The sequence below is a fragment of the Mycobacterium sp. SMC-17 genome, assembly GCF_045310915.1.
Taxonomy (GTDB): Bacteria; Actinomycetota; Actinomycetes; order Mycobacteriales; family Mycobacteriaceae; genus Mycobacterium.
In genome coordinates this window covers 1-56130 of record NZ_JBJIAK010000035.1, presented here as the reverse complement: position 1 = coordinate 56130, position 56130 = coordinate 1, and the positions used below count along the sequence as shown (strand labels likewise).

Sequence of the window (56130 nt, the reverse complement as noted above, 5' to 3'; positions counted from 1 at the left end):
GCGACCAGGCGCTGCTTCTCGGCCTCCGGGATGCCCAGGCGGTCGTAGGTGTTCTTGATGTCCTCGGGCAGGTCCTCCCAGGACGCGGCCTGCTTCTCGGTGGACCGCACGAAGTACTTGATGTTGTCGAAGTCGATGCCCTCGAGGTCACTGCCCCAGCGCGGCATCGGCTTCTTGTCGAAGATGTGCAGCGCCTTGAGCCGGAAGTCGAGCATCCACTCCGGCTCGTTCTTCTTCGACGAGATGTCGCGGACGACAGCCTCGTTCAACCCACGGGTCGCGGCGGCGCCTGCGGCATCACTGTCTGCCCAGCCGTAGCCGTACGTGCCCAGGGAGGCAATGGTCTCCTCCTGGGTCAGCTGTTCCGGGGTGGTCGTCATTGCGACACTCCTTCTTCTTGGGTCGCGGGGTGGATCGAGTGGACTGCGTTCTCGGGGATGACGGGAACGTGCGTCGTACATGCACAGTCGCCGTTGACGATGGTGGCCAGGCGCTGGACGTGCGTGCCGAGGACCTCGGCGAACGCTTCACGCTCGGCGTCGCACAGTTCGGGGAACTCCTCGGCGACGTGCGAGACCGGGCAGTGGTGCTGGCAGATCTGCACCCCGCCGATCGGCCCCGTCACCGGGGTTGTCGTGGTGGCGTAACCGGCCTTGGTCAGCGCCGCGGCCACCTGGTCCGCGGTGTCGGTGACATCGTCGGTGGCGGTCACGCCGGACAGGATCGAGTCGATACGACGACGCGCGAAGGTGCGGATGGCGTCGTCACCGCCGATTTCGCGCAGCTGGCGCATGGCGGCCGCGGCGAGGTCGTCGTAGGTGTGGCCGAGCTTGGCGCGCCCGGCGGCGGTCAGCCGGTAGCGCTTGGCGGGACGACCACGCCCGTTGTGCTGCCATGCGGCCGCGGCACTGGACTCGGCGTCGCCGGCCTCGATGAGAGCGTCGAGATGACGCCGCACACCAGCGGCGGAGATGCCGAGCTGCTCGCCGATCTGGGTCGCGGTGACCGCGCCTTCCAGCAGCAACTGCACGATGGCCGAACGGGTGTGACCATCGGAAACAGCCGTCGCCGACGCCACCGCGGTCGCGGTGCCGACAGCTTCGGGAGCTCCGGACGGTAATTTCACAACACCATTGTGACGGAATTCAGAACCCGAATCTAGGAAGGTAACCCTTATCACCGAGTTGGCGGGGGCCGAACAGGCCTACGGCTAATCTGCTCTGATGCCCGACCGCCTTCAGCACCTGAGCACGGCCGTCGCGCATTGGCACGCCGACGAACCGTCCGTCGGCTCGCCCCTGAACGCGTCCGAGGTCGCATCCCTGCGCCGGACCCGGCGATTCGGCGCCACCGGAACCGTACTCATGGCCATCGGCGCGCTCGGCGCCGGCGCCCGGCCCGTCGTGCAGGACCCGACGTTCGGCGTGCGCCTGCTGAACCTGCCGTCGCGCATCCAGACCGTCTCACTGACCATGACCACCACCGGCGCCGTCATGATGGCGCTGGCGTGGCTGATGCTGGGCCGCTACACGCTGGGCAAACGCCGGATGTCGCGTAGCCAGCTGGACCAGACACTGCTGCTGTGGGCGCTGCCGCTGCTGATCGCGCCGCCGATGTACAGCAAGGACGTCTACTCCTATCTGGCGCAGAGCCAGATAGCGAGCATCGGGCTGGACCCCTACCGTGTCGGCCCGGCGACCGGTCTCGGGCTCGGCCACGTGTTCACCCTGACGGTGCCGAGCCTCTGGCGCGAGACACCGGCGCCCTACGGACCGCTGTTCCTGTGGATCGGGCGCGGCATCTCCGAGCTCACCGGCGACAACATCGTCGCCGGCGTGCTCTCCCACCGGCTGGTCGTGCTGCTCGGTGTCGCGGCCACGGTGTGGGCAACGCCACGTCTGGCCCGTCGCTGCGGTGTCGCCGAGGTCAGCGCGCTGTGGCTGGGACCGTGTAATCCCCTGCTCTTCATGCACCTCATCGCGGGTATCCACAACGAAGCCCCGATGCTCGGCCTGATGCTCGCCGGCACCGAATTCGCCATGCGCGGCATCGATTCCGGCCGTCCCCTCATCCCCCGACCACTGCACTGGCCACGGCACCGGGAGGACTGGTCCGCGTGGTGGCCGCTGGCGATGCTGCTGACCGGCACGGTGCTCATCGCCATGTCATCGCAGATCAAGCTGCCCTCCCTGCTCGCGCTGGGTTTCGTGGCGATGGCCCTCGCGCGCCGGCTGGGCGGGACGGTCAAGGCTTTCTTCCAGGCCTGTGTGCCGCTGGGCACCGTCGCGCTGGCGGTCATGGCGCTCATCGGCTGGGCCAGCGGCCTGGGCTTCGGCTGGCTGTTCACCCTCGGCACCGCGAACGTGGTGCGGTCCTGGATGTCGCCGCCGACACTCGTCGCGCTCGGCACGGGACAGGTCGGCATCCTGCTGGGCCTGGGCGACCACACCACCGCGGTCCTCGGACTGACCCGTGGGATCGGCGTCTTCGTCATCGGCGTGCTGGTCAGCTGGCTGCTGCTGTCGGTGCTGCGGGGACGGCTCCACCCGCTCGGCGGCCTCGGCGTCGCCATGGGCGCGACGGTGCTGCTGTTCCCCGTCGTGCAGCCCTGGTACCTGCTCTGGGCGATCATCCCGCTGGCCTGCTGGGCGACCCGGCCGGGCTTCCGTGGCACCACCATCGTGGTGACGTTCGTCGTCGGCGTCTTCGGCCCGACGGCCAACGGTGACCGGTTCGCGCTCTTCCAGATCCTCGACGCCACGCTGGCCAGCACCGTCATCGTGCTGCTGCTGATCGCCCTGACGCGCAACAGGCTGCCCTGGCGCGGATTGCCGGAATCAGACAACGGTGACGCCCCTGGTAGCGGCGCTGCCAGGTCCGACGCTTACGCTGAATCCCCGTGAGTTCCGGTGAGACGCCCGTATTGCTGCGCGGCGTCAGCAAGCGCTACGGCGATATCCAGGCCGTGAACAACCTGGATCTGGAGGTGCAGCGCGCCGAGGTGCTGGCCCTGCTCGGACCCAACGGGGCCGGCAAGACCACCACTGTCGAGATGTGTGAAGGCTTCAACAAGCCCGACTCCGGCAGCATCTCGATCCTGGGCCTGGACCCGACGGCCGACAACGCCAAGCTGCGCGCCCGCATCGGCGTGATGCTGCAGGGCGGCGGCGGCTACCCCGCCGCCAAGGCCGGCGAGATGCTGAACCTCGTCGCGGCGTATTCGGCGAATCCGCTCGACCCGCAGTGGCTGATGGACACCCTCGGTCTGACCGAGGCCGCGCGCACCACCTACCGCCGGCTGTCCGGCGGGCAGCAGCAGCGCCTCGCGCTGGCCTGCGCCATCGTCGGACGGCCCGAGCTGGTGTTCCTCGACGAGCCGACCGCCGGCATGGACGCCCACGCCCGAATCGTGGTGTGGGAGTTGATCGAAGGCCTGCGCCGCGACGGTGTCACCGTCGTACTGACCACGCATCAGCTCACCGAGGCCGAGGAACTGGCCGACCGCATCGTGATCATCGACCACGGCGCGGCCGTCGCCGCGGGCACTCCCGCCGACCTGACGCGCGGCGGCGCCGAGAACCAGTTGCGCTTCTCCGCCCCGCCGAAACTGGACCTGACGCTGCTGATCTCGGCGCTGCCGGAGGGCTACCGCGCCACCGAAGCCGGCGCCGGCGAGTACCTGGTGGAAGGGCACATCGACCCACAGGTGCTGGCGACCGTCACCGCATGGGCCGCCCGCCTGAACGTGCTGGCCACCGACATGCGCGTCGAGCAGCGCAGCCTCGAGGACGTGTTCCTCGACCTGACCGGACGGGAGCTGCGGTCGTGAGTACCGAGACCAATCGGTTCGCACCGGGGACGTTCACCCCGGACCCGCGGCCCGCGGGTATCCCCGCCATGCTGGCGGCACAGTACGGCCTGGAGCTCAAACTGCTGCTGCGTAACGGCGAGCAGCTGCTGCTGACCATGTTCATCCCGATCACGCTGCTGGTCGGGCTCACGCTGCTGCCGCTGGGCTCCCTCGGTGATCACCGGCCGGGGACGTTCACCCCGCCGATCATGGCGCTGGCGGTCATCTCGACGGCGTTCACCGGACAGGCCATCGCCGTCGCGTTCGATCGGCGCTACGGCGCGCTCAAGCGCCTCGGCGCCACCGCGCTGCCGGTGTGGGGCATCATCGCCGGCAAGTCGCTGGCGGTCATCACGACGGTGTTCCTACAGTCGATCCTGTTGGGCGGCATCGGTATTGCGCTGGGCTGGCGGCCGAGCCCGCTGAGCCTGCTGCTCGGCGCGCTCGTCATCGCGCTCGGCACGGCCTCGTTCGCGGCGCTGGGTCTGCTGCTCGGCGGGACGCTGAAGGCCGAGATCGTGCTGGCCCTCGCGAACCTGCTGTGGTTCATCCTGGCCGGCCTCGGCGCCTTGACCATCGAGCACCGCGTCGTCCCCGAGGCGCTGCGCTGGGTGGCCCGGCTGACGCCGTCGGGTGCGCTGACCGAGTCCCTCACCCAGGCGATGACGCTGTCGGTGGACTGGTTCGGCATCGCGGTGCTGGCCGTGTGGGGAGTGCTCGCCGCGCTAGCCGCGATGCGCTGGTTCCGGTTCAGCTGACGGGCAGCAACTGCGGCAGCAGGAATTCCAGCTGACCGACCTCTTCGATGTTGTGTTTGACCCACGCCCGCACCATGTCGTCGGGAAACCGGCGGCCCAGCAGGCGGTTGACGGGCGTCATGAACGCCGATCGCGCGCCGACATCGAGCACGCTGACGTAGTGCGCTCCTTCGGCCCCTGCCGACCAGGTGTGCTCGAGGCTGAACACGATCACGCCGGCCACCCGTTGCACGAGCCGGATGCCGGTCTCGTCGAGCTTCTCGACGCGGTCCACCACGTCGACGCGATATTCGGGCCGCCCGCCGAACGCCTCGACGATGCGGAATCGCGCGCCTTCGGCCGCGCCGCCGGTCGGCGCCGGGCGCGCCAGTTCCCACCGGATGTGGTCGACAGGGTGCCACGCCAGGTACCGGTCGATGACCTGATCCCCGTAGCGCATGGTGCCGCCGAGGTGCGTGAACCAGTCGAGGAGCATCGGCGGCGTCACTCCAGGTAGCGGCCGGTGCTCGATGGTGACCCGACGACGGCCGTGGGGTGCGTCGAAGTACCGGACGGTTGCGGTGTCGACGGACCGCAGCGGATACAGGATCGGTCGGCTCATAGCTCCTCCAAGATACGGTTCCGTTTCTTGATCAAGACGCTAGGCTCGTCAGTTAAGATACGCAAGCGTTTCTTCAAGGAGGCCCGATGCGACGACGCGGCGACGAGCTCGACGCGGCGATCCGCGCCGCGGTCATGACACTGCTCACCGAGCAGGGACCCGCCGGAGTGACGATGGAGGCCGTCGCCGCCGCGGCGCGCACCAGCAAGCCCGTGCTGTACCGGCGCTGGCCCGACGGCGCCGCACTGCTGCGAGACACCTTGCTGCGCAACGCGAAAGCAGCGATCCCACACACCGACACCGGCAGCTACCGCGGCGACATGCTGGCGGTGCTGCGCGGCTGGGCCGCGATGTTCACCGGACCACAGGCCGCCACCATGCGCGCGGTGGTCGCGGCCATGACCGGGGATGACGAACTCGCCGCGGCATTCCGGGACGACGTGATCGGGTGGCGCAAGGCGGAGATGGCCGACCTGCTGGCCCGTGGCGTCGCCCGCGGCGACGTCCGCCCCGACGTCCCCGTCGAGATCGCCCGCGAGCTCGGCCAGAGCGTGCTCTGGCACCGGCTGCTCATCACCGGCGATCCCATCACCGACGAGCTGGTCGTCGACCTCGTCGACCAGGTGCTGGTGCCGTTCGTCGCCCCTACTACGCCACGTAGTTAGCGCTGGCCTACGATCAGACCGTGCTCGACAAGCTGCCCATCCCCTCGCTTCGGGTCCAGCGGCTCATCGCGTTCCTCGTCATCCTGACCCAGGGCGGCATCGCCGTCACCGGGGCCATCGTCCGCGTCACCGCATCCGGACTGGGCTGCCCGACGTGGCCGCAGTGCTTCCCCGGCAGCTTCGTGCCGGTGCCGCACGCCGAAGTGCCCGTCGTGCATCAGGCCGTCGAATTCACCAACCGCATGTTCACGTTCGGCGTCGTGCTGACGGCCGCCCTGGCGGTGCTCGCCGTCATCCGTGCCGGCCGCCGCCGCGAGGTGCAGGTCTATGCCTGGCTGATGCCGGCGTCGACTGTGGTGCAGGCGGTCATCGGCGGCATCACGGTCCGCACCGGGCTGCTGTGGTGGACGGTCGCCGTCCACCTGCTGGTGTCGATGGTGATGGTCTGGCTGGCCGTGCTGCTCTACGTCAAGATCGGCGAACCCGACTCGGGCACCGAGGAACTCGTCGTGCCGCAGCCGCTGCGCTGGTTCACCGCACTGACCGCCGTCACCCTGTCCGCGGTGCTCGTCACCGGGACCTTGGTGACCGGCGCCGGACCACATGCCGGCGACAAGAGCGCCTTGCAACCGGTCAAGCGCCTGCAGGTCGAGATCACCGATCTGGCGCACCTGCACTCGTCGCTGCTGGTGGCCTACCTCAGCTTCGTCATCGGCCTGGGCTTCGCACTGCTCGCGGTGCGCGCCCCCAAGCCCGTACTGCTGCGGCTGGCGGTGCTGGCCGGGCTGGTGCTCGCGCAGGGCGCCGTCGGCGCGGTCCAGTTCTACACCGGCGTCCCCGCCGTTCTGGTCGCCATCCACGTCGCGGGCGCCGGCGCCTGCACCGCGGCCACGGCGGCGCTGTGGGCGTCGATGCGAGTGCGGACATCCGCGTAGCGAGTCCCTGGCTTCAGTCGGGTCTGCGGCATCCCGTCACAGATTGCAACCAGGGACGCCGCGATGCCGAAATCGATCCCAGACTTGAGTCAAAGTAGCGATATGCCGCCGCAGATTGACGTCAGGGATCTCAGCCCAACCGATCTTTGTCAGCGGATTTTCAGCGCCGCAGCGGCTCTCTTGCCCAGCACCGTCGTCACCGTGTGTCGGTCGATGTCATCCAGGGTCAGCACCGCTTGGGGCCGGGTGATCCGCTTCATGTCCTCGGCTGACGGCTGCGGTACCAACGGCGCGATTTCGCGCGCCTCATCGACGTCGATGACCTTGTGCACCCACTCACTCTGATCGGTGCGTTCACGGCCGACGATCACGAACCAGTTGGCCAGGAAAACCTGAAGCCGCGGGATCAACGTCCACACCTTGCGCCGGTCCAGCGTCGAGCGCGCATCTGGCCGGGTGAACGCGAGCCAAGCGAGTGAACCGCTGTCTGCCTCCGTCAGCTTCCAGAACACTCGCCCGTGGTGAGGAACGGCATTGGCGACGGCCGCAACGCCCTCCCCGATTTCTCGGGCCAGTCTCCGGTAGTCGCCGATTCCGTCATAAAACTCGTCAGACACGGTTACCCCCGGCCCGACAGCGGACCGAGCCCGAGCCGCTCCAGGGCCCACTCGACGCCGACGGCGAATTGCCGTTGCGCCACAGCGCGTTCGGACTCGGCCAGCTGCCGCCAGCCCAGGCCCGGTTCGACGAGTTCCAGCTCGAGCAACCGCGGGTCCCGGTGATCGCCGATGACGTCCACCCGCGCGTACAGGAACTCCTCCGGCTCGATCCCGAGATGCGCGGCCGCAGCGGCCAGCGTCGCGTAGCCGACGTCCCACAGTTCGAAATCCGGGTCGGCCGGCTGTAGCTGTTCCTCGGCGTACGTGCCGGATTCGTGCATCTCCACACTGCCACCGGGCGGCGGCAACATCGGCCCCTTGATGAACGCGTGCGACTGCTTGCCGGCCAGGAACACCAGGGCGGTCTCCCCTGCCTCGATACGCTCGTCATACGGCTGGATCAGCGCCGTACGGCCATCGGCCTGGAGCGCGGCAGCATGCGCGGCGGCCGCGGCGGCATCGGTGAATCGTTGCGCCCCAACCGAACCCGCACCCACTGCGGGTTTGACCACGATTTGACCGCTGGGCACCGTCACCGACTCCCCCGGCGCGAAGAAACCGCTGGGCACCGTCGGCACGCCGGCCGCCGCCAAGTCCGCCAGGTAACGCTTGTCGCTGTTCCACGCCACCACCCCGGGCGCGTTCAGCAGATTGCGCACCTTCGTGGTCCAGGCCAGGAATTCGTCGTGCCGCTCGGTGTAGTCCCACGTGGCCCGCAGGATCACGAGATCGGCCTGCAGTGTGGCCGGGTCGTCCCAGGCCAGCCACTGCGCATGCAAACCGCGGTCCCGCAACGCCTTGACCAACCCGTCGTCGTCTCCGTCGCCTTCGACGAGAGCCCGGCAACCTGCCAAAACGATGCGTGGATGACGGATATCGGGCCGCGCGAGTTTCACGTTGGAATGATAGGTGGCATGCACGCCATCGAAGTCGCCGAACTCGGCGGTCCAGAAGTCCTGTCCTTCGTCGAACGCCCCGAGCCCACGCCGGGCCCGGGCGAGGTCCTGATCAAGGCCGAGGCCATCGGCGTCAACTTCATCGACACGTATTTCCGCTCCGGCCTCTATCCGCGCGAAGTGCCGTACATCCCCGGCACCGAGGTCTGCGGCACCATCACCGCGGTTGGTGACGATGTGGCGGCGCTGGCCGTCGGCGACCGCGTGGTCACCGCCGCGGCCGACGCCACCTACTCCGAATACTGCGTCGCACCAGCCGATTACGTGGCCTACGTCCCGGAGGGCGTCGACCCCGAGGTGGCGGCTGCGGCACTGCTCAAGGGCATGACGGCGCATTACCTGATCAAGTCGACCTATCCCGTCCAGCAGGGCGACACCGTGCTGCTGCACGCCGGCGCCGGCGGCGTCGGGCTCATCCTGACGCAGTGGGCCACCAGCATGGCCGTCCGGGTCATCACCACCGTCTCCAACCAGGACAAGGCCGAGTTGTCCCGCCGGGCCGGCGCCATCGAGGTGCTCGACTATCCCGACGACCCCGCCGAGTTCGGCGCCAAGATCCGCGAACTGACGGGCGGCAACGGCGTCGCCGCCGTGTACGACGGGGTGGGCGCGTCCACGTTCGAGGCCAGCCTGGCCAGCCTCGCGGTGCGCGGCACCTTGGCCTTGTTCGGCGCCTCGAGCGGACCCGTGCCGCCGTTCGACCTGCAGCGGCTCAACAGCGCGGGCTCGTTGTTCGTCACCCGGCCGACGCTGGCCCACTACACCCGCACGGCCGACGAATTCTCCTGGCGGGCAGGCGAACTGCTGCAGGCCGTCGCCGACGGCACCATCAACGTGACGGTCAGCCAGCGCTACCCGCTCGCCGACGCCGCCCGCGCACACGCCGACCTGCAGGCCCGCCTGACCGTCGGCTCGGTGGTGCTGGTGCCTTAGACCGGCTCGGCCGCCGGGAACGTCCAGGCGCCGTCGAGAATCTCGGCCCGCGGGCGGTAGAGCCGCACGGTGTAGTTCCAGCCCGGCGTGATCGGCAGCAGGTTGTCCGCACCCGTGCCGCCGAACTGGATGGTTGTCGAACCGTCGGCGGCCTTGACCGCGGTGATGTTGTTCAGCGAGTAGGCGTTCTGCTCGTTGGCGGTGAAGTAGCCGTCCTTGTTGTAGACCGTCACCGACCAGAAACCGTCCACCGGAACGTCTTCGACGGTGAGCCGGTGCACCGTGGTGCCGTCGTTCTGGGACGGCACCACGGTCAGGTAGAACGCGTCGCGCTCGGGATTGCCGCCCCAGGCGTTGGCCGAGCCGATCAGGTGCCGCACCGGGTCGGTGTCGGCTGCGGTGCCGAACATGCCCTTGGTGTCCGGCAGCGTGGTGGCCAGCGTGACGAGGGCGTCGCGCACGGTCTTCTGGCTGACGGGGTCCCAGTCGGGTACCTCGAAGCTGCCCGGGGCGTCCTGCGTGACGGTGACGGCGTCCTGCAGCGCGTGCACGGCGGCCAGGTCGGCGGCATCGTTGGGATCGACCAGCGTGCGGACGGCCACCGCCACGTACCGGGTGCCGACGGCCTCGCGTGTCAGGTCGACCGTCGCCGGGGCGTAGGCGACCTGGGTCGTGTAGTGGTCCTCGTTGATGACCTGGAGCGACATGAACCGGCCCGCGCTGTCGGGCAGGGTGACGGTGACCGGTCCGGCGTCGAGGTCGAACACCGCGGCCGAGTAGAGGGTGTCGCGGTTCTGCCGGATGACGACCTGGTGATCGATCGAGCTCAGTTCGCGATGATGAAGAAAGCCACCGACGCCGCCGTCGTTCACGATGCCGGAGAAGTACAGGTCCGATTCGGCGCGGGCGAAATTGTCGGGGCTCACCGGTTGGGGCATGCCCCCAAGCTAGCGGGTCAGTGGAACAGCATCGGCAGCGCGAGTGCCGAGTCGACCGCCAGCGCGCAGAACACGACGGCGAGGTAGTTGTTCGACTGCAGGAACAGGCGCAGTGGCTTCACCGGCTCACCGCGCTTCACGCCCGAGTACAGCTGGTGCGCCATCACCAGGAACCAGACGCCGGCGACGAGCGCGACGGCCGCGTACAGCCAGCCGGTGGCGAACGCGAGCGCGAGCGTCGTGAGGACCGTGGCCCAGGTGTAGATCAGGATCTGCTTGGTGACCGCGCGCTCGGTGGCGACGACGGGCAGCATCGGCACGCCGGCCGCCTCGTAGTCCTCCTTGTAACGCATGGCCAGCGCCCAGGTGTGCGGCGGCGTCCAGAAGAAGATGATCAGGAACATCACCAGCGCCGGCCACTGGATGGTGCCGGTGACCGCCGACCAGCCGATCATCACCGGCATGCAGCCGGCCGCGCCGCCCCACACCACGTTCTGCGAGGTGCGGCGCTTCAGCAGCAGCGTGTAGACGAAGACGTAGAAGGCGATGGTCGCCAGCGCCAGCAGGCCCGACAGCAGATTCGAGCTACGCCACAGCCACAGGAACGACGTGACCGTGAGCACCAGGCCGAAGATCAGCGCGTTGCGGGTGGGCACCGTCGCGCGGGCCAACGGCCGGCGGGCGGTGCGCTTCATCACCTTGTCGATGTCGGCGTCGGCAACACAGTTCAGCGTGTTGGCGCCGGCCGCCGCGAGCAGCCCGCCGACCAGGGTGTTGAGGATCAACAGCGGCTTGATCGGACCCTGACTGGCCACCACGTCGAAGCGGTGCGCCAGCAGCATCGCCGGGATCGTCGTAACCAGCAGCAGCTCGATGACACGCGGCTTGGTGAGCGCGATGTAGGCCAGCAACGTGTCCCGAACGCGGTTCGGCGACTTGGTCCCCGAAGCAGCGTCGTGCTCGTCAGACGCCGCAGCTCCGGGACCGAAACCGTGTGCCCCGTGGACGGAACGGCGCTCGCGAATGCTCACGCAGATATCTCCTCGGAAGTCACGGCCGCGCAGCCTCTACTACAGACGATGGTAGACCGCGCACCTGAGTGCTCCACACCGCAGGGTGCATTCAGGTGAACGGAAACCCAATGACGGACAGGCCAAAGGTGAAGCGGTCTGCACCACACCAGCGGCGCGCACTAGGGTAGTCATGCAGCTCGCTTGCGATTTGCCGAGCCCGAGACGTCCCTCAGTAGGAGTGCGCCCGTGACCACAGTCGAAGAGATTTCCGAACTCACCCGCCCGCACCACCCGGACGACTGGACCGAGCTGGACTCGGCCGCCGTCGACACCGTGCGCGTGCTGGCCGCGGATGCGGTTCAGAAGGTCGGAAACGGCCACCCCGGAACCGCCATGAGCCTGGCCCCGCTGGCCTACACCCTGTTCCAGCGCCAGATGCGCCACGACCCGTCCGACACCCACTGGATCGGCCGTGACCGCTTCGTCCTGTCGTGTGGACATTCCAGCCTGACGCTGTACCTGCAGCTGTACCTGGGCGGCTTCGGCCTCGAGCTGGCCGACATCGAGGCGCTGCGCACCTGGGGCTCGCTGACCCCCGGCCACCCCGAGTACGGCCACACCAAGGGTGTCGAGATCACCACCGGTCCCCTGGGCCAGGGCCTGGCGTCGTCGGTCGGTATGGCGATGGCCGCCCGCTACGAGCGCGGTCTGTTCGACCCCGACGCCGCTCCCGGTGAGAGCCCGTTCGACCACTTCATCTACGTGATCGCCTCGGACGGCGACATCGAAGAGGGCGTGACGAGCGAGGCGTCGTCGCTCGCCGGCACCCAGCAGCTGGGCAACCTGATCGTGCTGTGGGACAACAACAAGATCTCCATCGAGCACGACACCAACATCGCGCTGTCCGAGGACACCTGCGCCCGCTACCGCGCCTACGGCTGGCACGTGCAGGAGGTCGAGGGCGGCGAGAACGTCGTCGCGATCGAAGAGGCGCTGGCCGCCGCGCGCGCGGTGACGGACCGCCCGTCGTTCATCTCGGTGCGCACCATCATCGGCTACCCGGCGCCCACCAAGATGAACACCGGCGGGGTGCACGGTTCGGCGCTGGGCGCCGACGAGGTCGCCGCCACCAAGAAGGTGCTGGGCTTCGACCCGGACAAGAGCTTCGAGGTGAAGCCCGAGGTCATCGCGCACACGCGTGAACTGGTCGCCCGCGGCAAGAAGGCGCACGACGAGTGGCAGGTCGCGTTCGACGCCTGGGCCGCCAAGGAGCCCGAGCGCAAGAAGCTGCTGGACCGCCTGGAGGCCGGCGAACTGCCCGAGGGCTGGGACGCCGACCTGACGTACTGGGAGCCGGGCAGCAAGGCCGTCGCGACGCGTGCCGCGTTCGGCAAGGTCCTCAACGACGTGGCCGGCAAGCTGCCCGAATTGTGGGGTGGCTCAGCCGATCTCGCGGGCAGCAACAACACCACCATCAACGGGGTGAAGTCCTTCGGCCCGCCGTCGATCTCGACCGAGGACTACACCGCCGACTGGTACGGCCGCGTGCTGCACTTCGGCATCCGCGAGCACGCCATGGGCTCGATCCTCAACGGCATCGTGCTGCACGGCCCGACGCGTCCGTTCGCGGGCACCTTCCTGCAGTTCGCCGACTACATGCGCCCGGCGGTGCGGCTGGCCGCGCTGATGAACATCGACCCGATCTACATCTGGACCCACGACTCCATCGGTCTGGGTGAGGACGGCCCGACGCACCAGCCGATCGAGCACCTGGCCGCGCTGCGCGCGATCCCGAACCTGTCGGTGGTCCGTCCCGCCGATCCGAACGAGACCGCCTACACCTGGCGCACCATCCTGCAGCGCACCCACGGCAACAACCCGACCGGTTTCATCCTGACCCGCCAGGGGGTACCCGTCCTCGAGGGCACGTCGTCGGAAGGTGCGGCGAAGGGTGGCTACGTGCTCGGCGGCGGTAACCCGGCCGACGACGCCGACGTCATCATCATCGCGACGGGCTCCGAGGTGCAGCTGGCCGTTGAGGCACAGAAGCTGTTGGCGGACAAGGACATCGTCGCCTACGTGGTGTCGATGCCGTGCCTGGAATGGTTCGAGGCGCAGCCGAAGGAGTACCGCGACGCGGTGCTTCCGCCCGACGTCTCGGCACGTGTTGCGGTCGAGGCCGGCATCGCGCAGCCTTGGCACAAGCTGGTCGGTGACACCGGCGAGATCATCTCGATCGAGCACTACGGCGCATCGGCCGACGACAAGACCCTGTTCCGGGAGTTCGGCTTCACCGCTGAGGCCGTCGTCGCCGCCGCAGAACGCTCGTTGGACAACTGACAACCGATTCAGAAAAGAGCACCCTCATGACTCAGAACCCGAACCTCGCGGCGCTGAGCGCCGCCGGTGTCTCCGTGTGGCTCGACGACCTGTCGCGTGAGCGGCTGCAGACCGGAAACCTGCAGCAGCTGATCGACACCCGCAGCGTTGTGGGCGTCACCACCAACCCGTCGATCTTCCAGGCCGCGCTGTCGAAGGGCACGGCCTACGACGAGCAGGTGCACGAGCTGGCGTCTCGTGGCGCCGACGTGGACGCCACCATCCGCACCGTCACCACCGACGACGTCCGCAACGCGTGCGACGTGCTGGCCAAGGTGTACGAGGCCACCGGCGGCGTCGACGGCCGGGTGTCGATCGAGGTCGACCCGCGCCTGGCGCACGACACCGACAAGACGATCCTGCAGGCCATCGAGCTGTGGAAGATCGTCGACCGGCCCAACCTGCTGATCAAGATCCCGGCGACGCTGGCGGGCCTGCCGGCGATCACCGCAGTGATCGCCGAGGGCATCTCGGTCAACGTCACCCTGATCTTCTCGGTGGAGCGGCACCGGGCCGTGATGGACGCCTACCTGACCGGGCTCGAGAAGGCCCGCGAAGCCGGCCATGACCTGTCCAAGATCCATTCCGTCGCTTCGTTCTTCGTGTCCCGTGTGGACACCGAGATCGACGCGCGGCTGGAGAAGATCGGCGGCTCGGCGCTGGGTCTGCGCGGCAAGGCCGGCGTCGCCAACGCCCGGCTGGCCTACGCGGCCTACGAGCAGGTCTTCGGCGGCCCGCAGTTCGCGAATCTCAAGGCCGAGGGCGCTCGCGTGCAGCGTCCGCTGTGGGCGTCGACCGGCGTGAAGAACCCGGACTACCCGGACACGCTGTACGTCACCGAGCTGGTGGCCGCCGACACGGTCAACACCATGCCGGAGAAGACGCTGGAGGCCGTCGCCGACCACGGTCAGATCACCGGAGACACCATCACCGGCACGGCTGCGGCCGCACAGGCCGTGTTCGACGAGCTCTCGGCCGTCGGTATCGACCTGGCTGACGTGTTCAACGTCCTCGAGGTCGAGGGCGTGGAGAAGTTCGAGAAGTCCTGGGGCGAGCTGCTCGAGGCCACTCAGGGTCAGCTCGACGCGCTGAAATGAGCGACAGCAGCGGGCGGCCGACGGACTGGGTGAACCCGCTGCGGGACAAGCGTGACAAGCGCATGCCCCGCATCGCCGGCCCGTGCGCGGTCGTGATCTTCGGTGTCACAGGCGATCTCGCCCGGAAGAAGCTCATGCCGGCGATCTACGACCTCGCGAACCGCGGGCTGCTGCCGCCGTCGTTCGCCTTGGTGGGGTTCGCCCGGCGTGACTGGGCCGACGAGGATTTCGGCAAGGTCGTGTACGACGCCGTCAAACAACATGCTCGGACACCGTTCCGGCAGGAGGTCTGGGACCGACTGGCCGAGGGATTCCGGTTCGTGCAGGGCACGTTCGACGACGACGCAGCGTTCCAACGGCTGCGTGACACGTTGCACAAGCTCGACGAGGAACGCGGCACCGGCGGCAATCACGCGTTCTACCTGTCGATTCCGCCGAACGCGTTCCCGCAGGTGTGCGAGCAGCTGTCGACGTCCGGCCTGGCCAACAAGTCGGACGGGTCCTGGAGCCGGGTGGTCATCGAGAAACCGTTCGGTCACGACCTGGCCAGCGCCGAAGCGCTCAACGGGGTCGTCAACAGTGTGTTCCCGGAGTCATCGGTGTTCCGCATCGACCACTACCTGGGCAAGGAGACCGTCCAGAACATCCTGGCCCTGCGGTTCGCCAACGAGTTGTTCGAGCCGGTGTGGAACGCCCATTACGTCGACAGTGTGCAGATCACCATGGCCGAAGACATTGGTCTCGGTGGCCGCGGCGGTTACTACGACGGAGTGGGCGCCGCCCGCGACGTCATCCAGAACCACCTGCTGCAGCTGCTCGCGCTGACGGCGCTGGAGGAGCCGGTCAACTTCTCGCCGCATGAACTGCAAGCCGAGAAGATCAAGGTGCTGTCGGCAACGCACCTGGCCGAGCCGCTGGACGAGACCACGGCACGCGGTCAGTACGCCGCCGGCTGGCAGGGCGGACAGAAGGTGGTCGGGTTGCTCGACGAGGAAGGCTTCTCGAAGACGTCCACCACCGAGACGTACGCCGCCATCACCGTCGAAGTCGACACGCGGCGCTGGGCCGGCGTGCCGTTCTACCTGCGCACCGGAAAACGGTTGGGGCGCAGGGTCACCGAGATCGCGCTGGTGTTCAAGCGGGCCCCGCACCTGCCGTTCGATGCGACGATGACCGACGAGCTCGGGCAGAACGCACTGGTGATCCGGGTGCAGCCCGACGAAGGCATCACCCTGCGGTTCGGTTCGAAGGTGCCGGGTCATCTCATGGAGGTCCGCGACGTCAGCATGGACTTCTCGTACGGTTCGGCGTTCGCCGAGGACTCCCCCGAAGCCTACGAACGACTGATCCTCGACGTCCTGCTCGGCGAACCGTCGCTGTTCCCGGTCAACGCCGAAGTCGAATTGTCCTGGAAGATATTGGATCCCGTGCTCGAACATTGGGCGGCGCAGGACCGCGCCGGCGGCCGGCCCGAGGCCTACGAAGCAGGCACCTGGGGGCCGGAATCGGCGTTCGAAATGTTGCGGCGCACCGGCCGCGAATGGAGGCGGCCGTGATTCTCGAACTGCCCGACACCGATACCGGTGCGATCAACAAGAAGATCGTCGCCCTGCGCGAAGAGGGCGGCGCCATCACCCTCGGGCGGGTGCTGACCCTGGTGGTGGCACCCGACACCGAAGCCATGCTGGAAGAGGCGATCGACGCGGCCAACACCGCCAGCCGCGAACACCCGTGCCGCGTGATCGTGGTGATTCCGGGTGACCGCCTGGCCACCGACGCCCGCCTCGACGCCCAACTCCGGGTGGGCCGCGATGCCGGCGCCAATGAGGTTGTGGTGCTTCGCCTTTCGGGGCCGCTGGCCGGCCACGCCAGCAGCGTGGTGACGCCTTTCCTGCTTCCGGACACCCCGGTGGTCACCTGGTGGCCCGATGTGGCACCGGCGGTGCCGGCGGCCGACCCACTGGGCAAGCTGGCGATCCGCCGGATCACCGATGCCACCAATGGCGAAGACCCGCTGGCGTGCATCAAGAGCCGGCTGGCCGGCTACACGTCCGGGGACACCGATCTGGCCTGGAGCCGGGTTACCTACTGGCGGGCGCTGCTCGCCGCCGCGCTCGATCAGGCACCGTACGAACCGATCACCGAAGCATTGGTGTCCGGGCTGAAAGAGGAACCGGCACTGGACATCTTGGCCGGCTGGCTGGCGGCCTGCATCGACGGGCCGGTCAAGCGCGCGGTCGGCGAGCTCAAAGTCGTGCTGACCCGGCCGACCGAGACCATCACCCTGAGCCGCCCGCAGACCGGTGTCACCGCGTCGCTCACCCGCACCGGCCGGCCGGAGGCCCGCATTCCGCTGGCCCGCCGGGAAGCTCGCGACTGCCTCGCCGAAGAGATGCGCCGGCTGGATGCCGACGAGATCTATCATCGCGCCCTGGTGGGCCTGGACAAGGTTGTTTATGTCTGAGCAGATCATCGAAAAGTACGCCGACGCAGACGCTTTGGTGACCGCGGCGGGAGACCGCCTGGTGTCGGCCATCAACGGTGCCATCGCGGCCCGCGGTGTGGCGTACATCGTGCTGACCGGCGGCGGCACCGGCATCAAGTTGCTCAAGCACGTCGGCGGACATCCGATCGACTGGGCCAAGGTGCACCTGTTCTGGGGTGACGACCGTTTCGTCCCGGCCGACGATGCCGACCGGAACATCAAGCAGGCGCGCGAGGCGCTGTTGGATTCCGTCGCGATTCCGGCCGGGAACGTGCACGCGATGGCCGCCAGCGACGGCGAGTTCGGCGACGACATCGGCGCCGCGGCCGCCGCCTACGAACGCGAGCTGGCCCTGGTCGCCGGGAATGGTTCGCCGACACCGGAATTCGACGTCCACCTGCTGGGCATGGGCGGCGAGGGGCACGTCAACTCGCTGTTCCCGCACACCGACGCGGTGCGCGAGACGGCACGGTACGTCGTCGCCGTCACCGACTCCCCCAAGCCCCCGCCGCGGCGGATCACCCTGACGCTGCCCGCGGTCCGGCGGGCCCGTCAGGTGTGGCTCGTCGTGGCCGGCACCGAGAAGGCCGACGCGGTCGCGGCCGCGGTCGGTGGCGCTGCGGCAGAAGACATTCCAGCGGCCGGCGCCGTCGGCACCGAGGCGACGGTGTGGTTGCTCGACGAGGCCGCGGCAGCGAAACTGTAGCCATGGTCGACAAAGGCGATGGCCGCGCGCGTCCGGTCGGCGGCCGCATCCGGACGCTCACGCAGGCGGCGCTCAACGCCGACGTCACGGTGTCCCAGGTCGACGCACTGCTGGTCGACATGGAAGGCACCCTGGCGACCCTCAGCACGCTGACCGGCGACCTCGACACCACGATGTCGCGGTTCAACGAGACCATCACTCAGATCGACGAACTCGCGCCGCGCATCTTCGGCGTCGTCGACCGCATGGAGGCGATCGTGACGCGTGTCGAGGCCATCGTCGGGGTCGCCGAGACGGTGCTGTCGCCCATCACGGTCACGGAGAACGTCGTGCGCGGCGTCCTGAAGTCGGTTCGCGACTGGGCCTCGTAGGACTACGGCGACGCGAGTCGGTCAGACAGCTGCCGGCGATTGGACGCCGCCCATTGCGCTTCGACGGGCTCGATCCGGCTACGCAAACTGTCGTGCAGCAGGGTGCCGCGTTCGCTGAGGAAGACCCGAACCTTACGGCGGTCGAATTGGTCGACCTCCCGGTATGCGAGTGCCTGGACGACCAGCCGGTCGACCACCCGGGTCAGGGTGGGTCCAGGGGTCGGCGTCAGCGCCTGCAGTTCTGCCATCGTGAGTCCGGCGGCGGCGGCCAGGGCGTCGAGTGCCAGCCAGTGGTCGACGCCGAGCCCGGTGTCGTGAAGTTCGGCATCCAGGCAGGCGGTCAGATTGCGGGCTGCGCGAAGCAGCGTGGCGGTGATCGACGTCGTCATGTCGTGCTGGGACACCGTGCTCGCCATGACCAACTCCTACGTGTTGCCCGCTGGGCCGGGTAGCGCAATACTTTCAATTGAAAATGATGATAGCCGGTCCGCGGACGGTGCGGCAAAGGACGTAATGGTCATGAACTCGCAGGCCACCAGCACTGTCGGCGAGGCATGGCGGGTGGCCATGGTGGTGCCCCTGCAGGGTCCGGGCGGCGTTTTCGGGCCGGCATGTGAAGCCGTCAGCGAGCTGGCGGCCCACGACCTCAACGTCGACGGCGGAGTCCTCGGCCGCGAAGTGCAGATCGAGGTGGTCGACGGCGGGGCCGACCCGCACCTGGTCGCCCGGCGCATCGATCAACTCATCACAACGGGCACGATCCACGCAGTCAGCGGATGGCACATCTCCTCCGTACGCAATGCGCTCGCTCCGGTGATCGCAGGCCGGGTGCCCTACGTGTACCCCGCCCTCTACGAAGGCGGCGAGCGTCGCCGCGACATCTATTGCTGCGGCGAGACTCCGGACCGCCAGATCGCGCCGGCGTTGCGCTGGTTGCGGGAGAACGCCGGGGTGCGGCGCTGGTTCATCGTCGGCGACGACTATGTGTGGCCGCGATCGTCGGTAGCCGCGGTCCGGGAGTATGCCCGCGATCTCGGTCTCGACCTCGTCGGGCACCGGTTCGTGGACCTGGGCCGCGCTGACATGTCGGAGGCCGTCAGGGCGGCCATGGCGTCGGAATGCGATGCGGTGTTGATGCTGCTGGTGGGGCAGGACGCGGTCGAATTCAACCGCGCCTGCGCCGCCCTCGGTGCCGCGGACTCGTTCCTCCGGTTCAGCCCGTTGATGGACGAGAGCATGTTGCTGGGCAGCGGGGCGGACGGCACCCGAGGATTGTTCGTCGCCGCCTCCTTCTTTTCCTCGCTGGTGGGCGCCAACGCAATGGAATTGACAGGCCGCTACCACGACCTGCACGGCCCCACCGCGCCACCGCTGAGCGGTATCGCCGAATCCTGTTACGAGGGACTGCAACTGCTGTCCCGGCTGATTCATCGCTCAGGGCAGTTGACCGACATCGCGACGAGCGATCGGGTCTCGTACGACGGTCCGAGGGGCACCGTGCACTACCGGGCGGACGCGACCGTGCAACCGGTGCACCTGGCCGTGGCCGACGGATACGACTTCGATGTGCTCACCACCCTGACCGCATTGTGACGGCCGATGGTTCAGCCGGCTCGGGTTGACACCGTGCCAACGGGCATTTAATTTCAATTGAAGATATTTCATCTGAATCTTTTTTGAGGTGGCAACCGTGCCCGGTGTCGACGTGGTCCCGGCATCGCCACAGTTGTGTTCCGTCCGTATTCCGTTCGAGCCCTTACCTTTTGAGGAGAACCGCCATGCGCCATGGTGACATTTCGTCGAGCCCGGACACCGTCGGCGTAGCCGTCGTCAACTACAAGATGCCCCGGCTGCACACCAGGGAAGAAGTCCTCGACAACGCCCGCAAGATCGCGGACATGGTCGTGGGAATGAAGTCCGGGCTGCCGGGCATGGATCTCGTGGTGTTCCCCGAGTACTCGACTCAGGGCATCATGTACGACCCCGAGGAGATGTACGCCACCGCGGCTTCCATCCCCGGCGACGAAACCGACATCTTCGCCGCGGCGTGCCGGAAGGCCAAGACGTGGGGCGTCTTCTCCATCACCGGTGAGCGCCACGAAGACCATCCGAACAAGCCGCCGTACAACACCCTCGTCCTCATCGACGACACCGGTGAGATCGTGCAGAAGTACCGAAAGATCCTGCCCTGGTGTCCCATCGAGGGCTGGTACCCCGGAGACACCACCTATGTTTCCCGCGGACCGAAGGGAATGAAAATCTCGCTGATCATCTGCGACGACGGCAACTACCCCGAAATCTGGCGGGACTGCGCCATGAAGGGTGCCGAGCTGATCGTGCGCTGCCAGGGGTACATGTATCCCGCCAAGGAGCAGCAGGTGCTCATGGCCAAGGCGATGGCGTGGGCGAACAACACCTACGTCGCCGTGGCCAATGCGGCCGGCTTCGATGGGGTGTACTCCTACTTCGGGCACTCGGCCATCGTCGGGTTCGACGGCCGCACCCTGGGCGAAACCGGCGAGGAAGAGTACGGAATCCAGTATGCGCAGCTGTCGCTGTCGGCGATTCGAGACGCCCGCCAGAACGACCAGTCGCAGAACCACCTGTTCAAGCTGCTGCACCGCGGCTACTCCGGCGTGCATGCGGCCGGTGACGGCGACAAGGGTGTCGCCGATTGCCCGTTCGAGTTCTACAAGCTGTGGGTGACCGACGCGCAGAAGGCTCAGGAAGTCGTCGAATCGATCACCCGGGACACCGTCGGTGTGGCGGAGTGCCGCGTGGGAAACCTGCCCGTCGAGCGGACCGTCGAGGCGTAAGAGAGCGACGTGCCCTACCTCACCGACATGTTTCACGATCAGAACGCGACGCCGCAGCGCACCAACGACGTCGCCGTGAAATCGGTCGCCCGGTTCGATCCCGATGCCTTCGCCGACCGACTCGGGCAGCGGATACTCGGTCAACCGGAGGCGGTCAGCGCCGTCGCCCGGGCATTGTCGATCGCACATGCCGGTATCGCAGATCCCGGTCGCCCGCTGGCCAGCGTGCTGTTGGTCGGACCGACCGGGATCGGCAAGACCGAACTGGTCCGCCAGGTCGCCGCCGAGATCCGCACCGGGCCCGACGATCTCTGCCGAATCGACATGGCCGCCCTGGCCCAGGAGCACTACGCCGCGTCGTTCTCCGGGGCACCACCGGGATACGCCGGAAGCAAGGAATCCTTCACCCTGTTCGACAAGAACAAGATCGAAGGCGATCCATACACGCCCGGCATCGTGCTCTTCGACGAGGTCGAGAAAGCGGACCCCACGGTGATCCGTGCGCTGCTGCACGTGCTCGACAGCGGCCAGCTGAGGCTCGCGAACGGGCGCGAACGCATCAGCTTCCGCAACAGTTACGTCTTCATGACGTCCAACCTGGGCTCCAAGGCCGTCGCCACGGCCCAGCGCGCACACCGGTGGTCGTCCCGGTGGCGCCGCCATCCGGCGACCCACATGCACGGTCTGGTGACCGCCGCGGTCGAGGAGTTCTTCGACCCGGAGTTCTTCAACCGGATCGACGAAACCGTCGTCATGGAACCCTTCAGCACCTCGACGGCCCGGCAGGTCACCGCGCGCGAAGTGGAGTTGTTCACCGCGCGGCTGGCCCGCGAATCCGTCGAACTGCGTGTCGACGAAACCGTGGTGCAGTTCTTGCAGGACTGTGGGTTCGACCCGATCTACGGTGCCCGTGGGTTGCGCCGAACCATCCGATCCCATCTCATCGCACCGGCCGCCGAGTGTGTACTCCGCGGCCGCACCACACCGTCCGCGCGCATCGTGATCGAGGCGCAGATGATCGACGGATCCGTCGCGGTGACACTGGCCGACCGCGCAGCCTGAGTCGGCTACCCGCTGTTGCGCAGCGCGGTGGCCAACCCGCTCATGGTCAGGAGGATGCCGCGCTGCACGAGTTCGGCGTCGTCGCCCGAGCGGTAGCGGCGCAGCAGCTCGACCTGGAGGTGGTTGAGCGGCTCCAGGTACGGGAACCGGTTGAACACCGACCGGGCGAGGGCCGGGTTGTCCGCGAGCAGGTCGTCGTGGCCGGTGATCAGGGCGTGCATCCGGATGGTGCGCTCATGTTCGGCGGCGATCTTGTCGAACACCCGGTGGCGCAGGGCCTCGTCGTCCACGAGCTCCGAATACCGCGCCGCCAGACCGAGATCCGACTTGGCGAGCACCTGCGCCATGTTGGACAGCACGGTCCGGAAGAACGGCCACTTCGCGTACAGGTCCTGCAGCACCTCGAGGCCGCCGTCGGTGTTGTCGACGAACTCCTCGAACGCGGTCCCCGTGCCGTACCAGCCGGGCAGCATGACGCGCGACTGGCTCCAGGCCAGCACCCACGGGATGGCCCGCAGATCGGCGATCGAGGTGGTCGGCTTGCGGGACGTCGGGCGGCTTCCGATGTTGAGCGCACCGATCTCGCTGACGGGAGTCGAGGCCTTGAAGTACTCGACGAATCCCGGTGTCTCGTGCACCAATTCGCTGTAGGCCCGTTGCGCGCGGGCGGCAAGGTCGTCGAGCACGTCGTAGGCGGGTGCCGCGGCGTCGCCGAGCCCTTCGACGTCGAGCAGCGTCGACTCCAGCGTCGCCGCGAGCAGGGTCTCCAGATTGCGATGTGCGGCATGCGGTTCGGCGTACTTGGCGGCGATCACCTCACCTTGCTCGGTGATGCGCAGCGAGCCCCGCACCGCACCGGGCGGCTGGGCGAGGATTGCGTCGTAGCTCGGGCCGCCACCGCGGCCGACGGTGCCGCCGCGGCCATGGAACAGGCGTAGCCGGATTCCGGTCTTGCGGGCCGATTCCACGAGATCGAGCTCGGCGCGGTAGAGCGCCCAGTTGGCGGCCAGGTAACCGCCGTCCTTGTTGGAGTCGGAGTAGCCGAGCATGACCTCCTGATGGTCGCCCCGGGCGGTGACGATCGACCGGTACAGCGGAATGGCAAGGGCCGCTTCCAGAATGGCCGACCCGCGTTGCAGGTCGTCGATGGTCTCGAACAGCGGCACGATGCCGACCGGGCTGTACGGCTCGGGCCCCGCCGCATCGAGCAGGCCGGCCTCTTTGAGCAGCACCCCGGCCTCGAGGAGGTCGGATACCGACTGACACATCGAGATGATGTAGTTGGGGACGGCCTCGGGCCCGAAGACCTCGACGGCCCGGGCCGCCGCCGCGACGATGTCCAGTTCCTTGCGCGCCAGTTCGGACAGTTGGGCGTCGCGCCCCACCAACGGCCGGCGCGTGGACAGCTCCGCCACCAGGACGGCGACCCGCTCATCTTCCGGCAGCGACGCGTAGTCAGGGTGCACACCGGCCCAGGCCAGCAGCTCGGCCACCACCTGCTCGTGCACTTCGGAGTTCTGCCGCAGGTCCAGGCCACAGAGGTGGAAGCCGAAGACGCGCACGGACTCTCGCAACCGGGCCAGCCGGTCGTCGGCCAGCACGCTGGTGCCGCCGGCGCGCAACGACGCGTCGATGACGTCGAGATCGGCCAGCAGCTCGGCCGGCGTGGTGTACGGCGGCAGGCCGAGGTCCAGCTCGTGCTCGGGCTGCCGGTCGAGGATCTCGGCGGCCGTGGCCGTCAGGCGCCCGCGGAGCACGTGCAGCGCCTGGCGGTACGGTTCGTCGGCGTGGGCCGGTTCGGGATGCTGGTCGGCCAGAGCCTGCAGCGCATCGGTGACCCGGACGAGCCGCGCGGACATCGACAATTCATGTTCCAGCGCAAGGAGTTCGGCGAAGTAGCGGTCGAACGCGGTGAAGGCCGCACTGCCGGTGGCCAGGCGCACCACGTCTGCGGTGACGTTGGGGTTGCCGTCGCGGTCACCGCCGATCCACGAACCGGGCCGCAGGATCGGTGTCTCCAGCAGCGGCTCACCCGGCCAGCGGGCCTGCAGCGCGCCGCGTACCTCCGCGTTGACGCGTGGGATGACATCGAAGAACGCGGCCGGGTAGTAACGCAGCCCGGTGGCGATCTCGTCTTGAATCTTCAACCGCGACAAGCGGATCAGCGCGGTCTGCCACAGCGTGAGAATGTGGCGGCGCAGCTCGGTCTCGATGTCGCGGCCGTCACGCGTCACGTTGTGCCCGTGCAACCGCAGCCGCATCAGGTCGGTGATCCGGTTCTGGGTGTCGAAGATGGTGCGCCGGCGGGTTTCGGTGGGGTGGGCGGTGATCACCGGCGAGACCAGCGCACCGCGCAGCGCATCGGCGACCTCCGCCGCGTCCAATCCCCCGGCCTCGTCCAGCTTGCGGTACGTCGCGGCCAGGCTGCTGTCCTGCGGCGGCTCGCCCGCTGCCACGTGCAGAGCGCGCCGCCGTTCCCGGTGGATGTCTTCGGCGACGTTGGCCAGCAGCGCGAAATGGGTGAATGCCCTGATGACCGGGATCGCCTGATGAATGTCGATGCCGGAGAACAGCGCTGCGAGCTCCGCCCTGTCGATCTCGGAACGACGCACCCGGAACGATTCGACGCGCGCCCGTTCCACCAGATCGAAGACGGCTTCACCGTTCTGCTCGCGCACCGTGTCACCGAGAATTGCGCCGAGCAGGCGGATGTCTTCGCGCATCGGTTCGGTGGCCTCGCGGCCCAGTTCGGTGCGCTGAACCGATCCGATCGGCAGCAGTGTGGTGTCGGGAGCGTTGGGAACCTCGGCCATCACTTCAGTATCGACGCCACGCGCCGTTGGCGCAGAGCACGGCGACCGACCCGGTCACGGGGCACCGACGGGGACGATCGGCGTCGACGACGTGGTGGGTGTGGCCGGGGCGCTCGTACGCGGCGTCGTGGCCGATGGTTTCTGCCCGTCGGGCAACACAATTGGGTGCGAATCGCTGCCGTCGCCGTCCCCGCCTGAGGTGTCTGCATCCACGTTCGGTGGCCAGTCCACCGATGTCGGCGGCCAGGCCTTCGCCGACGAGCTCCCGCCACCCGGTGGCGCGCAGCCCGATCCGGCGCCGAAGTCTCCCGCGCCGGTGCAGTCGGCCCGAGCGACCGGTGCCAGAACCAAGAACCAGACCGATGCCGCGACGCCGACCATTCGTACGACGCTCATAGCTGCAGGATGTCCCCGTAGGCGTTCACGCTGTCGTCGTTCTTGTCGGTATCGATGGTCACCGTGGAGAAGAACCGGATCGCCACCGCCCCGCCGCAGGCGTCGACCTTGACGTGGGCGTCGTGCACGGTGATGCCGCCGGAGCGGCCCTTGAGCGTTTTCTTGCCCAGCACCACATTGGTGATCGTGCCCGGCAGCAGGTTCACCGAGACGTTGCCTTCCAGATCGGCATAGGGGCCGATGGCATTCAGCACGTTTCCGCTGAAGCCGGGGTTGATGCCGATGTCGGCGTCGCCGCCGACGCTGGCACCCTCGCTGAGGTCGACCTGGCAGCCGAGCTGCAGACCCACGATCAACGTCCCGTTGTTGACCGCCGACGAGCCGCTGCCATCGATGGTGGCCTCGGCCCGGCCGGTGACGAAACCTTCTCGCGTGAAAGCCGTCGCGGCCATGTTGGGCACCGAGTTGACGGTCATCTGGGTGAGCGAAACCCCCAGGCGCCAACCGTCTTCGGTGTTGACGGCCTGCCGGACGTCGGCGACCGGGAGCGGATCGGCGCCGGCCACACCAGGGGCCGCACCACCACCGGCCACGCAGAGCAGCACCAGCGCGCCGGAGCCGATACGAAGAACATGCACCACGAGGCGAGATTAAGGGCCGGCGCTATGCGCGCCCTGTCATCGGGATAAGCGCCGGCACAGCACCAGCTGGACGATTCCTGTCAGTAGCTGGGCAAACAGAACCGGCCACGCCCGAGGGGCGTGGCCGGTTCGGAAGTCTGAGGTCAGGCGCCGTACTTGATCTGCAGCGCGATGCCGATGATCGACACCAGCCAGATGCCGGTGATGAAGTAGGTCAGCCGGTCGAGGTTCTTCTCGACCACCGTGGAGCCGGACAGGCTGGACTGCACACCGCCACCGAACAGCGTCGACAGACCGCCACCCTTGGCCCGGTGGAGCAGCACCAGCAACACAACCAACACGCTGGTGATGATCAAAGTGATCTGCAGGGCCAAAATCATGAGCCACAGCTTACCGGGTGGAGTGCCGTGGTCCGGCCACGGTCCGCCGTCGCGTCGCAGCCCGCGCCACAGCCGGTTTGCCAGATTCGCTCAGGAAGTTCGCAGTTCCCGTCCACAACGCCCGGCATCGGCGCACCATGGACTGGTCAACCACTGCTCATCGGGCCTGATTGGAGGCCACCGTGAAAGCGCTCAAGATCGCTTCTGCCGCTTTGCTGTCTGCCGTATTCGCGCTGACGACACCGGCAATATCGCTCGCCGCTCCCAGCGACGACACCTGGGATATCGAGGCGTACGACAACTGCATGAAGAAGACCGTCCGGAATGCCGATCTGTGCTGCATCGAGTCCGGCGGCATCCCCGGCATGGATCCGGAGACCGGGTGCCACGCGCCACCGGCCAAGGCGGCGGACGCCCCGTTGACCACCACGAGCAGACCACTGCCCGGAGGGATCAACAGGGGCAACCTGCCCACGATGGTGCTGGAGCCCGCGAACTAGCCCGTCAAGGCAGTGGCCCGCCGGCGGCGATCGCCGACAGCGTCGCGAACTGCTCACCGTCGAGTGATGCGCCGCCGACCAGCGCACCGTCGATGTCGGGCTTCGCCACGAGCTCGCCGACGTTCTTGGCATTGACCGAGCCGCCGTAGAGCACGCGTACGGTCGCGGCGATCTCGGGTGACGCCAGCTCGCCCAGGGTCGAGCGGATCGCGGCGCACACCTCCTGTGCGTCGCCGGCACTGGCCACGCGGCCGGTGCCGATGGCCCAGACGGGCTCGTACGCGATGACGACGCGGCTGATCTCGTCGGCCGACAGCCCCGCCAGCGAGCCCGTCAGCTGGCCGGTGCAGTGCTCGACGTGGTTGCCGGCCTCGCGGATGTCGAGTCCCTCGCCGATACACACGATCGGCGTCAGGCCGTGCTTGAGCGCGGCCTTGGCCTTGGCGGCGACCAGGGCATCGTCCTCGTGGTGGTAGGTCCGGCGCTCGGAATGCCCGACGACGACGAACGTGCAGCCCAACTTGGCCAGGAACGCGCCGCTGATCTCACCGGTGTAGGCGCCGGAGTCGTGCTGGGACACGTCCTGGGCGCCGTAGGTGAGCAGCAGCTTGTCGCCGTCGACCAGGGTCTGCACGCTGCGCAGGTCCGTGAACGGCGGCAGGACGGTGACGTCGACCTTGGCGAAGTACTTGTCCGGCAAGGCGAATGCGATCTTCTGTACCAGGGCGATGGCCTCGAAGTGGTTGAGGTTCATCTTCCAGTTGCCGGCGATGAGCGGCTTACGCGCCATGGTTTACGACCCCAGCACTTCGATGCCCGGGAGGGTCTTGCCCTCGAGGTACTCCAGCGACGCACCGCCGCCGGTCGAGATGTGGGAGAAGCCGTCCTCGGCGAGTTCGAGCTGGCGCACCGCGGCAGCCGAGTCGCCGCCACCGACGACGCTGAACGCGCCCTTGGACGTGGCGGTGATGATGGCCTCGGCGACGCCCCTGGTGCCGTCGGCGAAGGCCGGGAACTCGAAGACGCCCATCGGCCCGTTCCAGAACACGGTCTTGGCGTTGGACAACAGCGCGGTGAAGCGCTTGACCGACTCGGGGCCGATGTCCAGGCCCATCTTGCCGTCCGGGATGCGGTCGGAGGCCACGGTCTCCGGCGCGGCGTCGGCGGCGAACTTGTCGGCCACCACGATGTCGACGGGGAGGTGGATGACGTCGGCGTAGGTGTCCAGCAGCCGCTTACAGGTGTCGACCATCTCCTCCTGCAGCAGCGAGGTACCGACCGAAAGGCCTTGCGCGGCAAGGAAGGTGAAGCACATGCCGCCGCCGATGATGAGGCTGTCGGCTTTGGTGGCGAGGTTCTCGATGACGGCGAGCTTGTCGGACACCTTCGAGCCGCCGAGCACGACGGCGTAGGGCCGCTCGGTCGAGCTGGTCAGCTGCTCGAGCACCTTGACCTCGGCGTCGACCAGCGTGCCGGCGTAGTGCGGCAGGATGTTCGCGACGTCGTACACCGATGCCTGCTTACGGTGCACCACACCGAAGCCGTCGGAGACGAACGCGCCGGGCGAGCCGTCGGGACCCTCGACCAGAGCCGCCAGCTCGCGGGCCAGGGCCGCGCGCTCGGCGTCGTCCTTGCTGGTCTCGCGCGGGTCGAAGCGGATGTTCTCCAGGAGCAGCACGTCGCCGTCGGTCAGACCCTCGGCGCGCGCCAGCGCGTCGGTGCCGACGACGTCACCGGCCAGCTGGACGTGCCGGCCCAGCTTCTCTCCGAGCGCGGCGGCAACCGGCGCGAGCGAGAACTTGGGGTCCGGTCCGCCCTTGGGCCGGCCCAGGTGCGCGGTGATGACGACCTTCGCACCGGCGTCGGCCAGCGCGGCCAGCGTCGGGACCGAGGCGATGATCCGGCCGGGATCGGTGATGTTGCCGTTCTCGTCGAGCGGGACGTTCAGGTCGGAGCGGACCAGGGCGCCCCGCCCCTCTACGCCTTCGGCCAACAGCTCATCGAGGGTCTTGATGCTCATACCTGTCTTTCTCTCACGTGCGTCTACAGCGACTTGCCGACCAGTGCAGCCAAATCAGCGATGCGGTTGGAGTAGCCCCATTCGTTGTCATACCAGGACACGACCTTGGCTTGGTTGTCGATGACCTTGGTCAGTCCCGCATCGAACAGCGAACTGTGCGGGTCGGTGACGATATCGGACGACACGATCGGCGCGTCGTAGTACTTCAAAATCCCCTGCAGCGGACCCTCGGCCGCCGCCCGCATCGCCGCATTGATGTCCGCCGCACTCGCGGATTTACCCAGCTCAGCGGTCAGATCGGTCACCGACCCCGTAGGCACCGGCACCCGCAACGCATACCCGTCCAACTTGCCCTTGAGTTCGGGCAGCACCAGGCCGATGGCCTTGGCCGCGCCGGTGGAGGTCGGCACGATGTTGATCGCCGCCGCCCGCGCCCGCCGCAAATCCTTGTGCGGCCCGTCCTGCAGATTCTGATCCTGGGTGTAGGCGTGGATCGTGGTCATCAGGCCGCGCACGATGCCGAACTCGTCGTTCAACACCTTGGCGATCGGGCCCAGGCAGTTCGTGGTGCACGAGGCATTGGAGATGATGTTCTGACTACCGTCGTACTTGTCATCATTGACACCCATCACGATCGTGATGTCCTCACCGGTGGCCGGTGCGGAGATGATCACCTTCTTGGCGCCGGCCTCCAGATGCCCGCGGGCCTTGGCCGCATCGGTGAAAATGCCGGTCGACTCCACCACGATGTCCACACCCAGATCACCCCACGGCAGCGCCGCCGGACCGTCCTTGATCGCCAGCGCCTTGATCTTGGTGTCCCCGACGATCAGGGTGTCCCCGTCCGCGCGCACCTCATAGGGCAACCGGCCCAGGATCGAATCGAACTTCAACAGATGCGCCAACGCATCCGTGGAAGTCAAGTCGTTGACCGCGACGATCTCCAGATCGGCGTTCTTCCCCGCTGCCTTTTGCGCATCCAGGGCCCGGAAGAAGTTACGCCCGATACGCCCGAAACCATTGACGCCGATCCGAATAGTCACTGCTGTGCTCCCTCGCCGGTAATCCTGGACAGGTCATGCGGTGAATCCTCAGCCAGCCTAGTGCTGTGACGAACTCCACGCCGGACTCCGACGCGCGGACAGCTAGGCGTCGTCGAGCAGGTCGGGGGTGACGGCGGACTCGGTGTCCGGGATGCCCTCCAGCTTGGCCTTGCGGTCGGCCATCGATAGCAGGCGCCGAATCCGGCCTGCCACAGCATCTTTCGTCATCGGCGGGTCGGCCAACCGGCCCAGTTCCTCGAGCGACGCCTGCCGGTGTTCGACGCGCAACCGGCCCGCGGCCGACAGGTGGTCGGGCACGGTGTCCCCGAGGATGTCGAGCGCCCGTTCGACCCGCGCCGCGGCCGCGACGGCCGCCCGTGCGGACCGGCGCAGGTTCGCGTCGTCGAAGTTGGCCAGCCGGTTGGCGGTGGCACGCACCTCGCGGCGCATCCGCCGCTCTTCCCAATTGAGCCGGGTGTCCTGGGCGCCCATGCGGGTCAGCAACGCGCCGATCGCCTCGCCGTCGCGCACCACCACGCGGTCGCTGCCGCGGACCTCGCGCGCCTTGGCACTGACCCCGAGCCGGCGGGCCGCACCGACGAGCGCCAGCGCCGCCTCCGGTCCGGGGCAACTGACTTCGAGCGCCGACGACCGCCCGGGCTCGGTCAGCGAACCGTGCGCCAGGAACGCGCCGCGCCAAGCCGCCTCGGCGTCGCCGACGCTGCCACCGACCACCTGGGCCGGCAGGCCACGCACGGGCCGGCCACGCAGATCGAGCAGCCCGGTCTGCCGCGCCAGCGCCTCACCGTCCTGCGCGACGCGCACCACATACCGGGTGCTCTTGCGGATGCCGCTGGCCGACAGCACGTGCACGACGGCGTTGTAGCCGTACAGGTCGTAGATGTCCTTGCGCAGCCGCCGGGCGATGCTGCCCAGGTCGACCTCGGCCTCGACGACGACGCGTCCGGCCACGATGTGCAGGCCGCCGGCGAACCGCAGCAGCGACGCCACCTCGGCCCGGCGTGCGGTCACCGAGTTGACGACCAGCCGGCTCAGCTCGTCCTTCACTTCCGAAGTCATCGCCACGAATCGTCACCTCTTGGTCCTTCAGGGGCCGGCTGCTGACGGAGTAATCCGTCGGCCGACCGAGCGGCGGGAGTAGATGGCTCGTATGCGGGCCGGGCCGGTGCGCTGCCACCACGACGCACCCGCTCCAGCGCAGCCGCAAGCCGTGCCGGGTCATGTAAAGGTGTACCAGGTCGGGATACGTCAGCAAACTCGACCTGAGCCTCGAGAAACGACGCCGCCCGGCGCAGTTGGTCGCGTTCCCGTTCGCTGGGGACGCTCGCGGCGTCGACGATGATGTCGTGGACCGTCAGGCCCGGGGCGTGCTGCGAGAGCACGTGTACATGACGCTCCGCGGAGAACCCGGCGGTCTCCCCCGGCTCGGCGGCGAGGTTGAGCACCAGGGCCCGGCGTGCCTCGGTCGCCTGCAGCGCGGCCAGCAGCTGGGGCACCAGCACATGTGGGATGACACTGCTGAACCAGGAACCCGGACCGAGCACCACGAGGTCTGCCGACATGATGGCGTCGACGGCCTGCCGGGTCGCCGGCGGATCGCCCGGCAGCAGCCGGACCCGGCGCACCTTGCCCGGTGTGGTGGCGACCGCGACCTGACCGCGGATCACGCGGCTCATCCGCGGATCGGCCTCGAGCCCCGACACGTCGGCCTCGATCTGCAATGCGATGGGACACATCGGCAGCACGCGGCCCTTGACCCCGAGGATCCGGCCCAGCTCGTCGAGCGCGGCGACCGGGTCGGCCAGCACCTCGTTGAGGCCGGCGAGCAGGAGATTGCCGATCGGGTGACCGGCCAGCGCGCCGCTGCCGTTGAACCGGTGCTGGATGATGGTGGCCCACAGCTGCCCGTGTGGACTGTCGGATGCCAAGGCCGCCAACGCCATTCGCAGATCACCCGGGGGCACGATGTCCAGTTCGGAGCGCAGCCGGCCCGAGGAACCGCCGTCATCGGCGACGGTGACGACAGCGGTGACATGCGGCGTCAGCCGGCGCGCCGCGGACAGCGTCGCGTACAAGCCGTGCCCGCCGCCGAGCGCCACGATGCGTGCGGGAGCCCGATCTTCCGTCATTCGCGCCCCAGATCCCGGTGCAGCACGCGCACGGTCAGGTGGTCACCGCCACGCAGCCGGCCCGCCAGCGCTTCGGCGATCGCGACACTGCGATGCTTGCCGCCGGTGCAGCCGATGGCCACGGTCATGTAGCGCTTCCCCTCCCTGCGATAGCCGTCGATCACAACCCCCAGCAGCCGATGGTAGGTGTCCAGGAACTCGGCGGCGCCCTCTTGTCCCAGCACGTAGTCCCGAACCGCCGGATGCTGCCCGGTATGGGGCCGCAACTCGTCGACCCAATGCGGATTCGGCAGGAACCGGACATCCATCACGGTGTCGGCGTCCATCGGCAGACCATATTTATAGCCGAAACTCTCGACCGTCACGCTCGTGCCGGCGACAGCCTCCCCGCTGAAGGCGCGCTCGATGCTGGCGCGCAACGCCGGCACCGGCAGCGTCGACGTGTCGATGATCAGATCGGCCGTGGCGCGCACCGACTCCAGCAATCTCCGTTCGGCGGCAATCCCTTCCGCGAGCGTCTGGTTGCCCTGCAGCGGGTGACTGCGCCGGTTCTGCTCGTAGCGGCGCACCAGGATGTCGTCGGAGGCCTCCAGGAACAGCACCCGGGGAAACACGCTGCGGGTCGCCAATTCCCGGCGCACGAAATCCAGGTCGCCCGTGAAGCCGCGCGACCGGACGTCCATCACCACGGCCAGCTTGGTGATGCGCGAACCGGCGGCCAGACCCAGCTCGACCATCCGGGTGATCAACTCCGGGGGCAGATTGTCGGCGACGTACCAGCCGAGATCCTCGAGCACCTTGGCGGCGGTGCCGCGGCCGGCACCGGACAGACCCGTGACCAGAACCACGTCGATCTCGCCGGCAGCACCGTCCATCTGATCGTCCGTCACGACTTCGTCCGTCCCCCGTTGCTCATCCGCTGGTGCTGCGCGCTCACTGCTCTGTCCGATCATTGCCGATAACCGTCGGCGCCGCCCCCGGTTCCGGCGGGGAATCGGGCCCCGGGGAATCCGAGCGCAGCGCATCCACGACCGCCTGCGCCGTCGCCGCCCCGATGCCCGGCACCGCCGTCAGCTCGTCGACGCCGGCCTCCTTCAACCGTGCCACCGAACCGAAGTGGGTGACCAACGCCTTGCGCCGGTGCTCACCGAGACCCGGGATCGCGTCGAGCACCGACGCCGTCATCCGCTTCGACCGTTTGCTGCGGTGATAGGTGATGGCGAACCGGTGGGCTTCGTCACGCACCCGCTGCAACAGATACAGGCCCTCGCTGTTGCGCGGCATGATCAGCGGGTCCGGCTGCTCGGGGACCCACACCTCTTCCAGACGCTTGGCCAGCCCGATGACCGCCACGTCGGTGACGCCCAGTTCGTCGAGCACCGCGGCCGCCGCGTTCACCTGGGGCGCGCCGCCGTCGACCACGAACAGGTTCGGCGGATAGGCGAAACGCTTTGGCCGCACCGGGGTTTCGGTGGCGTCGGTCACGTCGGCGTTCTCCAGCACCTGGGTATCGGCGACATGGCGCGCGAAGCGCCGGCGGGTGACCTCGGCGATGGACGCGACGTCGTCGGACCGGCCGTCGCCGGCGGCCTCCCGGATCGCGTAGTGCCGGTAGTCGGACTTGCGCGGCAACCCGTCCTCGAACACCACCAGCGAGGCCACCACGTCGGTGCCCTGCACGTGGCTGATGTCGACGCACTCGATGCGCAGCGGCGCGTCGTCCAACTCCAGCGAGTCCTGAATGCTCTGCAATGCTTCCGATCTGGCGTTGAAGTCACCGGCCCGCTTGAGCTTGTGCTGCGCCAGCGCGTCCTGCGCGTTGCGCTGCACGGTGTCGGCCAGGGCGCGCTTGTCGCCACGTTGCGCCACGCGCAACTGCACCCGCGACCCCCGCAGGCCCGACAACCAGTCGGCGAGTTCGCCGGCGTTGTCCGGAAGTACCGGCACCAGAACCTCTTTCGGTACCGGGTTGGTGGTCTCGTCGGTCGGTCCGGCGCCGCGCAGCTCGGCCTGATCGCCGTAGAACTGCGTGAGGAACTGGCTCACCAGATAGTCCTCACCGGACTCCCCCGGCTCGCCCGACTTCTCGATGACCCAGCCGCGCTGACCGCGGACCCGGCCGCCCCGGACGTGGAAGACCTGCACGGCGGCTTCCAGGTCGTCGTCGGCGAAGGCCACCACGTCGGCGTCGGTGCCGTCACCGAGCACGACGGCCTGCTTCTCCAGTGCCCGCTTGAGCGCCGAGATGTTGTCGCGCAGCCGCGCGGCGCGCTCGAACTCCAATTCCTCGGCGGCCTCGGCCATCTGCTGTTCCATGTCCCGCGCCAGCCGGTCGGTCTTGCCGGCCAGGAAGTCGCAGAAGTCCTCGACGATCTTGCGGTGCTCGGCGGCGGTCACCCGGCCGACGCACGGTGCCGAGCACTTGTCGATGTAGCCCAACAGGCAGGGCCGCCCGATCTGGTTGTGCCGCTTGAACACTCCGTTCGAGCAGGTGCGCGCCGGGAACACCCGGGTGAGCAGATCCAGCGTCTCGCGGATGGCCCAGGCGTGCGAGTACGGACCGAAGTACCGGACGCCCTTGCGGCGCGGACCGCGGTAGACGAACAGCCGCGGGTACTCCTCATTGAGGGTCACCGCCAGCACGGGGTACGACTTGTCGTCGCGGTACCGGATGTTGAAGCGCGGATCGAATTCCTTGATCCAGTTGTATTCCAGCTGCAGCGCTTCGACTTCGGTCGTGACGACCGTCCACTCGACACTGCCGGCCGTCGTCACCATCTGCCGGGTCCGCGGCGCGAGCGCCGACAGGTCGGCGAAGTACGAGTTCAGCCGACTGCGCAGGCTCTTGGCCTTGCCGACGTAGATGACCCGACCGTGCGGATCCCGGAACCGGTACACCCCCGGCTCCAACGGGATGGTCCCCGGCGCAGGCCGGTACGTCGATGGATCAGGCACCGTTACAGGTTAGTTCGGCCGGCTGACAGCATCGATGAGCTCGCAGAACGCCGCGGCCTTGGCCACGTAGTTCGCGTACAGGTCGTAGCTCGCCGCGCCCGGCGACAGCAGCACGGCCGTCACCCCCGGCACGGCGGCCGCGACCTGCACCGCCGCCTGCAGACTGTCCACGGGGTGCACCGACGCGGGCCGCGCCGCGGCGAAGCGGCGGCCGATCGCGGTCCCGTTGGTCGGTCCCTGGATGAGGTGAACGTCACGTGCGCCCGAGAGCAGATAGTCGTCGATCTGGTCGTAGTCGAGCTGACGGTCCATGCCGCCGACGATGAGCGCCACCCGGTCGTCGGGCCGCATGGAGCGCAGGGCCGCGACCACGCTCTCCCCCGTGGTGGCCAGGGTGTCGTCGATCCAGCGCACGTCCCCGGTGCGGCGCACGACCTGCAGCCGGTGCGGGAGGGCCTCGAATGTCGTTACCGCGCCGAGGAATTCGTCCTCGGTCACAGCCCGGCCGAGCACTTCTGCCGCCGCGGCGGCAGCCAGGGCGCCGTTGACGACGTTGTGCTCGTAGGCCATGACGTAGTCACCTTCGGGACGCGTCACGTCCGCCGGGTCGACGGTGCGCACCACCGGCGGCAACGCGATGCCCAGCCGCTCGAGGGCGGCCAGCACCTGTGGCGTGGTGACCAGGACCTCACCGCCGTGGGCGAAGATGTTGGCTTTCGCGCCGTGGTAGGCGTCGATGTCGCCGTGCCAGTCGAGGTGGTCCTCGAAGAGGTTGGTGATCACCGAGATCCGCGGTGACGCCGTCACCAGTGCCAACTGCTGGCTGGACAGCTCGGCGACCACGACGGCGTCCGGTCCCGGATCCAGGTCCGACAGCGGGGTGCCGATGTTGCCCGCGACGACGGCATCGGCGTCGAGCCGGCACAGCAGGTGCGACAGGAACGATGCGGTGGTGCTCTTGCCCTTGGTCCCGGTGACGCCGACGGTCTGCGCGGCGTACCGGCGCAGATACCAGTCGGCGGCACTCGACAGCGTGGCGCCGGCGGCGCGTAACTCGGCGAAAAATGGCTGGTGCCAAGGTATTCCGGGGCTGAGGAAGACGACGTCGGAGTCCGCAAGGCGGGTCAGGTGTTCGGCGCCGCGCCACAGGTTGAGGTTGGCGATGTCGGTCGGTGCGTCCAGGGTGCCGCGGCCGGCGTCGTCGACGGCGTCGATCCGCGCCGCTCCCGCGGCAGCCGCGGTCCGGGCCAGCGACTGGCCCTCCTTGCCGAAACCCCAGATGCCGACGGTGGCACCCGAAAGTTGCGGGCGCTGTGCCGTCATGGCCGCGCGTCCAGGGCGGCTCGGTAACGCTCGGGCACGTACTGCACCGCCGGGCTGTCGTCGTGGTCGGCGACGCGCTCCAGATCGGCTCGCGCACTGCGGAACTGCTCGACCAGCGGCAGGCCGGCCCAGGCCTCGTCGTCGAGGATCGTCAGCATCGACTCGGCGGCCTCGTAGTACTCACCGACGCACTCGAACGGCTTGTGCGCGCCCACCCCGAGGATGTCCTCGAACTCGGCACGGCTGTCGGTGCCCTCGAACAGGTTTCGGCCGAAGATCGCCTCGACCTCGGCGCGGCCCAGCCGCGGCGCCATCAGCACGAAGACGAACTGGCACTTCGGGCAGTGCCCGCACCAGGTGGCGCCGCGGCGGCCGGCGTCGAGCGCGAACGGCCGGTTGCAGCTGATGAACGCGCGGAAATACTGCGGGCTGGCGGCGAACCGGTCGGCGATCTGCGACTCCGACAGGCCACGCAGCAGCGAGAAGTACCGGTCCGGGTTCAGTCCGTACGCGGCGAGGGTGTCGCGTAACAGCGTCTCGTAGGTGACGCTCTTGGACCACTGGTGGTTGATGTCCTGGCCCATCCATTCGACATTGCCGACGTTGGACGAGCGTTCGTTGGACAGCACGACCGGCCCCAGGCCGTTGGCGTCGGCCACGATGAGGCCGATGATGCTGTTGATCGCGGTGACCGGGATGTGCCCGTTGTAGGCGCCGGCGGCGTTGACGTCGATGAGCGTGCGGTCGATGGTCCGCATGACGCGCACGTGCGGCAGCCCGCTGATCTCGACACACCGGTCGATCGGGTCGAACTTGTTGACGTTGAACAACACCGGCCGCAGCGGCGCGAGCGCTTCGATGGTCACCACCGAGTCCTTGCCGCCGCCGACCGGCACCAGCGGCGCCGCGTCGGGATTCCAGGTATCCGCCCGCGGCTCGCCGATCTCGGCACGGTCGCCGGTGATCTCCGGGCTCAGTGCGCCCGGGAGGTTGTTGCGGTACGCGTACTCACCCAGGCCACCTGCCAACACCTGCCGCAGATATTCGCGTTCGAAATCGTAAGTCGGGAAGGCGATTTCGATCTGCGGCGGCGCTGCCGCCTTGTAGTAGCTCAACGAGCAGGTCAGCGTCAGGAGGCGCAGCAGCCGGTCGTCGGGCCGGCCACCGCCCAGGGTGTCGCCGAAATCGACGGTCTCGGCGAAGCTGACATCGTCGGCGGAGTCGGCCCCGCACATGGTGTAGCGCCCGTGGAACACACCGCCCTCGATGTCGTAGCCGTCGATGCGGAACGACTTGTAGGACTGTGGGACAAAAGGTTCGGTCACAGCTGCTCCAGGAACGGCGGGTGGGCGGGATCAACGGGGACGGCATGGTCGCCGAGTTGTGCGACCGGGTGGGTGCGGTACTGCGGCGAGATCCACCAGGCGCGCAGTACCTGGTCGGCGGGCACCGAAGCACGGCGCTCGACACCGCGCACGACGCCACACGTCTGCAGCTGGTCCACCAACGAGACCGGCTCCGGATTCTCGACGCCGACCAGTTCGGCGCCGATGTCGAGGAGCAACGCGCCGACCACGGCCGGCGTGATCTCGGGACCGGGTGCGATGCCGTCCACGCAGCCCTGTTCGGCCAGCCGGCGCAGCAGCAGGTCCACGGTGCCCAGGCTGGTCGTCCGGGCCGCCATCCGCAGCCACGGCTCGTCCGTCGCCGCCGGCGGGGTCCAGCCGCTGTCGCGCCATCCGATGCGTACCGGCTTCGGCGTGCAGACCTGCGAGGGCAGGCCCGTCACCGCGCACCGGCCGCCGTCGGTGATCGTGACCGTGGCGGCGACCAGTCCCGGCAGGGTCGAGAAGGAAGCCAGCGCGGCGTCCAGATCGGCGCGGGCAGGCATGGTCAGCCCGAAGTAGTCCGCGGGTTCGGCGAGGTGCTGCCACAGCGACGGGGTGTCGACGGTCCGGCCCTGGTAGATCGGCACGGTCACCGTCGGGTACGCACCGAGGCGGCCGACCAGTTCATCGGGTGCGATCGCCACGGCGTCGGGCGGCGAAGGCATGCGAAAATCGGTCACTATCAGCAAATTCTATCCCATGGGAGGGAGCACCCAGGTGGGGGTGATCCGGCTCACCGAAGCCGACTGGCGGGTGTTCGCGGCGCTGCGGCTGCGCGCGCTGGCCGATTCCGCGGGCACCGACGATGCCGAGTACCGCGCCGAGATGAGCTTCACCGGGACGCAGTGGCGCCGTCGCCTGCGGGCGCACGCGCAGTTCGCCGTGGCTCAGGAGGACCAGCTGGTGGGCCTGATCGCGGCACATCGGGCCAGCCCGAGCTCGGTGTACCTGTACTCGCTGTGGACCGATCCGGTCGCCCGCGGCCGCGGGGTGGCGCGCACTCTGTTGACCGCGGCCATCGACTGGGGTCGCGGTCTGGGAGCGCGCACCGTGACGCTGCGGGTGCACCGCGACAACACCGCCGCGCTCGGGGTCTATCGCGCCTTCGGATTCGTCGCCACGGCCGACCCGGCGGAGGGTTCCCGAAGCCCGGGCCCGGCAGACGAACTCACGATGTCTTTGACGCTGAGCTGAGGTCCGGGCGGTATTTCGCGACCAGCTCCCGAAGCCGGTCCATCGCGTCGACGGCCCGCGCCTTGTCGACGGTCTGGATGGCCATGATCGGGACGTACTCGTCGTCGGGCAGATCCACCCGCGCCCAGCGGGCGCCCAGCGGGAACGACACCCCGACGATGTCGGACCAGGCAATCGTCTTGTCGCTCAAGACGTTACGGACGACGATGCCGGCCGGGCCGACCCGCAGCCGGGACCGTGTCGGCAACAGCACCGCACCGGCGAGGATGACACCGAGCAGCGCCATGGACACCTGGTCGGCGGTCTGGAAGATCACCCCGGTGGCACCGATTTTGAGCAGCGCCCCCACCGTGACGTGCACGGCGATGATGACGGCGGCCGCCGCGTACGCGACGTACTTCACGCGCTGCGGCCGGACCTCCAGGTCCCAGCTGCCGGTTTCCTTCGTCATCGACGCAGGTCGCGCAGCGTGATCGCGGTGGCGAGGGCCGCCGACGCGGCCTGCTCACCCTTGTCCTCGGCCGAGCCGGGCAGGCCCGCACGGTCGATGGCCTGCTCTTCGGTGTTGACCGTCAGCACACCGTTGGCGACCGGTGTCGACTCGTCGAGCGACACCCGCGTGAGGCCCTGCGTGACGGCGTCGCACACGTAGTCGAAATGCGGTGTGCCACCGCGGATCACCACACCCAGCGCGATCACCGCGTCGTGGTTCTTGGCCAATTCCTGTGCCACAACCGGGATTTCGATGGCACCGAGCACGCGGACCACGGTCGGTTCGGCGATACCCGATGCGGTGGCGACCCGGAGGGCGCCGTCGAGCAGCGCGTCACAGATCTTGGTGTGCCACGTGCTGGCGACGATGGCCAGCTTGATCCCGGACGCGTCGAGCGCCGGCATGTCCGGCACACCGACACCACTCATTTACCTTCTCCGTCTGTTGCGTCACCGGCGAAATCGTCGAGGCCGATGAGGTCGTGGCCCATCCGGTCCCGCTTGGTCATCAGGTACCGGATGTTGTCGGCGTTGGGGCCGATGGGCAGCGGCACGCGTTCGATGATGTGCAGCCCGTAGCCGTCCAGGCCGACGCGCTTGGCCGGGTTGTTGGTCAGCAGCCGCATGGAGCGGATGCCGAGGTCGACCAGGATCTGCGCGCCGATGCCGTAGTCGCGGGCGTCGGCGGGCAGGCCCAGCTCGAGGTTGGCGTCGACGGTGTCGGCGCCGGCGTCCTGCAACTGGTAGGCCTGCAGCTTGTGCAGCAGGCCGATGCCGCGGCCCTCGTGTCCGCGCATGTACAGCACCACGCCGCGGCCTTCGTTGGCCACCATCTCCATGGCGGCGTCGAGCTGGGGGCCGCAGTCGCAGCGCCGCGAGCCGAACACGTCACCGGTCAGACACTCGGAGTGCACGCGCACCAGCACGTCGTCACCGTTCTCCGGGGAAACCTCGCCGCGCACCAGCGCCACGTGCTCGACGTCCTCGTACATGCTGGTGTAGCCGACGGCCCGGAATTCGCCGTGCCGGGTCGGGATCCGGGCCTCGGCGACGCGCTCGATGTGCTTCTCGTGCTTGCGGCGCCATTCGATGAGGTCGGCGATGGAGATCAGCGCCAGGTCGTGGTCGTCGGCGAAGACGCGCAGCTCGTCGGTCTGGGCCATGGAGCCCTCGTCCTTCTGGCTGACGATCTCGCAGATCGCGCCGGCGGGCTGCAGACCGGCCAGCCGGGCCAGGTCGACGGCGGCCTCGGTGTGGCCGGGGCGGCGCAGCACGCCACCGTCCTTGGCGCGCAACGGGACTACGTGTCCGGGTTTGGTGAAGTCGTCCGCGACGGCGTCCGGATCGGCCAGCAGCTGCATGGTCTTGGCGCGGTCGGAAGCCGAAATGCCGGTTCCCACACCCTTTTTCGCGTCCACCGTGACGGTGTAGGCAGTGCCGTGCTTGTCCTGGTTCACCGCGTACATCGGCAGCAGGCCCAGCTTGTCGCAGATGGCGCCGTCGAGCGGCACACACAGGTAGCCCGAGGTGTAGCGGACCATGAAGGCCACCAGTTCCGGCGTCGCCTTCTCCGCGGCGAAGATCAGATCGCCTTCGTTCTCGCGATCTTCGTCGTCAATGACGACGACAGCCTTGCCCGCCGCGATATCGGCTATCGCCCGCTCGACGGAATCAAGCCTCGTCATCTCCACCACCCTTGCCGTGGCCACATCAGGGCCATGTTGATCACCTACCAGTATGAACCACTGGTACGGGCCGACTTACTCCCGCCGGTCCGCTCAGCGGACACGGTAGAACCGGGCGCTACTGCGCCGGGCCGAGCAGCCGTTCGACGTATTTGGCGATGACGTCCACTTCCAGGTTCACGGTGGTCCCGACCGGGGCGCGGCCGAGCGTCGTCAGCTGCAACGTCGTTGGAATCAGAGAGATTTCGAACCAGTCGCCCTGCTCGTCTCGGCCCAGGCCGGACACCGTCAGCGAAACCCCGTCGACGGTGATGGAGCCCTTCTCGACCACGTACCGGGCCAGCTGCGGCGGCAGCGCGATGCGCACGACCTCCCAGTGCTCGGACGGTGTGCGCGACAACACAGTGCCGGTGCCGTCCACATGACCCTGCACGATGTGCCCGCCCAGGCGGCTGTTGATCGCCGCGGCGCGCTCCAGGTTCACCCGGCCGCCGACTTCGACGCCGGCGAGGCTCGACCGGTTCAGGGTCTCGGCCATCACGTCGGCGGAGAACGCGCCGTCGGGCAGCACGTCCACGACCGTCAGGCAGACGCCGTTCACCGCGATCGAGTCACCATGCCCGGCATCGGTGGTGACCAAGGGGCCGCGGATGACGAACCGCGCCGCGTCGGCCAGTTGGTCCTTGCTGACGATCTCGCCGAGCTCTTCGACAATGCCGGTGAACATGGGCCTCAGCCTAGCTATTGGCGCCGGGCCGGCCGATCGAGGCAACTTGTTGGTCGGGCGCACCTATTACGATGCAGGACATGCAGACGCGCAAACGCTCCGCCATGCTTGTTTCCCTACTCTCCACCGTGATGGCCGGGGTGCTCCTGGTCTCCGGATGTTCGAAGTCCGAGGCCCCCTCGACGCCGCTGCCCGACGCCGCAGCGCTGCTCAAGCAGTCCGCGGACACCACCCGCGGCCAGCAGAGCGTGCACCTGGTCCTGACGGTCAACGGCAAGATCGCCAAGCTGACGGTCACCAAGCTGACCGGTGACATGACGCTCACCCCCGCCGTCGCCGGCCAGGGCAAGGCCAACCTCTCGGTGGGCGGCATGGGCGTCCAGGACGCGCCGTTCGTCGTCTACGACAACCACCTGTACGCCTCGCTGTCGTCCGGTGGCCCGCTGTCCGACTTCGGCCCCGCCGACGCCATCTACGACATCTCGGCGATCCTGCGCCCGGAGACCGGCCTGGCCAACATCCTGGACAACTTCACCGACGCCAAGGCCGTGGGCCGCGAGGACATCAACGGCGTGAAGACCGTCAAGGTCACCGGCACCGTCAGCGCCGAGGCCGTCAACAAGATCGCCCCGCAGCTGAAGGTCACCACCGCGCTGCCGGGCACCGCCTGGATCGAAGAGGGCGGCAACCACCAGCTCGCGCAGGCGCAGCTGGAGACGAGCCCGGGCAACAACCTGCAGATGACGCTGACGGACTGGGGTAAGCCGGTCACCGTCAACAAGCCCGACGTTCAGTAATGGCCGGGGGTAGCAACCGCCACGTCGCCATAGCCGCGGGCAGTCTCGCGGTCCTGCTCGGCGCGCTCGACACCTACGTCGTCGTGACGATCATGACCGACATGATGAAGGACCCGCCGGACGGGATCGGCATCCCGATCAACAAGATCCAGCAGGTCACGCCCGTCGTCACGTGGTACCTGCTGGGCTACATCGCGGCGATGCCGCTGCTGGGCCGGGCGTCCGACCGGTTCGGCCGCAAGCTGGTGCTCCAGGCGAGCCTCGCGCTGTTCGCGGTCGGCTCGATCGTCACGGCGATGGCCGGCATGTTCATCCCGGCGAACGAGCTGATCGAGCCGCTCAATCAGCTGATCGTCGGCCGCACCATCCAGGGTGTGGCGAGCGGCGCGCTGCTGCCGGTGACGCTGGCGCTGGCGGCCGACCTGTGGGCCGCGCGCAACCGCGCCGGCGTGCTCGGTGGCATCGGTGCCGCGCAGGAGCTGGGCAGCGTGCTCGGCCCGCTGTACGGCGTCGCCGTGGTGTGGCTGCTGCACGACTGGCGGGATGTCTTCTGGATCAACGTGCCGCTGACCCTCGCGGCCATCGTGATGATCCACTTCAGCCTGCCGTCACGCATCGAGACCGAGAAGCCCGAGAAGATCGACGTCCTGGGCGGCGTGCTGCTCGCCGTCGCCCTGGGATTGGCGACGTGGGGCCTGTACAACCCCAACCCCGACGGCAAGCAGGTGCTCCCGGAAAACGGCCCGCCGTTGCTGATCGCCGCCGCGGTCGTCGCGGTCGCGTTCTTCGTGTGGGAGAAGATGGCCCGCACCAAGCTGATCGATCCGGTGGGCGTGCACTTCCGGCCGTTCCTGGCGGGCCTGGCGTCGTCGCTGTGCGCGGGCGCGGCGCTCATGGTCACGCTGGTGAACGTCGAGTTGTTCAGCCGCGGTGTGCTCGGCATCGACCAGGCGCATGCGATCTTCAAGCTCGCGTGGTTCCTGGGTGCGCTGCCTGTCGGCGCGCTGGTCGGCGGGTGGATCGCCACCCGGATCGGCGACCGGATCGTCGCGTTCGTCGGTCTGCTCATCGCAGCCGCCGCGTATCTGCTGGTCTCGCACTGGGACATGAACGTGCTGGAAGCCACCCACGACCTCGCGATCGTGAAGCTCCCGACACTGCCGACCGATCTGATCATCGCCGGCCTGGGCTTGGGTCTGGTCATCGGACCGCTGACGTCGGCGACGCTGCGCGTGGTCCCGACGGCGCAGCACGGCATCGCCTCGGCGGCGGTCGTGGTGTCCCGCATGATCGGCATGCTGATCGGTATGGCGGCGCTGTCCGCATGGGGTCTGTACAAGTTCAACCAGAACCTGGCCGCCCTGCCGCCGGCCAAGGGCGGCAGTCTTGCCGACGCCGCGGAGCAGATCGCCAAGAACGTGAAGACCGCCTACACCATGCAGTACAGCTCGATCTTCCTGATCACCGCGATCGTGTGTGTGGTGGGTGCGCTGGCCGGTCTGCTGATCGCCGGTCGCCACGAGCAGGCCGAGGAGCCCGAGACCGCTCCCGAGGTCGATCCCGCGCCGGTGGCGTAGGCCGTAACGACAACGGAGCCGCAGAGTCGATCGACTCTGCGGCTCCGTTGTCTCGGCGTTGTATCGGCCGTCAGCGGCAGCGCACTAGCACCGCTCTACGCCCGGGCGCATCAGCACCACGTTGTCCGGGATGTACGCCGGGGTCGGCGCGGGCGCCGGATCCGGGTGGGATCCGTTCGCGTGGGCCGCGAGGCGTTCCAGCGCGACGTCCACGGCTTCGTCGAACTCTTCGACGACACTCAGCACCGCCCGTAGGGGCCGGCGGAACATCATGTCCCGGATGCCATCTTCACTCGGACGGAAGCTGAGCCAGTCCTGCAGTGCAGTCATGCTCTTATCCTTTGCTCGTGATCACCTTCGCTCTAACGACATCGGTGAGCGCGATATTTCAGCCGGATCCAGATGATCCGGTGTCTGCCCTCAATTTTACGGATGCGAAATCGCGGCCTCCTGCGCGAATGTCGCGGCGTTGATCTCGAAGTGGTAACGATTAGCAAAACTAAAGATGGGCCGCGGTGAGCCCACTCACATTGAGCGTCACGGTGAATCGCACATCTCAGCCACAATCGGGAATCAGTTCGGGCCTTCAGACCCGCCGTACGCCTGCGCCGAACCGCCGCGCACGGCGCGAAAAGTTCGCTGGAAGCGCCCGAGCAATCAGTTCGGCACGAGACTGAGCCGCACGTCGGCCCCGACGGTCTCGACGCCGTCGAAACGCCAGCGGCGGGCCTGCGACATGGTCGACACCCCGGCGTCGTCGATCGCCGTGATGGGTCCGCCCAGCAGCGTCGGCGCCAGATACGCCAGAATCCGGTCCACGAGTCCCGCCCGGACGAATGCCCCGGCCAGCGTCGGCCCGCCTTCCAGGATCACATCGGTGCGGTCCGACAGCGCCCGCAGCACCTCGAGCGGATCGTGCGTCCTGATCACCATGGTCCGGGAATCATCGTTCAGGACGTTGGCCTCCGACGAGATTTCGCGTTCCCCGACCACCACCCGCAGCGGCTGACGGGGCGCCGGGGTGCCGTCGGACAGCCGGGCGGTCAATGTCGGGTCGTCGGCCAGCACCGTCCCCGTGCCGACGACGATGGCGTCGGCCGCCGCGCGGTGCCGGTGCACGTCGGCCCGGGCGGCGGGGCCCGTGATCCACTGGCTGGTGCCGTCGGCGGCGGCGCTGCGCCCGTCGAGGCTGGCCGCGAACTTCCACGTCACATGGGGTCGGCCGGTGCGCTGACGGTGCAGCCATTCGCGCAGCGGCCCGCCGCTGACCTCGTCGGCGAGAACACCCGAAGTCACCGTCACGCCGGCATCGGTCAGCCGCTGGGCGCCGCCCGCGGCCACCGGATTGGGGTCGGCCACGGCGAACACCACGGCCGCCACCCCGGCGTCCAGCAGCGCGTCCACGCACGGGCCGGTGCGGCCCTGGTGGTTGCACGGCTCGAGCGTCACCACGGCGGTGCCGCCCGCGGCGCGGGTACCGGCCCGCCGCAGCGCCATGACCTCGGCGTGCGCCTCCCCCGGCGGCTGGGTCCCGCCGACACCGGCCACTTCGCCGTCACGGTCCAGGATCACCGCGCCGACCGGCGGGTTCGGGTACGTCGTGCCTTTGACCGCGTCGGCCTGGCCGATGGCCAGCCGCATGGCCGCTTCGATGGCCTCCGGCGTCACAGCACCAGATGCGGTGACGCGGCCGCGGCCTGACGCCGCAGGGATTCCACCGCGGCACCCGGATCCGCCGCGTTGTACACCGCGGAGCCGGCGACGAAGCAGTCCACGCCGGCCGCGGCGGCGGCTTCGATGGTGTCGTCATTGATGCCGCCGTCGATCTCGACGACCAGGGTGAGCTCACCGGAGTCGACGAGGTTGCGGACCAGCGCCACCTTCGGCAGCACCTCGGCGATGAACTTCTGGCCACCGAAGCCCGGCTCGACCGACATCACCAGCAGGGTGTCGAAGTCACGCAGGATTTCCAGGTAGGGCTCGATCGGGGTGCCGGGCTTGACGCTCAGGCCCGCCTTGGCGCCGGCCGCGCGGATGTCGCGGGCGACGGAGATCGGGTCGTCGGTGGCCTCGGCGTGGAACGTCACGTTGTAGGCGCCGGCCTCGGCGTACGACGGAGCCCAGCGCTTGGGGTCCTCGATCATCAGATGGCAGTCCATCGGGATGTCGGTGACTTTCAGCAGGCTCTCGACGACCGGCAGACCCAGCGTCAGGTTGGGGACGAAATGGTTGTCCATGACGTCGACGTGCAGCCAGTCGGCGCCCTCGACCGCCGCGGTCTCGTCGGCGAGCCGGGCGAAGTCGGCCGAAAGGATGGACGGGGCGATCAGTGGTCCTGCCATGGCGGTCAGACTACTTTGAGCGCGGCCGCGAACATCGCATCGGTGCCATGCCGATGTGGCCATAACTGCACATGTGGTCCGGGTCCCAGCCGGTCCGCCGGCGCGAACAGCGGGCGGGTGTCGATCTGTTCGACCGGCTGACGGCGCACCGCGTCGGCGATCACCCCGACAGTCTCGGCCAGGTGCGGCGAACAGGTCGCGTACAGCACCACACCGCCCGGGCGGGTGAGTTTGATTGCCGCAGCGAGCAATTCACGCTGCAGCCGGGCGAGGCCGGGCACGTCCGACGGCTGCCGGCGCCACCGCGCCTCGGGCCGGCGGCGCAGCGCACCCAGACCGGTGCACGGGGCGTCGACCAGGACCCGGTCGAAGGATCCGGGCGCCAGGCCCGACTCACGGCCGTCGACCCGGAGGACCTCGACCCCCATGCCGGCGGTGTTGCGCTCCACCAGATCGGCACGGTGTTCCGTCGGCTCGACGGCGGTCACCGTGGCGCCGCACTGCGCGGCGATGGCCGCCAGCATCGCGGTCTTGCCGCCGGGACCCGAACACAGGTCCAGCCACCGGCTGTCGTTGCCCTCCACCGGCACCTCGGTCAGTGCGCGGGCCACCAGTTGGCTGCCCTCGTCCTGCACCTGCGCCAGGCCGTCGCGGATCGGGTCCAGCTGGCCGGGGTCGCCGCCGGGCAGATACACCGCGTACGGCGAGAAGCGGCCGACGTCGCCGCCGATCGCCGCGGCCAGCTCCTCGGCACTGATCTCTCCCGGACGGGCCGCGAGGTGCACGACGGGGCGTTCGTCGTCGCTGGTGAGCATCGCGTCGAGCTCCCCCGCGTCGGCGCCGAGGGCGTCGGCGAAGGACTGCGCCACCCAGCGCGGGTGCGCATGGGTGAACGCGGTGTGGCCGATCGGGTCGGCGGCGGCCGACGGCGCGAGCTCGGCGACCCAGGCGGCCTCATCCTTGCTCGCGATGGCGCGCAGCACGCCGTTGACGAAACCCGCACGCACCGAATCGAATTCGATGCCGGCCTGCTCGACGGTCGTGTCCACCGCGGCGTGGGCGTCGACGCGGGTGCGGAGCAGCTGATAGGCGCCGAGCCGCAGCAGATCCAGCAGAACCGGGTCGATCCGGTCGGTGGGGCGCCCGGCGGCACTCTCGATCACCGCGTCCAGCAGCCCGACGCAGCGGCAGGTGCCGTAGGTCAGTTCGGTGGCGAAGGCCGCGTCGCGGCCGGTGATGTCGCGCTCGCGCAGGATGGCCGGCAGCGCGAGGTTGGCGTAGGCGTCGCGCTGCGACACGGCGCGCAGCACGTCGAACGCGGCGCGGCGGGCCGGATCGAGCGGCTTGCGGCGCGGGCCGCGGGGGGCCTGTGCCCGGGCCGCCGGCTGCCGGTGGCCGCCGGTACGTCCCTGGTTGTTCGGCCGGCCCTGCCGTCCGCCTCGTCCGCTCCGTTCGGTCACCGGGCCACCACACCTTCGTCCAGCCGGGCACCGCGCGCCCAGTCCGCCGCATTCATCAGTTTCTTCCCCGGCGGTTGCACCAGGCCCAGGCGCACCGGAGTGCTGCCGGTGCCGACCAGCACGCCGGATTTCTGCACGCGAATTACGCCGGGCGCCAACGGTTCTGCTTCGACCGGGACCACCGGTCCGAGTTTCACCCGCAGGTCGCCGATCTCGGTCCAGGCACCCGGGTTCGGCGTGACCGCGCGGATGCGGCGGTCGACGACGTGCGCGGGCAGGTCCCAGCGCACGCGCGCGTCCTCGACGGTCACCTTGGGTGCGATCGTCACGCCGTCGGTGGGCTGCGGCACCGCGGTCAGCTCGCCGTCCTCGATACCGTCGAGCGTCGTCTCCAGCAGACCGGCGCCGGCGTCGGCCAGACGGGCCAGCAGGTCGCCCGCGGTGTCGATGGGCCGCACCGCCTCGGTCAGCACGCCGTACACGGGCCCGGAGTCCAGGGCCCGTTCGATCTGGAATGTGGTGGCACCGGTCACCTCGTCGCCCGCGGCGATGGCGGCCTGCACCGGGGCGGCGCCGCGCCACGCCGGCAGCACCGAGAAGTGCAGGTTGATCCAGCCCAGCCGGGGCACCGCCAGCAGCTCGTCGCGCAGCAGCGCACCGTAGGCGACGACGGCGCAGCAGTCGGGGGCCAGCGCGGCGAGTTCGGCGACGAACTCTGGCTCGTTGGGCTTGGCCGGACGCAGCACCGGAATGCCTTCGGCCAGAGCAAGTTCCGCGACGGGAGACGGCGCGGGCTTGCCGCGGCGACCCGAGGCCGCGTCAGGACGGGTCAGCACCGCGACCACCTCGTGGCGGGGCGACGCGATGAGCCGACGCAACGACGGCAGCGCGGGTTCCGGGGTTCCGGCGAAGACGATACGCACGATCCACCAGGCTACTTGTGCAGCGGCCGAACCTACTCATCCGATGTGCAGCGGATCGATCTGCACCCGCACCGGCGTCTGGTCGTGGCGGGCGCTGAGCACGCCGGTCGCCCGGCGCAGGGCCGCCGCCAGCACCAGCCCGCGATCGCGCGAGACCCGCACCAGCATGCGGTGCACGGGAGCGTCCGGGTCCACACCGGGCGGACGACGGGCACCGAACGGCAGGTCGACCGGACCCAGCACCTCGGCATCGGGCGGCAGGGCGGCGGCCTCCAGCAGCGCGTCGGCCGCCTCCGGGACACCGTCCACGGCCGCGAGATGCACCGCGGGGGGCAGCCCGACCTCGGTACGGCCGTCGAGCTCGGACCCCGCGTGCCCGACGGGGTCCCAGCGCACCAGCGCCTGCACCGTCGGGATCGACGATTCGGCCACCACCGCGACGGTGCCCCCGGCCGCGCGGTCGAGCACCATGGCCGCTGCCGACATCCACCGGCGCAGCGTGTCCTCTGCCGCACGCAGATCCTGGCGGCCCAGCAGCGCCCAGCCGTCCAGCAACAGCGCCGCGCCATAACCGCCGTCGGCCCGCGGTTCGGCGCCCGGGGTCGCCACCACGACGGCGGCGCGCGCGGGCACCTCGGTCACGACGGCGTCGCCGCCGGAGGTGACGACGGGAACGCCCGGGAAGGCCCGGCCCAGCTCCTCGGCGGTGCGCCGGGCCCCGACCACCACGGCGCGTACCGCGTCCGAACCGCACCGGCCGCAGCGCAGCGCGACGTCCTGACGGCCACACCAGCGGCACACCGCGCCGACGGTGTCGCGGTCCGGCAGCGACAGCGGACCGGTGCAGTGGCGGCACCGCGCGATGGTCCGGCATTTACCGCAGGCCAGCGCGGGCACGTAGCCGCGGCGCGGCACCTGGACCAGCACGGGCCGGCCGGCACTCAGCGCCGCCCGGGCCGCGCCGAGTGCCATCGACGGCAACCGCGCGGTGCGGGCGGCGGCGTCGCGTTCGTGGGTGTGAGCATCGTCGTCGAGCGCGACGACGCGTGGCGCCCGGGCGCGCACCACGCTGCGGCCCGCCACCAGGTCGTGCGCCCACTTGCTGCGGACTAGGGCCTGCGCCTCGGCAGTGCGCGCGAAGCCGCCGATGATTGCGCCGCAACGCAATTGGTGCGCCCGCAGCATGGCGACCTCGCGGGCGTGCGGATACGGCGCACGCGGTTCGGCGAGCGAGTCGTCGCCGTCGTCCCATACGACGACGAGCCCGAGGTCGGCGACGGGGGCGAACACTGCGCTGCGGGTACCGATCACGAGCCGGGCCTGACCGCGCAGCACCGACAGCCAGCGCCGGTAGCGCTGCGACGGGCCGAGGCCGGCGGACAATGCCACGACCCGGGACTCGTCGACGAGCGTCAGCGCCGCGGCGTGGACGGCGTCGACGTCGCGCTGGTCCGGCACGATCAGCAGTGCCGCGCGGCCGGCGTTGACGACGACAGCCGCCGCCTCGCACAGCCGCCGGGCCCAGTCCTCCCCCGGCAGCGCCTGCCACACCGCGCGCGCGGCCCGGCCCTCGGCCAGCGCTTCGAGGAACTGCTCGCCGCGGCCGTACTGCTGCCAGGCGCCGGCGTCGACGTCGCATGCAACGAACGGCGGAAGCTCCGGCGGCGGTTGCTTCTCCACGGTGGCATGCCGCGGCGGGATGGCCAGACGCAGCACATCGGGCCGGCTGCCGGCGTACCGGGCGGCCACCGCCTCGGCGAGGCGCTGCACGTCCGGGGTCAGCACCCGTTCGGCCGAGACCACCCGGTCCAGCCAGCCCAGCTTGCCCGAATGGTCGGTGTCCGAACGCCTTTCGAGGATGAAGGCGTCGACGAGGCGGCCGTTGAACCGGACCTTGGCCCGCACGCCCGGCTGGGCGTCGTCGGACAGGTCGGCCGGCACCAGGTAGTCGAACTCGCGGTCCAGATGCGGCACCGACAGCATGGGCAGCACCCGAGCCACGGGCTCGTGCTCGGCCTGCTGTCTGGTGACGGTCACGCAGCCGGTGTAGCAGACGCGGCCGACACCGTCCTGCCGGCGAAGAATCCAGCGGTGATCAGGAGCAACGACGCGGCGTAGGCCCACCAGATCGGGACCGCCAGCGTCTCGTCACCGAGCACGAACTTGCTGATGCCGATCATGCCGTCGCTCACCGCGAAGCACAGCGCGCCGAGGGCGGTCCAGCGGGTCGGCAGGTCGGCGAACAGCGCCGTGCACACCATGGCCACCAGTACCGCCATGTACACGGTCACGGGGATGGTCATCTGCTGCGCGACCAGGCTCGGCCAGAACCAGACGATGAGCCCGAGGCAGATGACGACCAGGACCGCAGCGCCGGCGGTGGCCGCCGGGGTGCGGCGGGCCAACGGCAGCAGGGCGGCCAGGAAGCACAGGTGCGCGATCAGGAACGAGCCGAGCCCGAACACGAATCCCATGGGCCAGCCCGGCACGGCCAGCAGGAAGTCACCACCGGCCGAGAACACCAGTGCGGCGACCAGCCAGTTGCGTTCGCGGACGATCGGATGGCTCGCCGCGGCCGCCGCCAGCAGCAGCGCGGGCAGTGCCTTGACCATGGGCTGCAGGGCGAATTGGCCGATCAGGTCGGCTCCCGACGGCAACCGCAGCGCCGTTGCGATGAGGAAGATGCCATAGCCGGCGGCGATCACGGCGGCCGCCAGCCACAGCCGCCGGCGCGGTGCGTACGGTGAACTCATGTCGGACACTGCGCGTCCCCCGCTCGATCCCATTCTGCAAAAGGTACTGGAAGCGGTTCCGTTCCAATTGACCATGGACGGTGGCGTCGAAGCCGCCCGGGCCCGGTTCCGCGAGCTGCCCCGCAAGGCAGTGTTCCCGGAGGTCCGCGCCGAGGACCGCGTCATCGACGGCGTGCCGGTGCGCGTCTACTGGCCCGCGGACATCGAACCGTCGGCGCCGGTGGTGCTGTTCTTCCACGGCGGCGGCTGGGTGGTCGGCGATCTGGACACCTATGACGGCACCGCCCGCCTGCACGCCGCCGGGGCCGGCGCCGTGGTGGTGTCGGTGGACTACCGGCTCGCTCCCGAGCACCCCTTCCCCACCGCGGTCGACGACGTCTGGGCCGTGACGCAGTGGGTGGCCGCCCACGCCGACGAGATCGGCGGTGACCCGAATCGTCTTGCAGTGGCCGGTGATTCGGCCGGCGGCAACCTCGCCGCCGTGGTCGCGCAGCTGGCCCGCGATGCCGGCATCACGCTGCGCGCCCAGCTGCTGTGGTACCCCGCGACCACCTGGGACACGTCGCTGCCGTCGTTCACCGAGAACGCCGACGCCCCGGTCCTGGGCCGCGACGCCGTCGGCGGTTTCTCGTTGCTGTATGCCACGGGCGTCGACCTGCGGAACCCACCGGCCGCCCTGGTCCCGGCGCGTGCCGAGTCGCTGGCCGGGCTGGCCCCGGCCTACATCGCCGTCGCCGGATACGACCCACTGCGCGACGACGGCATCCGGTACGGCGAGATGCTCACCGCGGCCGGGGTTTCCGTCGAGGTGCACAACGCCGAGACCCTGGTGCACGGCTACCTCGGGTACCACGGCGTGGTGCCGGCGACGACCGAGGCGGCCGACCGCGGAATCGCCGCGCTGAAGGCAGCGTTAGCCTGAGGCATGACCCTGGATGAGAGCGACGCTGTGACGTCCGCTGACCGCCCTGGTATCGACCCGATCCTCAAAGCCCTCCTGGACGCCGTGCCACTGGAGTTCACCATCGACGACGGTGTCGAGGTGGCGCGCGCCAAGATCGCCGCGATGCGGCCGCCGGCGGCGATGCTGCCGGACCTGCGGATCGAGAACCGTACGCTCGATTGCGGTGCGGCAGGCCAGATTCCGGTCCGCATCTACTGGCCGCCCATCGACGGCGAAACCCGGCCGCTGCCCGTCGTGGTCTTCTATCACGGCGGCGGCTGGGCCATCGGGGACCTGGACACCCATGACCATGTGGCCCGCGCCCACGCCGTCGGCGCCCGCGCCATCGTGGTGTCGGTCGAGTACCGGCTGGCGCCCGAGCACCCGTTCCCGGCCGCCATCGAGGATTCCTGGGCGGCGCTGCAGTGGGTCGGCGCGCATGCCGCCGAACTGGGTGGCGACCCGGCGCGCCTCGCGGTGGCCGGCGACTCGGCCGGCGGCAACATCTCCGCCGTGATGGCGCTGCGGGCGCGTGACGCCGGCGGCCCGAAGCTGGCGTTCCAGCTGCTCTGGTACCCCGTGGTGACGGGTGACGTCACGCTGCCGTCGTTCACCGAGAACGCCGACGCCCCCATGCTCAACAGCAATGTGACGGCGGCCTTCCTGACCTGGTACCTGCCGGGCATGGACCTCAGCGACGCCTCGGCCCTGCCGACCGACCTGGCCCCGGCGAACGCCGAGTCGCTGGCAGGTCTGCCGCCGGCGTACATCGGGACCGCCGAGCACGACCCGCTGCGGGACGACGGCGCCGAATACGCCAAACTGCTTGCCGCAGCAGGTGTTCCGGTCGAGTTGAGCAACGAGCCGACCATGGTGCACGGGTTCGTCAGCCTCGCCCTGGCTTCGCCGGTGGCGACCGAGGCCACCAACCGTGGACTCGCGGCCCTGAAAGCCGCCCTCTACGCCTGAATTTCCGCAAGTATGGACCCATGACAACGCCTGATGTCCAAACGGTGATCGTCGGCGCCGGGTTCTCCGGGATCGGGGCCGGCATCCTGCTCGACCGGGCCGGGCTCGGTGACTACCGAATCCTCGAAGCCGGCTCCGGCCCCGGCGGCACCTGGTTCTGGAACACCTATCCCGGTGTCGCCGTGGATATTCCGTCGTTCTCCTACCAGTTCTCGTTCGAGCAGAGCGCCGACTGGTCGCGCACCTACGCCAAGGGCCACGAGCTCAAGGCCTACGCCGAGCACTGCGTCGACAAGTACGGACTGCGGGACCGCATCCGGTTCGGCACCGAGGTCACCGGCGCCGAGTACGACGACGACGCCGCCCTGTGGCGCGTGCACACCAGCAGCGGCACCGTCACCGCACGGTTCCTGATCAACGGCAGTGGCGTCCTGACGGTGCCCAAGGCACCGGACATCGACGGCGTCGAGGACTTCGCCGGCATCACGCTGCACACCGCACGCTGGGACAGCAGCATCGACCTGCGTGGCAAGCGGGTCGCGATCATCGGCACCGGCGCCTCGGCAGTCCAGGTGATCCCCGAGATCGCCCCGATCGTGGCGCACCTCACGGTGTTTCAGCGGACGCCGATCTGGTGCTTCCCGAAACTCGACCTGCCGCTGCCGGCCCCGGCCCGCTGGGCCATGCGCATTCCCGGAGGCAAGACGCTGCAGCGGCTGGCCAGCCAGGCCTACGTCGAGCTGACCTTCCCGCTGTCGGCGCAGTACTACAGCGTCTTCCCGTTGGCGGACGGCGCGGCCCGGATGGGGCGGTCGTTCCTGCGCCGCGAGGTCCACGACCCGGTGGTGCGGGACAAGCTGACGCCGCGCTACGCGGTCGGCTGTAAGCGGCCGGGTTTCCACAACAGCTACCTCGCGACGTACAACCGCGAAAACGTCAGTCTGGTAACCGAATCCATCGAGCGCATCACGCCGACCGGGGTACGTACCGCCGACGGCCAGGAACACGACGTGGACGTGCTGATCCTGGCCACCGGGTTCAAGGTGATGGACGTCGACAGCGTGCCGACGTTCCCCGTCACCGGTGCGGGCGGCCACACCCTCGGCGAGTTCTGGGAGACGCAGCGGCTGCAGGCCTATGAGGGTGTCAGCATCCCCGGTTTCCCGAACTTCTTCACCGTCATGGGGCCGTACGGCTACGTGGGTTCGTCGTATTTCGCGCTGATCGAAGCGCAGACGCACCACATCGTGCGGTGTCTGCAGCGCGCGGAAAAGCTTGGCGCGCACCGGGTGGAGGTCTCGCAGGAGGCCAACGACCGCTACTTCGACGAAATGATGCGCAAGCGCCACCGCCAGGTGTTCTGGCAGGACAGTTGCCAGTCGGCCAACAGCTACTACTTCGACAAGAACGGCGACGTGCCGCTACGGCCCGCCACCACCGTGGAGGCCTACGTCCGCAGCCGCCGCTTCGACCTCGACGACTACGAGTTCAGCGCCTGAGCCTCCGGCCGATGCGGATATGAAAGTGATTTGAACCCGGTAACTTTTCCGCATGCGCCGGCATCGGCACGGCTATAGGCGCTGAAACGTCGGTACAGTCGCGAAGGTGACGACCAGGCCGATGCGATGGCGGGCGGCGATCCTGCTGCTCGTCGCGCTGCTGGGCCTCGGGATCGGCACGCAGCTGGGCATCAAGCCCGCTGCCGCGACGCATCCCCATGCGGCCCCCGTCCTCGTGGCACCGGGCCACACCCTGCCGTCCGTGACCGCCGAACATCCACACCTGCGCGACAATTCGATCCCGTCGGCCCCGGATCTGATGATCGGCCTCCCCCGTTCCACCTCCACCCTCCTGGCTCTCGGCCTCGCGCTGGCCGTCTGCGTCGCGACGGTGTGCTGGTGCGCACTGACGCCGGTGACCAGCCGCGGACCGCCCCGTCAGGCGGCGGCGATCCACACCGGCCGGGCGGTCCTGACCCGGCTCTGCATCTCCCGACGCTGATCGGTCAGCGCAGATCGGCCGCGTTTCGTGGCTGGTCGGTGTCTGCTGCCCGATCCCGCTGCCGCATCGCGGCATGACGCGAAAAGTGATGCACCCATGAACAATTCGACCAATCTCACCCTGCCCAGAAAATCCGCTCGGCCGGCTTCGGGGCCATGCCGGCTGGCCCGCTACGACCGGCCCGGCACCATGGTCGGCGGCACTCCGGTGCTGCGGATCACCGCCCCGTTCACCACCGATGACCGCGGCTTCTGGGCCAAGCTCGAAGGCGTCAACCCCGGCGGCATGAAAGACCGGCCCGCCATGTACATGGTCGAACGCGGCCGGGCCCGCGGCGACCTGCTGCCCGGCGCCCGGTGTCGCTTGCCAGGGTGATGGGACCACCTGATTGCCAGGGGGATGGGACCACCGTGGCGCGTTACTGAGGATGCTCG

General features: G+C 69.0%; 56 protein-coding genes and 1 pseudogene (1 of these 57 only partly in view). 24 read left to right on the top strand and 33 right to left on the bottom strand.

The window, feature by feature from the left end:
* Nucleotides 1-380 carry the start of a Fe-S cluster assembly protein SufB gene (sufB, locus tag ACJH7A_RS20795; protein ID WP_318984578.1) on the bottom strand. The gene continues 1048 nt to the left of window position 1, outside the view, so the window shows 380 of its 1428 coding nt (coding positions 1-380); it begins with the start codon at nt 378-380; its stop codon lies off the left edge, out of view.
* A complete protein-coding gene (locus ACJH7A_RS20790) occupies nt 377-1126 on the bottom strand; it encodes a metalloregulator ArsR/SmtB family transcription factor (protein ID WP_318984577.1) in 750 nt (249 codons plus the stop codon). Before ACJH7A_RS20790 ends, sufB begins: the two co-directional genes overlap by 4 nt.
* Nucleotides 1127-1223: 97 nt before the next feature.
* On the opposite strand from ACJH7A_RS20790, the gene mptB reads away from it, so the two are divergent.
* From mptB to ACJH7A_RS20775, 3 genes are read left to right on the top strand one after another with little or no spacing between them, the layout of a single operon-like run.
* Nucleotides 1224-2903, top strand: a complete 1680-nt coding sequence (mptB, locus tag ACJH7A_RS20785; protein ID WP_406802640.1) for a polyprenol phosphomannose-dependent alpha 1,6 mannosyltransferase MptB — start codon at nt 1224-1226, stop codon at nt 2901-2903.
* On the top strand, nt 2900-3829 hold the full coding sequence (locus ACJH7A_RS20780) for an ABC transporter ATP-binding protein (protein ID WP_406802639.1): 930 nt from the start codon (nt 2900-2902) through the stop codon (nt 3827-3829). The genes mptB and ACJH7A_RS20780 overlap by 4 nt, the downstream gene beginning before the upstream one ends.
* Complete coding sequence (locus tag ACJH7A_RS20775) at nt 3826-4608, top strand: ABC transporter permease (protein WP_406774676.1); 783 nt, start codon at nt 3826-3828, stop codon at nt 4606-4608. Before ACJH7A_RS20780 ends, ACJH7A_RS20775 begins: the two co-directional genes overlap by 4 nt.
* On the opposite strand, the gene ACJH7A_RS20770 is transcribed toward ACJH7A_RS20775, so the two are convergent.
* Nucleotides 4601-5209, bottom strand: coding sequence for a hypothetical protein (locus ACJH7A_RS20770; protein WP_318984573.1), 609 nt, complete (start codon nt 5207-5209; stop codon nt 4601-4603). The two genes, ACJH7A_RS20775 and ACJH7A_RS20770, sit on opposite strands and share 8 nt — an antisense overlap.
* An 86-nt stretch (nt 5210-5295) precedes the next feature.
* Between ACJH7A_RS20770 and ACJH7A_RS20765 the strand changes: the two genes are divergently transcribed.
* A complete protein-coding gene (locus ACJH7A_RS20765) occupies nt 5296-5874 on the top strand; it encodes a TetR/AcrR family transcriptional regulator (protein ID WP_318984572.1) in 579 nt (192 codons plus the stop codon).
* Between the two features lie 20 nt (nt 5875-5894).
* Entirely contained in the window at nt 5895-6809 is a 915-nt protein-coding gene (locus ACJH7A_RS20760; RefSeq protein ID WP_207548009.1) for a heme A synthase, read from the top strand.
* 149 nt (nt 6810-6958) lie between these two features.
* Here ACJH7A_RS20760 and ACJH7A_RS20755 read toward each other — a convergent pair whose 3' ends face one another.
* Both ACJH7A_RS20755 and ACJH7A_RS20750 read right to left on the bottom strand, forming a co-directional pair.
* Nucleotides 6959-7426, bottom strand: a complete 468-nt coding sequence (locus tag ACJH7A_RS20755; RefSeq protein WP_406774677.1) for a hypothetical protein — start codon at nt 7424-7426, stop codon at nt 6959-6961.
* Between the two features lie 2 nt (nt 7427-7428).
* Nucleotides 7429-8364 carry a RimK family alpha-L-glutamate ligase gene (locus ACJH7A_RS20750; protein WP_406774678.1) on the bottom strand — a complete coding sequence of 312 codons (936 nt, stop codon included), beginning with the start codon at nt 8362-8364 and terminating at the stop codon, nt 7429-7431.
* 18 nt (nt 8365-8382) lie between these two features.
* Here ACJH7A_RS20750 and ACJH7A_RS20745 point away from each other — a divergent pair, with 18 nt between their 5' ends.
* Nucleotides 8383-9357 carry a quinone oxidoreductase family protein gene (locus ACJH7A_RS20745; RefSeq protein ID WP_406802638.1) on the top strand — a complete coding sequence of 325 codons (975 nt, stop codon included), beginning with the start codon at nt 8383-8385 and terminating at the stop codon, nt 9355-9357.
* Here the strand turns inward: ACJH7A_RS20745 and ACJH7A_RS20740 are convergent.
* Nucleotides 9354-10283, bottom strand: a complete 930-nt coding sequence (locus ACJH7A_RS20740) for a DUF1254 domain-containing protein (RefSeq protein WP_406802644.1) — start codon at nt 10281-10283, stop codon at nt 9354-9356. The two genes, ACJH7A_RS20745 and ACJH7A_RS20740, sit on opposite strands and share 4 nt — an antisense overlap.
* A gap of 29 nt (nt 10284-10312) precedes the next feature.
* The gene (locus ACJH7A_RS20735) at nt 10313-11326 is read right to left on the bottom strand and encodes a heme o synthase (RefSeq protein WP_346415678.1); all 1014 of its coding nucleotides are present in this window, start codon (nt 11324-11326) and stop codon (nt 10313-10315) included.
* A gap of 228 nt (nt 11327-11554) precedes the next feature.
* Here ACJH7A_RS20735 and tkt point away from each other — a divergent pair, with 228 nt between their 5' ends.
* From tkt to ACJH7A_RS20705, 6 genes are read left to right on the top strand one after another with little or no spacing between them, the layout of a single operon-like run.
* Nucleotides 11555-13648, top strand: a complete 2094-nt coding sequence (tkt, locus tag ACJH7A_RS20730; protein WP_406802637.1) for a transketolase — start codon at nt 11555-11557, stop codon at nt 13646-13648.
* A gap of 26 nt (nt 13649-13674) precedes the next feature.
* Nucleotides 13675-14784, top strand: coding sequence for a transaldolase (gene tal, locus ACJH7A_RS20725; protein ID WP_406774680.1), 1110 nt, complete (start codon nt 13675-13677; stop codon nt 14782-14784).
* Nucleotides 14781-16340, top strand: a complete 1560-nt coding sequence (zwf, locus tag ACJH7A_RS20720; RefSeq protein ID WP_346415675.1) for a glucose-6-phosphate dehydrogenase — start codon at nt 14781-14783, stop codon at nt 16338-16340. The genes tal and zwf overlap by 4 nt, the downstream gene beginning before the upstream one ends.
* Complete coding sequence (gene opcA / locus ACJH7A_RS20715) at nt 16337-17248, top strand: glucose-6-phosphate dehydrogenase assembly protein OpcA (protein WP_406802635.1); 912 nt, start codon at nt 16337-16339, stop codon at nt 17246-17248. Before zwf ends, opcA begins: the two co-directional genes overlap by 4 nt.
* Complete coding sequence (gene pgl / locus ACJH7A_RS20710; RefSeq protein WP_406802634.1) at nt 17241-17975, top strand: 6-phosphogluconolactonase; 735 nt, start codon at nt 17241-17243, stop codon at nt 17973-17975. The genes opcA and pgl overlap by 8 nt, the downstream gene beginning before the upstream one ends.
* A gap of 2 nt (nt 17976-17977) precedes the next feature.
* Nucleotides 17978-18346 (top strand): ATPase, encoded by a 369-nt coding sequence (locus tag ACJH7A_RS20705; RefSeq protein WP_318984562.1) that lies wholly within the window; start codon nt 17978-17980, stop codon nt 18344-18346.
* Nucleotides 18347-18348: 2 nt separating this feature from the next.
* Here ACJH7A_RS20705 and ACJH7A_RS20700 read toward each other — a convergent pair whose 3' ends face one another.
* The gene (locus tag ACJH7A_RS20700; protein ID WP_318984561.1) at nt 18349-18762 is read right to left on the bottom strand and encodes a MarR family transcriptional regulator; all 414 of its coding nucleotides are present in this window, start codon (nt 18760-18762) and stop codon (nt 18349-18351) included.
* 103 nt (nt 18763-18865) lie between these two features.
* On the opposite strand from ACJH7A_RS20700, the gene ACJH7A_RS20695 reads away from it, so the two are divergent.
* The 3 genes from ACJH7A_RS20695 (at nt 18866) to ACJH7A_RS20685 (ending at nt 22224) form a co-directional block, all read left to right on the top strand.
* Nucleotides 18866-19939 (top strand): substrate-binding domain-containing protein, encoded by a 1074-nt coding sequence (locus ACJH7A_RS20695; RefSeq protein WP_406802633.1) that lies wholly within the window; start codon nt 18866-18868, stop codon nt 19937-19939.
* Between the two features lie 185 nt (nt 19940-20124).
* Nucleotides 20125-21162, top strand: coding sequence for an aliphatic amidase (locus ACJH7A_RS20690; RefSeq protein WP_318984560.1), 1038 nt, complete (start codon nt 20125-20127; stop codon nt 21160-21162).
* 9 nt (nt 21163-21171) lie between these two features.
* Nucleotides 21172-22224 carry an AAA family ATPase gene (locus ACJH7A_RS20685; RefSeq protein WP_406802632.1) on the top strand — a complete coding sequence of 351 codons (1053 nt, stop codon included), beginning with the start codon at nt 21172-21174 and terminating at the stop codon, nt 22222-22224.
* Nucleotides 22225-22229: 5 nt separating this feature from the next.
* On the opposite strand, the gene ppc is transcribed toward ACJH7A_RS20685, so the two are convergent.
* The 4 genes from ppc to secG form a co-directional block, all read right to left on the bottom strand.
* Entirely contained in the window at nt 22230-25037 is a 2808-nt protein-coding gene (gene ppc / locus ACJH7A_RS20680) for a phosphoenolpyruvate carboxylase (RefSeq protein WP_406774685.1), read from the bottom strand.
* A gap of 54 nt (nt 25038-25091) precedes the next feature.
* Nucleotides 25092-25433, bottom strand: coding sequence for a hypothetical protein (locus tag ACJH7A_RS20675; RefSeq protein WP_406774686.1), 342 nt, complete (start codon nt 25431-25433; stop codon nt 25092-25094).
* On the bottom strand, nt 25430-26038 hold the full coding sequence (locus tag ACJH7A_RS20670; RefSeq protein WP_406802643.1) for an MspA family porin: 609 nt from the start codon (nt 26036-26038) through the stop codon (nt 25430-25432). Before ACJH7A_RS20670 ends, ACJH7A_RS20675 begins: the two co-directional genes overlap by 4 nt.
* A 179-nt stretch (nt 26039-26217) precedes the next feature.
* Complete coding sequence (secG, locus tag ACJH7A_RS20665) at nt 26218-26454, bottom strand: preprotein translocase subunit SecG (protein ID WP_029105032.1); 237 nt, start codon at nt 26452-26454, stop codon at nt 26218-26220.
* 182 nt (nt 26455-26636) lie between these two features.
* Between secG and ACJH7A_RS20660 the strand changes: the two genes are divergently transcribed.
* Complete coding sequence (locus tag ACJH7A_RS20660) at nt 26637-26954, top strand: hypothetical protein (RefSeq protein WP_212811520.1); 318 nt, start codon at nt 26637-26639, stop codon at nt 26952-26954.
* A gap of 4 nt (nt 26955-26958) precedes the next feature.
* Here ACJH7A_RS20660 and tpiA read toward each other — a convergent pair whose 3' ends face one another.
* The 10 genes from tpiA to ACJH7A_RS20610 all read right to left on the bottom strand — a co-directional run bounded on the left by tpiA (nt 26959) and on the right by ACJH7A_RS20610 (nt 38498).
* Nucleotides 26959-27744, bottom strand: a complete 786-nt coding sequence (gene tpiA, locus ACJH7A_RS20655) for a triose-phosphate isomerase (protein WP_213020316.1) — start codon at nt 27742-27744, stop codon at nt 26959-26961.
* A gap of 3 nt (nt 27745-27747) precedes the next feature.
* Entirely contained in the window at nt 27748-28974 is a 1227-nt protein-coding gene (locus ACJH7A_RS20650; RefSeq protein WP_213020315.1) for a phosphoglycerate kinase, read from the bottom strand.
* A 23-nt stretch (nt 28975-28997) separates the two neighbouring features.
* The gene (gene gap, locus ACJH7A_RS20645; RefSeq protein ID WP_212811521.1) at nt 28998-30017 is read right to left on the bottom strand and encodes a type I glyceraldehyde-3-phosphate dehydrogenase; all 1020 of its coding nucleotides are present in this window, start codon (nt 30015-30017) and stop codon (nt 28998-29000) included.
* A gap of 102 nt (nt 30018-30119) precedes the next feature.
* Nucleotides 30120-31097, bottom strand: a complete 978-nt coding sequence (gene whiA, locus ACJH7A_RS20640) for a DNA-binding protein WhiA (RefSeq protein ID WP_029105256.1) — start codon at nt 31095-31097, stop codon at nt 30120-30122.
* Nucleotides 31094-32167, bottom strand: a complete 1074-nt coding sequence (yvcK, locus tag ACJH7A_RS20635; RefSeq protein ID WP_135356418.1) for a uridine diphosphate-N-acetylglucosamine-binding protein YvcK — start codon at nt 32165-32167, stop codon at nt 31094-31096. The genes whiA and yvcK overlap by 4 nt, the downstream gene beginning before the upstream one ends.
* The gene (gene rapZ / locus ACJH7A_RS20630) at nt 32164-33042 is read right to left on the bottom strand and encodes an RNase adapter RapZ (RefSeq protein ID WP_135356433.1); all 879 of its coding nucleotides are present in this window, start codon (nt 33040-33042) and stop codon (nt 32164-32166) included. Before rapZ ends, yvcK begins: the two co-directional genes overlap by 4 nt.
* A 58-nt stretch (nt 33043-33100) precedes the next feature.
* Complete coding sequence (gene uvrC / locus ACJH7A_RS20625; protein ID WP_135356417.1) at nt 33101-35122, bottom strand: excinuclease ABC subunit UvrC; 2022 nt, start codon at nt 35120-35122, stop codon at nt 33101-33103.
* Nucleotides 35123-35131: 9 nt separating this feature from the next.
* The gene (gene murD, locus ACJH7A_RS20620) at nt 35132-36445 is read right to left on the bottom strand and encodes a UDP-N-acetylmuramoyl-L-alanine--D-glutamate ligase (RefSeq protein WP_406802631.1); all 1314 of its coding nucleotides are present in this window, start codon (nt 36443-36445) and stop codon (nt 35132-35134) included.
* Nucleotides 36442-37770 carry a hypothetical protein gene (locus ACJH7A_RS20615; RefSeq protein ID WP_406802630.1) on the bottom strand — a complete coding sequence of 443 codons (1329 nt, stop codon included), beginning with the start codon at nt 37768-37770 and terminating at the stop codon, nt 36442-36444. The genes murD and ACJH7A_RS20615 overlap by 4 nt, the downstream gene beginning before the upstream one ends.
* The gene (locus ACJH7A_RS20610; RefSeq protein ID WP_212811525.1) at nt 37767-38498 is read right to left on the bottom strand and encodes a hypothetical protein; all 732 of its coding nucleotides are present in this window, start codon (nt 38496-38498) and stop codon (nt 37767-37769) included. Before ACJH7A_RS20610 ends, ACJH7A_RS20615 begins: the two co-directional genes overlap by 4 nt.
* Before the next feature lie 34 nt (nt 38499-38532).
* Here ACJH7A_RS20610 and ACJH7A_RS20605 point away from each other — a divergent pair, with 34 nt between their 5' ends.
* A complete protein-coding gene (locus tag ACJH7A_RS20605) occupies nt 38533-39027 on the top strand; it encodes a GNAT family N-acetyltransferase (protein WP_244872561.1) in 495 nt (164 codons plus the stop codon).
* Here ACJH7A_RS20605 and ACJH7A_RS20600 read toward each other — a convergent pair.
* The 4 genes from ACJH7A_RS20600 to ACJH7A_RS20585 form a co-directional block, all read right to left on the bottom strand.
* On the bottom strand, nt 39002-39478 hold the full coding sequence (locus ACJH7A_RS20600; protein ID WP_029120840.1) for a PH domain-containing protein: 477 nt from the start codon (nt 39476-39478) through the stop codon (nt 39002-39004). The genes ACJH7A_RS20605 and ACJH7A_RS20600 overlap by 26 nt on opposite strands.
* Complete coding sequence (gene ribH, locus ACJH7A_RS20595; protein WP_029120839.1) at nt 39475-39948, bottom strand: 6,7-dimethyl-8-ribityllumazine synthase; 474 nt, start codon at nt 39946-39948, stop codon at nt 39475-39477. The genes ACJH7A_RS20600 and ribH overlap by 4 nt, the downstream gene beginning before the upstream one ends.
* Nucleotides 39945-41204 (bottom strand): bifunctional 3,4-dihydroxy-2-butanone-4-phosphate synthase/GTP cyclohydrolase II, encoded by a 1260-nt coding sequence (locus ACJH7A_RS20590; protein ID WP_212811527.1) that lies wholly within the window; start codon nt 41202-41204, stop codon nt 39945-39947. Before ACJH7A_RS20590 ends, ribH begins: the two co-directional genes overlap by 4 nt.
* A 118-nt stretch (nt 41205-41322) precedes the next feature.
* Nucleotides 41323-41931 (bottom strand): riboflavin synthase, encoded by a 609-nt coding sequence (locus ACJH7A_RS20585; RefSeq protein ID WP_212811528.1) that lies wholly within the window; start codon nt 41929-41931, stop codon nt 41323-41325.
* 80 nt (nt 41932-42011) lie between these two features.
* Between ACJH7A_RS20585 and ACJH7A_RS20580 the strand changes: the two genes are divergently transcribed.
* Nucleotides 42012-42728, top strand: a complete 717-nt coding sequence (locus tag ACJH7A_RS20580) for an LppX_LprAFG lipoprotein (RefSeq protein ID WP_212811529.1) — start codon at nt 42012-42014, stop codon at nt 42726-42728.
* Nucleotides 42728-44305, top strand: a complete 1578-nt coding sequence (locus ACJH7A_RS20575; protein WP_212811530.1) for an MFS transporter — start codon at nt 42728-42730, stop codon at nt 44303-44305. Before ACJH7A_RS20580 ends, ACJH7A_RS20575 begins: the two co-directional genes overlap by 1 nt.
* 84 nt (nt 44306-44389) lie before the next feature.
* On the opposite strand, the gene ACJH7A_RS20570 is transcribed toward ACJH7A_RS20575, so the two are convergent.
* The 7 genes from ACJH7A_RS20570 to ACJH7A_RS20540 form a co-directional block, all read right to left on the bottom strand.
* Complete coding sequence (locus tag ACJH7A_RS20570; protein ID WP_212811531.1) at nt 44390-44635, bottom strand: hypothetical protein; 246 nt, start codon at nt 44633-44635, stop codon at nt 44390-44392.
* Nucleotides 44636-44962: 327 nt separating this feature from the next.
* Nucleotides 44963-45973 carry a bifunctional diaminohydroxyphosphoribosylaminopyrimidine deaminase/5-amino-6-(5-phosphoribosylamino)uracil reductase RibD gene (gene ribD / locus ACJH7A_RS20565; protein ID WP_371824543.1) on the bottom strand — a complete coding sequence of 337 codons (1011 nt, stop codon included), beginning with the start codon at nt 45971-45973 and terminating at the stop codon, nt 44963-44965.
* Nucleotides 45970-46647 carry a ribulose-phosphate 3-epimerase gene (gene rpe / locus ACJH7A_RS20560; RefSeq protein ID WP_212811532.1) on the bottom strand — a complete coding sequence of 226 codons (678 nt, stop codon included), beginning with the start codon at nt 46645-46647 and terminating at the stop codon, nt 45970-45972. Before rpe ends, ribD begins: the two co-directional genes overlap by 4 nt.
* Before the next feature lie 5 nt (nt 46648-46652).
* Nucleotides 46653-48107 (bottom strand): RsmB/NOP family class I SAM-dependent RNA methyltransferase, encoded by a 1455-nt coding sequence (locus ACJH7A_RS20555; protein WP_406802629.1) that lies wholly within the window; start codon nt 48105-48107, stop codon nt 46653-46655.
* A complete protein-coding gene (fmt, locus tag ACJH7A_RS20550; RefSeq protein WP_406802628.1) occupies nt 48104-49030 on the bottom strand; it encodes a methionyl-tRNA formyltransferase in 927 nt (308 codons plus the stop codon). Before fmt ends, ACJH7A_RS20555 begins: the two co-directional genes overlap by 4 nt.
* 36 nt (nt 49031-49066) lie before the next feature.
* Nucleotides 49067-51067: a primosomal protein N' gene (locus ACJH7A_RS20545; protein WP_406802627.1), complete on the bottom strand. Its 2001-nt coding sequence runs from the start codon at nt 51065-51067 to the stop codon at nt 49067-49069.
* A complete protein-coding gene (locus ACJH7A_RS20540; RefSeq protein ID WP_406802626.1) occupies nt 51064-51783 on the bottom strand; it encodes a lysoplasmalogenase in 720 nt (239 codons plus the stop codon). Before ACJH7A_RS20540 ends, ACJH7A_RS20545 begins: the two co-directional genes overlap by 4 nt.
* On the opposite strand from ACJH7A_RS20540, the gene ACJH7A_RS20535 reads away from it, so the two are divergent.
* From ACJH7A_RS20535 to ACJH7A_RS20515, 5 genes and pseudogenes are all read left to right on the top strand, one after another.
* Complete coding sequence (locus ACJH7A_RS20535) at nt 51782-52705, top strand: alpha/beta hydrolase (protein ID WP_406802625.1); 924 nt, start codon at nt 51782-51784, stop codon at nt 52703-52705. The genes ACJH7A_RS20540 and ACJH7A_RS20535 overlap by 2 nt on opposite strands.
* Before the next feature lie 3 nt (nt 52706-52708).
* On the top strand, nt 52709-53695 hold the full coding sequence (locus ACJH7A_RS20530) for an alpha/beta hydrolase (RefSeq protein WP_212811538.1): 987 nt from the start codon (nt 52709-52711) through the stop codon (nt 53693-53695).
* Between the two features lie 20 nt (nt 53696-53715).
* Nucleotides 53716-55194 (top strand): flavin-containing monooxygenase, encoded by a 1479-nt coding sequence (locus ACJH7A_RS20525; protein ID WP_406802623.1) that lies wholly within the window; start codon nt 53716-53718, stop codon nt 55192-55194.
* A 106-nt stretch (nt 55195-55300) separates the two neighbouring features.
* Nucleotides 55301-55696, top strand: a complete 396-nt coding sequence (locus tag ACJH7A_RS20520) for a hypothetical protein (RefSeq protein ID WP_406802622.1) — start codon at nt 55301-55303, stop codon at nt 55694-55696.
* A 96-nt stretch (nt 55697-55792) separates the two neighbouring features.
* Nucleotides 55793-56053: pseudogene (locus ACJH7A_RS20515) on the top strand (pyridoxal-5'-phosphate-dependent protein subunit beta); the annotation flags it as partial.
* Nucleotides 56054-56130 lie beyond the last annotated feature (77 nt).

Excerpts from the sequence above, each read along its gene's own strand:
- rpe (WP_212811532.1), bottom strand. The coding sequence starts at position 46,647 with ATGGCAGGACCACTGATCGCCCCGTCCATCCTTTCGGCCGACTTCGCC.
- ACJH7A_RS20590 (WP_212811527.1), bottom strand. The coding sequence starts at position 41,204 with ATGACGAGGCTTGATTCCGTCGAGCGGGCGATAGCCGATATCGCGGCG.
- ribH (WP_029120839.1), bottom strand. The coding sequence starts at position 39,948 with ATGAGTGGTGTCGGTGTGCCGGACATGCCGGCGCTCGACGCGTCCGGG.
- ACJH7A_RS20770 (WP_318984573.1), bottom strand. The coding sequence starts at position 5,209 with ATGAGCCGACCGATCCTGTATCCGCTGCGGTCCGTCGACACCGCAACC.
- ppc (WP_406774685.1), bottom strand. The coding sequence starts at position 25,037 with ATGGCCGAGGTTCCCAACGCTCCCGACACCACACTGCTGCCGATCGGA.
- ACJH7A_RS20575 (WP_212811530.1), top strand. The coding sequence starts at position 42,728 with ATGGCCGGGGGTAGCAACCGCCACGTCGCCATAGCCGCGGGCAGTCTC.
- ACJH7A_RS20540 (WP_406802626.1), bottom strand. The coding sequence starts at position 51,783 with ATGAGTTCACCGTACGCACCGCGCCGGCGGCTGTGGCTGGCGGCCGCC.
- ACJH7A_RS20690 (WP_318984560.1), top strand. The coding sequence starts at position 20,125 with ATGCGCCATGGTGACATTTCGTCGAGCCCGGACACCGTCGGCGTAGCC.
- ACJH7A_RS20650 (WP_213020315.1), bottom strand. The coding sequence starts at position 28,974 with ATGAGCATCAAGACCCTCGATGAGCTGTTGGCCGAAGGCGTAGAGGGG.
- tpiA (WP_213020316.1), bottom strand. The coding sequence starts at position 27,744 with ATGGCGCGTAAGCCGCTCATCGCCGGCAACTGGAAGATGAACCTCAAC.
- ACJH7A_RS20705 (WP_318984562.1), top strand. The coding sequence starts at position 17,978 with ATGGTCGACAAAGGCGATGGCCGCGCGCGTCCGGTCGGCGGCCGCATC.
- ACJH7A_RS20610 (WP_212811525.1), bottom strand. The coding sequence starts at position 38,498 with ATGCCTTCGCCGCCCGACGCCGTGGCGATCGCACCCGATGAACTGGTC.
- ACJH7A_RS20535 (WP_406802625.1), top strand. The coding sequence starts at position 51,782 with ATGTCGGACACTGCGCGTCCCCCGCTCGATCCCATTCTGCAAAAGGTA.
- ACJH7A_RS20675 (WP_406774686.1), bottom strand. The coding sequence starts at position 25,433 with ATGAGCGTCGTACGAATGGTCGGCGTCGCGGCATCGGTCTGGTTCTTG.
- mptB (WP_406802640.1), top strand. The coding sequence starts at position 1,224 with ATGCCCGACCGCCTTCAGCACCTGAGCACGGCCGTCGCGCATTGGCAC.
- ACJH7A_RS20530 (WP_212811538.1), top strand. The coding sequence starts at position 52,709 with ATGACCCTGGATGAGAGCGACGCTGTGACGTCCGCTGACCGCCCTGGT.
- rapZ (WP_135356433.1), bottom strand. The coding sequence starts at position 33,042 with ATGGACGGTGCTGCCGGCGAGATCGACGTGGTTCTGGTCACGGGTCTG.
- pgl (WP_406802634.1), top strand. The coding sequence starts at position 17,241 with ATGTCTGAGCAGATCATCGAAAAGTACGCCGACGCAGACGCTTTGGTG.
- secG (WP_029105032.1), bottom strand. The coding sequence starts at position 26,454 with ATGATTTTGGCCCTGCAGATCACTTTGATCATCACCAGCGTGTTGGTT.
- ACJH7A_RS20570 (WP_212811531.1), bottom strand. The coding sequence starts at position 44,635 with ATGACTGCACTGCAGGACTGGCTCAGCTTCCGTCCGAGTGAAGATGGC.
- yvcK (WP_135356418.1), bottom strand. The coding sequence starts at position 32,167 with ATGACGGAAGATCGGGCTCCCGCACGCATCGTGGCGCTCGGCGGCGGG.
- murD (WP_406802631.1), bottom strand. The coding sequence starts at position 36,445 with ATGACGGCACAGCGCCCGCAACTTTCGGGTGCCACCGTCGGCATCTGG.
- ACJH7A_RS20605 (WP_244872561.1), top strand. The coding sequence starts at position 38,533 with ATGGGAGGGAGCACCCAGGTGGGGGTGATCCGGCTCACCGAAGCCGAC.
- ACJH7A_RS20745 (WP_406802638.1), top strand. The coding sequence starts at position 8,383 with ATGCACGCCATCGAAGTCGCCGAACTCGGCGGTCCAGAAGTCCTGTCC.
- zwf (WP_346415675.1), top strand. The coding sequence starts at position 14,781 with ATGAGCGACAGCAGCGGGCGGCCGACGGACTGGGTGAACCCGCTGCGG.
- ACJH7A_RS20765 (WP_318984572.1), top strand. The coding sequence starts at position 5,296 with ATGCGACGACGCGGCGACGAGCTCGACGCGGCGATCCGCGCCGCGGTC.
- ACJH7A_RS20695 (WP_406802633.1), top strand. The coding sequence starts at position 18,866 with ATGAACTCGCAGGCCACCAGCACTGTCGGCGAGGCATGGCGGGTGGCC.
- ACJH7A_RS20525 (WP_406802623.1), top strand. The coding sequence starts at position 53,716 with ATGACAACGCCTGATGTCCAAACGGTGATCGTCGGCGCCGGGTTCTCC.
- ACJH7A_RS20585 (WP_212811528.1), bottom strand. The coding sequence starts at position 41,931 with ATGTTCACCGGCATTGTCGAAGAGCTCGGCGAGATCGTCAGCAAGGAC.
- ACJH7A_RS20600 (WP_029120840.1), bottom strand. The coding sequence starts at position 39,478 with ATGACGAAGGAAACCGGCAGCTGGGACCTGGAGGTCCGGCCGCAGCGC.
- tal (WP_406774680.1), top strand. The coding sequence starts at position 13,675 with ATGACTCAGAACCCGAACCTCGCGGCGCTGAGCGCCGCCGGTGTCTCC.
- whiA (WP_029105256.1), bottom strand. The coding sequence starts at position 31,097 with ATGACTTCGGAAGTGAAGGACGAGCTGAGCCGGCTGGTCGTCAACTCG.
- ACJH7A_RS20580 (WP_212811529.1), top strand. The coding sequence starts at position 42,012 with ATGCAGACGCGCAAACGCTCCGCCATGCTTGTTTCCCTACTCTCCACC.
- ACJH7A_RS20700 (WP_318984561.1), bottom strand. The coding sequence starts at position 18,762 with ATGGCGAGCACGGTGTCCCAGCACGACATGACGACGTCGATCACCGCC.